Genomic DNA, 57,671 nt, shown 5'->3' on the forward strand with positions numbered 1-57,671 from the left:
GTGATCAACTGGTTGACGCGGTGGTTGTAGCCTGAGCGGCAGATCACCAGCACATCGGCGCTGTCGGCGATGGCCTGCAGCGCATGCAGGTCGGCCTGGAAGAACCAGCTGGCGCTGTGCTCGCCTGCGGGCAGGCTGTTGAGCACCTGGGCCATGTTGTAGGCGCGGTAGCGGAAGGTGCTGTTGTTGGCCTCTTCGTAGTAGTAGGCGGCGCGCTTCTTGCCGCGCGCCAGCGCATGCAGGCGCTGGGCCAGCGGCAGGTTCCAGGGGTCGGCGTAGGGCTGTGCGGCAATGCGGCTGGCGAACATCAGGCCGTTCCCGCGACGCTGTCTATCAGGCCGGCGAACGACTGGTTCCAGTCGCGCTGCAGGCCGCTGGCTTCGAAGTTGGCGCGTCGGCGCGGCGCGTCCAGTGCCAGCGCCACGCCTGCGCGCAGCGCTTCCACCAGGGCTTCGCGCGTCAGATCGGCGCAGATCAGGTTGGGTGAGTAGGCCGACAGGTCCTGCTTGTTGGCGAAGCGGTTGGTCACCGCCACGGCGCCGCTGGCCACCAGGTCCAGCGGTGGGTAGCTGGGGTGCGGGGTGTACATCAGCGTGAACCCCAGGTCGGCCGCGCCCACCAGCGCGGCGTAGTCCGACCAGGCCAGGTTCTCAAAACGCTGTGGCTCGTAGCCGTCGCCCAGCACCATCTCGGGGATGTCCTTGCCGACGAACACGATGTCCCATTGCGCCAGGTCCAGCACGCCTTGGGCCAACGCGTCCTCAATCACTTGGATGCCAAAATAGAACAGGTTGCGCAGGTTGTTGGGCCGGGCGTAGAAGACGAACTTGCGCTTGGCCAGCAGCGCGCGCGCCGCCGGCTTGAACACCTGCGGCGGGAATGAGGGTTCGAACCACTGCGCATGCTGGGCGATGTTGTCAAAGCCTTCGGCGCAGAAGTGGTCGAACAGCAGCCGGGTGTTGATGGCAAAGCGGATGTCGCGGTTGCGCAGCACTTCTTCGCAGCGCAGGCGGTCGTCGCCATAGGGGTAGAACATGCGCTCGTCCTCCTGCAGCAGGTAGAGCAGGCGGCCGGCGGGCACGCCGGGCAGGGTGGCGGCGGTGGTCCACCAGGAGGTGGTGATGAACAACTCGCCGGGCGCGAAATCCAGCTCCTGCTTCAGGTCGTAGCTGGGGATGAAGCGGAACTGCGTTTCGCCCGCCAGCGTCACGCCGTAGACCGAGAAGATGTGCCCCACGTTTTCCGGCTGCGGGCGCTCGGTGCGGGTGACGATGCGCAGGTCGGCGCCCAGCCGGTTGGCCAGGGCGGCTGCCAGCAGCAGCGCGGTGCCGACGCCGCCAAACAGGCTGCCGGCGCCAATGCTGTCGGTGACCAGGTTGACGCGCGGGCGTTCACCCGGCACGGCGGTGCAGGTGCGCAGCGGCGTCAACTGCTCAAAGCGCGCTTGCCGAACATCGGCCGTGGTCTTCTTCACCGGCGGCGCCGGCAGGATGAAGGGCATGGCGGTGCCGGCCTGCTCGGCCTTGCGCGTCAGCGCGTTGTGCACCCGGGCGACAAAGGCGCGGGTGCCAAAGCGGCGCCAGAATGACCATGACTTGACGAACAATTGGACCAACTGAAACTCCGTGATTCTTTCTGTATTGCGCGAGCTAGGGCTTGAGGCGCCGCAACATGCCGCCTAGCCAGCGCACCGGGCGCGTCAGGCGCCAGCTGGTGCTGCTGAGCAGGGCCTGCACATCCAGCCGCTGCTGCGCGATGATGGCGGTCTGGTCGGCGAGGTAGCGCTCCTTGGCGGCCAGCACCTCGTGCAGGCCATTGAGCTGCTGCAATTGGTGAATGTTTTGATGGTGCTGGGCGTGCAGCAGTTGCTGCTGCTCGGCCAGCGTCTGGTTTTGCCGGGCGATGGTGGCGTCCTGGGCGGCGGCATGGGCCTGGCCGCTGGTGATCATGGCGCGGGCTTCACCCAGTTCCTGGATGATCTCGGCGTGCGACCACACGCGGCGCATCAACTCACCGCGCCGCTGCAGTGTCCACTGTGCTTCCCACTTGTCATAGATACGCGCAGCGTTGGCGCCCAGCGGCCCGGCATCGGCATGCACGCCGGAGCTGTCGTGGATGCGGTACACGCCGCTGACGCCCGGCAGGTGCGCGAAGGGGCCCAACTGCGCCAGCTGCAGCCAGAAATCCCAATCCTCATAGTGGTCCAGCGCCTCGTCGAAGCGGCAGCCCTGGGCCAGGGCCTTGGCGCTGAACAGCACGGCGTGTATCGGTGTCAGGTTGCCGGCGCTCTGGCGCACCGCGTCATACGGCATGTCGAACATCTGCCCCAGGGGCCGGCCCTGGGCGTCCACCAGGCTGATGCCGGTGTAGGCGGCCCAGGCGTGCGGTTGCCCGGCCAGCACCTGGGTCAGGCGGGCAATGTGGCCAGGCATCAGCCAGTCGTCATCGTCCAGCAGCAGCAGGTAGTCGCCGCGCGCCTGGCTCAGCCCTTGGTTGGCGGCCTGGCTGCGCGGCAACGCCGAGCCTGTGTTGAGCAGCCGCATGGGAAAGCGGCCACAGCGCGGCGGCAGTGGCTGGTGCTGGCCGGTGACGGCGATCACCAGCACCTCGATGTTCGGATAGGTTTGCAGCGCCACCGAATCCAGTGCCTGGGCCAGCGTGGGGCGGTCCATGCTGCGCACGATGATGGACACCAGCGGCACAGCGCCATCGGACGCGGGCGTGCCGGACTGAACGGCAGCGGCCAGCGCGCCGGCGCCACCGGCCAGCACCTGATCCAGTTCGTCAGGCCGGCCCACCCAATAGGCCTCGGCCGCAGTCACCTCTTGAGGCAGCGTGTAGGTGCGGAAGCGGTTCAGCGCCCGCATCTGCCCTGCATAGTCCTGATGTGCTTGCTGGGACGGGAAGCAGGCCATGGCCGCGTCCTTGGCAGCCGCCAGCGCGCTGATGTCCAGCAGGGTGTTGGGACGCAATGGGTTGCCCACCTCATACAGGGCCAGCCGCACGGCGGGGCCGGCGCGGCGCACAGCTTCCAGGGCCAGCGCATGGGCTTGGCGATGGTCAGGGTGCAACTCCCATGGGGAGGGGGCGTAGACCAGGTCGCTGCCGGTCTGGCCAATTTTGTCGGCCAGCCGTTGCGCCAAGGCTTCGTTGTAGTGCAGGCCACGGTCGGGCAATTGCCAGAATTCCGGTAGTGCACAGGCCAGGGCGCGGGCGGCGGCTTCGGATTCGGCGCGCCGCAGCGCGGCGTCGCCGTGCAAGGCGCCGTCGGTCAGCACCACCACCTGCACCGGCACGCCGTCACGCACATGCGCGGCAATGGCGCCACCGCAGGCAAACACCTCGTCGTCCGGGTGTGGCGCCAGCACCAGCACGGCGCGCGCGTCCAGCCGGGTGACGGCGGTGTAGGGGATGAGTTCGGCTTCCAAGGCTTGTCGTTATTGTTTGGGGGTCAGCCGGCGGCGGACCATGCCCTGGCCCAGTGGCGGCCCCAGTTGCGTGCCGGATTCTCCACCGCATGGTGCAGCAAGGCTGCCGTCAGCAGGGTGAGGATAACGCAAATCAACCCCAAGGCGGGGGCTGGCAGGCCCGGCATCAGGCCGTTGACGACGCCAGGCACGGCGTTGTGGAACAGGTAGATGCCGTAGCTCAGGTTGCCGGCGACCAGCGCCAGCCGGCGCAGGCCGGCGCCGGCTGGCGTCGCCCCACCGGCCAGACCGGCCACCACCAGCGTGTAGGCCAGGGCAAAGAAGAAGCCCACGTTGCCGCGCACCAGGTCGCTGGTGGGGATGGCGTTGCGCCGGTTCAGGTCTTCCAGCAGCAGGGCCAGTGCCAGCCAGCCCAACAGGCCGGCGGCCAGCAGTGCCCAGCGCAGCGCGCTGGACAGATGCTTGCGCGTCACCTGCCAGGCCAGCGCGCCCAGCAGGAATTCCACCAGCACACCGGGCAGGTGGATGCACAGGATGGCCCAGGCATCCACCGGCGCCTTGGGGCTGCTGGGGCTGTTGTAAGCCAACGCCAGGTGCGTGGCCAGCGCCAGCACACCCAGCAGCGGCAAGGCCCGGGGCCAACGCGCCACCAGTGCAGCCAGCAGCGGCAGTGCCAGGTAGAACTCCACCTCGGCCGGCAGGCTCCAGAAGGCCGGGTTGTAGTAGAAGGCGATTTCGGGCGACTGCAGGGTGTGCAGGAACAGCAGATGGGTGGCCAAGTACTCGGTGGGCTGGCCCTGCCACAGGCGCAGGCCGGCATAGGCCAGCAGCGACAACACGTACAGCGGGTAGAGGCGGAACAGGCGGCGCACAAAGAAGGGCCCCGTCTGCAGGGCGCGGCCGAACAGGTAAGGCGCGAACACATAGCCGCTGATGACGAAGAACAGGTCCACGCCGGTGTGCATGAACTCGAACAACCCCAGCTTCAGGCCGAGGAAGGTCTGGTAGTGCACCACCATCACCATGCTGGCGGCGATGCCGCGCAGCAACTCAATGGCCCAGTCGTTGTCGGGGTCGGCGGTGGGCATGCAAGGGGCTGAGGGGTCTTGTTGTGGGTGCGCCGAGGCGGGGTGATTTTACCTTTGACCCATGCAGAGCCATTGGCAGCGCCCACGCTGGGGATTGGGCGACAATGCCAGCCCATCCCCCTGGGCCACCATCAGGCAGTTGTTTTGTCCTTGCGCCGCTTCTTCGACCATCCCCTCGCCGCCCTGGCCTGCATTGGCGTGGCTACGCTGGCCTTGTACGCCGGCAGCCTGCGCCTGTGGTGGTGTTTTGACGACCCGGCCATCCTGCTGCACGCCTGGCGCTACGCGCCGCAAGAGTACTTTCTGGCGCCCAAGGCCTGGCAGGCGCTGATCCCCTACAGCCTGCAGCCCTGGTTGTCGGCCAGCTACGACCTGGACTTGTCGCTGTTCGGCTTCCGGCCGGTGGGTTTCTTCGCCCACCACCTGCTGGCGCTGGCGCTGTGCGCCTGGTGCCTGCAACGCGTGCTGGCGGTCTGGGTCGGGCAGGGCTGGGCGCTGGCCGGTGCGCTGCTGTTTCTGGTGGGTGCGCCGCAAGCGGTGGCGGCCCAGCAACTGATGGTGCGCCACTATGTGGAGGGTTTGCTGTTCTACCTGTTGGCGCTGTGGCTGGTGTTGCGGCGTTTGCAGGGCGGGCACGTGGCCAATGGCTGGGGGGCGGGGTTGGCGTTCGCGCTGGCGGCCAGCGCCAAGGAAATCTTCCTGCCCATGGGCCTGTTGCCCTTTGTGCTGCCGGTGGGCAACTGGCGCCAGCGTCTGCGGACGGCCTGGCCCTGGCTGGTGGTGATGGTGCTGTACGTGCCTTGGCGTTACCACATGCTGGGCGAGCTGGTGGGTGGCTATGTGCCGCAGGGTGGGCTGACGGGCTTGCAGCCGGGCGACGTGCTGGCGGCGTTTGGCCAGGTGCCGGCCATGCTGTGGGCCTGGCCAGTGGTGGGCTTGTGCGGGTTGGCGGCAACAGCGGTGTTGGGTATGGCGCAGGTGCAAGGCCGCTGGCGCGCCACCCTGTTGTGGGCTGTGCCACTGCCTGTGCTGTTGTTGGCGCCCTTGTTGCCGCTGGTTCGTTTCCCCGGCCTGGGGCCGGGCTCCGAGCGCTATTTCATGCTGCCTTGGGCGGTGCTGGCCGGTTTGAGTGCGGTGGCGCTGGGCTTGGCCTGGCGCACCTGGCCCAGGCCGGGCCCGCGCCTGCTGCTGGTGGCTGCATTTGCGGCGCTGTTGCTGCCGGCCTGGCAGGCCGCGCGCCTGGCACAGGTGCCGCTGACGCCCTTGCAGGCGGCACACAAGGCGTTGGGCATGGCGGTGGTGCATGGGCAAGCCCGCGACGTGCTGCTGGGCACGTCAGGGGTGTCCACCTGGTTCCTGCAGGGGTTGCTGGATTTGCGTGCGCTCATGGGCCAGACTGGTGCGCCGCCGCATCTGGCTTCGGACGAGTCGGACCTGGCCGGCCAGGATTTGGCGGGCGCGCGCCTGCTGCGTTACGAACCGCAGGGCGCCGCCATGCGCGACGTGACCGCCCAGCAGTCACAGCAACAGGCTGCCTGGCGCCAGCGCTTGCGCGCCGATGTGCCCTTGAGCGTGCTGGCCGAGTACGACACGCGGCTGAATGCGCTGCGCTGGCAACTGGGCCCCCCGGCGGCAGGTGGCTTTGCTTTCCTGTCCGCCGGCAGCGCCCTGCCATTGCCACCGCAGGGTGCGATACGCCGTGACACGCCACCCACAGGCTGCTTTCGCATACGCCTGGAGACGGCCGATGGCGGCCTGGTGTACTCGCCGTTGCTGCAATGGCCGGCGTCGAGTGCGGGCGGGGGCCTGGTCAAAGTGGCCTGGCAAGGCACAGGCGACGCTTTTACCGGGCCTGCGGCGATTTGCAAATAGGCGTCAGGGCTTCAACGGAGGCTGCGGAGGTGGGCATCAAACACCTGGGCGGCTGAAGACGAAATGCCGCCCCAGCAGGTAGGCCGTCAACGTGTAGGCCGGCACTCCCAGGGCCTGGGCCAGGTAGCTGTTCAGGTGCAGGCCATGCAGCGCCAACAGCACCACCGCCAGGTTGGCGCCATAGGCCACGGCGGTGGCCACCAAAAAGCGCGCCAGCGCCGGCAGCGTGGCGCCGGTGTGCGCAAAGGTCCAGCGCCGGTTCAGCGCAAAGCTCACGGTCAGGCCCACGGCGTAGCCCAGCAGGTTGGCCGCAATGTCGTCCCAGTGCGCCAACCATTTGGCGGCGTAGATCACGGTCAGGCCGGTGAAGGTGTTGAGCACGCCCACCAGCAGGAAGCGGGCGAACTCGCGTGGCTGGCTGGCGCGCTCCAAGGCTTGGTGCGGCTGGCCGGTGCCGGTCATTTGCGGGCCAATGTGAAGTACTGGGCACCCAGCGGCAGCCAGGCCAGCAAGCGCTCCAGTGGCCGCAGCCAACGCAGCGCGTGCGGAAAGAAGATGCGGTAGCGCAACTTGGCGGGTGCTTCAAAGCCGGCCTGGTGCAGGCGTTGTTGCAAGGTGGCGGCGCGCAGCAGGTGCGCGTTTTCGTCAAATGGGCAGTCCCGCACCACCTGACGTGTCATCGGGTTCAGCGGGTTGTGCTCGAACACGTACAGGCTGCCGCCGGGCCGCAGCACGCGACGCAACTCACCCAGCAACGCCACATGCTGGTCCTCGGGGATGTGGTGGAACACGCACATGGCGTAGGCGATGTCGAACTGGCCGTCAGCAAACGGAATGCGCTGGCCGTCAAACGGCACGTAGCTGGCCTGTCCTGGGAAGCGCTGTTGGGCGACGTCCAGGCTGCGCTGCGACACATCCAGGCAGGTCAACTGGGCGCCGGGCAGGTGCTGGTGCACAAACGGCACCGAACTGCCTATGCCGGCGCCGAAATCCAGCACCTGCAAGGTGGCGTTGGCGCCTGCACGGCTTTGTTGCCGCGCGATGTCCTTGATCTTGTACTCGGCGAAGTAGGCGGGCTCCTCGCCTGAGGCGGCCAACCCGGCGGCCAGTTGGGCCTGGTACTCCTGCGCGAACTTGTCAAACTCTGCCGGGTTCATGCAGCCGCCCGTTGACCAGGGTTGGCAGCCGGCTGCCGCGAGCCGCGCTGGTAAGCCATGCGCTCGGCGGCCATCAACTTGGCAATCCCCACGGCCAGGCTGGTGCTGGCCGCGCGCTCGGATGACAGCAGCACCTCCGAGCGGAACTGCACGCGCCGCGGGTACAGGCCAGACAGCCGGCTGACGCTGGTGACCACGCGGGGTGCGCGCCGCGCGATGCGCTTGAACAGCGCGACGATCTCGGCAATGGTGACCGGCCGCTCCGAAGCGATGATCTTCACGTGGGTTTGCGCGGGCTGCTGCCGGGCGAGGTGCAGCGCCGCGACCATGCGCTCGGCTGCGTCATCGGCGCTGATGTAGTCGCGCAGCGTGTCGAAAGGCACGTAAATCTGCACCGGCTGGTTGCGCAGCACGCTGCGCGCGATGTGCGACAGCAGACCGGTGGGCTTGGCAGGGTCGCGGCCTTGGCCATACAGCGTGCTGATGCGCGCCAGCAGCGCCTGTTGGCCCGGGTGCTGTTCATGGAAGCGGCGTACCAGGGCCTCCTGTGCCAGCTTTTCGCGCGCGTAGGCGCTGCCCGGTGCCTCGGCGCTGGCCTCCGTCACCACCCGGTCGCTGCTGCCGGCGTAGATGGCGCCGGCGGAACTGGCCAGCGCGAGCGTACCAGGGGCCTGCATCAGCGTGGCGTCAGCGCCCAGCGCGTCCAGCAGCGCGGCCAGTGCGGCGGTCTCTGGCGCCAGCGCCTCCGCGCTGCTGCCCATGCTGCCCACACCGGCGGCCCAATAGATCGCCCAGCCGGGTGCGCCACCCACGCTGGCGCTGAACTGCCGCACGGCTTCCTGCAGTTGGCTGTGCAATGCGCTGGCGTCCTGCCAAGCCCAGGGCTGTGCGGGCGTGAACAGAGGCATGCCCTGACGTTGCAGCGCGCGGCACAGCGCCGAGCCCAACAGCCCGCCCGCGCCCACCACCCAGGCCACGCTCATGGTCGTGCTGCCGGCCGCGTGGGCTTGGTGGCCACCACGTACAGCGGCTTGCCCATCACGATGCCCATGGTGACGGCCAGGTACTCGGCGATCACCCCCAGCGCGGCCAGGATGCCGCCGGAGAAGAACGTGACCACGATGACCAGCGACGCCCAGCCCTGCACCGGCACCTGCCCGTGCACCTTCTGGTAGACAACCCAGATGGCGACCACCACGGCCAGCAGCATGGCGCCCATGCCCATCAGCGTGATCAGCCGCAGCGGCCGCGTGCCGGTGGTCAGCACCAGGTTCCAGAAGTGGCCGATCAACCGCAGGTAGGAATAGCCCGAAGGCCGGCCTTCGTTGCGCAGCGCCACCGGGCAGTGGCCCACGCGGCCGGCGATCCAGGTCAGCCCCACGTCCAGGTAGACCTTGTTGCCGCAATAGGCCGCCAGCGTGCGCGCGATCTCGCCATCGATCAACCGGAAGCTGTTGAACTGGCCGCTGGCACCCTCACCCAGCAGCCGGCCACTGATGCGCTTGGCGGTGCGGCTCAGTGCGTTGCGCAGCCAGCCGTGTGGTGGTGGGTTGGTGGGCTGGGCATAAACCAGTTGCAGCGCGCCGGCCAACGCGGTGTCCAGCAGGGTGGGGATGTCTGCGGGGTTCTGCTGGCCGTCCTCGTCCAGCGTGGCCACCCAGTCGCCGGTGGCGCTGGCCAGGCCGGCCATGGTGGCGGCATGCTGGCCAAAGTTGCGCGACAGCCAGATGGGCTGCACAAAAGGGTATTGCGCAGCCAGCGCCTGCAGCGTCTGGTCCGAACGGTCAGGCCCGCAGTCGTGCACCAGCAGCACTTCGCTGACGATGAAGGCATGCCCGGCAGGCGTACGTTGCTCGCGGCCCAGTGGCGCAATTTCTGCCAGCAGCCCCGGCAGCGACTTTTCGCCCTGGTAGACCGGGATGACCACCGAGACCTGGATGGTGGAGTTGCTGGCGGGCAGGGGCATGCGGTGTGGGGCTTAAGGGGGCGGCTGGCGTGTGGGAGGGGTGGTCGGCTGCAATTCTATGCCCGCACTGGCGCCCACTGGCGGCAGGCCCAGGGCATCGGCCAGGCGCGTCATCAGCAGTTCCGAGCCGGTTGTGGTCAGGTGGAAGGTGTCCCAGCCCAGCACCTGCTCGGGCGCATCGCCGCTGCGCACCAGGCAGCCGCGCGTGTCGCACATGGCCTGGTAGGACGAGGCGTAGCCGATGTGCAGGCGCGCGGCCAGCGCGGACCAGGCCTGGTCCAGTGCCGGGTTGTCACCCAACAGGCCTTGGCTTTCGTTCAGGTAGGTCGGTAGCGCTTGCTGCGGATGGGCCGTGTAGGCGCGGTAGAGCAAGCGGGGTGGCGCGTCCACCCAATGCGGTGGCGAGCCCACGATGGCGATGTGGCGCACACCGGCCTTGCGCAACAGGGCCACGGTGTTGGCCAGTTCGGGCTCGACCTCCGGGGTCCAGCCCAGGCCGGACAGCAGCACGGTGTCCGCGCCCAGCGTGGCAATGCGCTTGGCGGTGGCGGCATTCACTTCGGCGCACAGTGCGTTGGGCTTGTACCCCACCACCGGCGGGCAGGACGAGGCGGTGAACTGCGCCAGCCGGAACCCGCGCCGGGCCTGCAGCGCCTTCAGCCCGGGGTACAGGTGGGCGCCTGTAGAGTCGCCCCACAGCACCACCAGCGGCTGCGGCTTGCCCGGCAACGGCGGATCGATGCAAGCGTCAGAGAAATGCAGCGCGCGTTGCACGTCCTCGATGCGGTCGATGAAGCACAGGCGCGAGCGGTAGGCCTTGTATTGGTCGTAGCGGTAGTCCACCAGATGGCGCACCGCTTCAGGGTAGCGCTGCGGCACGCCGTCCGCCAGTTGCACGGCGCCACCCACGCCGGCCAGCAGCAGCATCGCGGCCACCAGCCGCCAGGCGGTGGCTTGGCCCCGGCCGCGCTGTTGCGCGCGCCGCACCGGCGTTTCCAGGTAACGGTAGGTCAGCCAGGCCAGCACACAGCAGGCCAGCAGCAACACCACCGTCCAGCTTGCCGTCAGCGCCTGCGGGTACAGCACCCGGGCGAACGCCAGCACCGGCCAGTGCCACAGGTACAAGGGGTAGCTGACCAGGCCGATGGCCACCAGCGGCCGGGCCGACAGCAGCCATTGGTTGATGGGGCCATGCGCGCCAGCGGCGATCAGCAGCGCCGTGCCCACCGTGGGCAACAGGGCGCGCCAGCCGGGGTAAGCTGCACCGGGCGCCAACGCCCAGGCGGCACCTGCGATCATCAGCAGGCCGGCACCGCCCATCACCCAAGGCGCGTGGCGCTGCCATGCCGATGCGTCGCCCGACGCAGGGGCGTCGCGGGCCGGCCACTGTGCCAGCAGGGCACCCAGCATCAGCTCCCACATGCGGGTGTGCAGCAGGTAGAAGCTGGCCTCCGGCTGGCTGGCGGTGCCCAGCACGCTGGCCGCCAGCGTCAGCGCGAACAGCCCCGCGCTGGTCATCAGCAGGCCGCGACCCGGCCCGCGCCACAGCAGCAGCAACAGCGGCCACAGCAGGTAGAACTGCTCTTCTATGCCCAGCGACCACAGGTGCAGCAGCGGCTTGAACTGGGCGGCGGCGTCGAAGTAACCGGCCTCTTGCCACAGCAGGATGTTGGAGACGAAAGCCGCACCGGCATCCACATGCAGCCCCAACTGCCGGAACTCCGGCGGCAGGAAGGCCAGCCAGCCCACGACCAGGCTGGCCGCCAGCACCAGCAGCAGGGCCGGAAAGATGCGGTTGACGCGGCGCTGGTAGAAGGTCCACACGCTGAAGCGCTGCTCCGCCTGGGCGCGCAGCAGGATGCCGGTGATCAGGAAGCCGGAGATGACGAAGAACACGTCCACGCCCACGAACCCGCTCGGTAGCAGCTGGGGAAAGGCGTGGTAGGCCAGCACCGCCAGCACGGCGATGGCACGCAAGCCGTCGATGTCGTCGCGGTGGGCCATCACCACGGCTCAGCGGGTGAACGCCGTCCACGCCAGCGCATGCGGCGCCTGCGGCGAGCGCAGCAGCGCGACATAGGGGCCGGGCTCCAGCAAGTCCCACTCGGCCTGGCTGAACGGCTGGCCGTCCAGGGCGTCGGGGCGGAAGATGGCCGGCATCATCAGTTGTGAGGGGCTGAAGGCGACCACGCCGGCGTTGCCGGTCAGCGCGCTGAACGCCAGCGCATCGGGCACGGTGCCGGGCAGCGTGGTGTACCAGCGTGCCAGGTCGATGGTGCGCGCCAGCGCGTGGACCCGCCGCAGCCGGTCAGACAAGCGGTTGAACAACGGGTACTGCTTGTCAAAATACAGCGCCTGGCTGTCAGCCATCAGGCCGGCCTTGAAGGCCTTGTGGCGGTACTCATGCACGGCATGCGCCGTGGGCAGCACCGCCAGCCGAAAGCCGGCGCGGCGCAGCCGCAGCGACAGGTCGGCATCCTCGAAGAACATGAAGTAACCGGGGTCGAACAGGCCGCCGGCGGCCAGCACCTGGGCGCGCCGCACCAGCAGCACCGAGCCGGCGACAAAGTCGACGTCGAACAAGCGCTGGCCCTGCATCAGCCGCTTCATGCGCCGCAGGTAACGCTGCGCGGCCCAACGGCTGAGCGCGGGCGCCCGGGTGGCCAGCGCCTGCCACAGGCTGGCTGCCGGTGTCTGCGCAAAGGCGCTGGGCAGCAGGAAGCTGCGCGCTTCGTTCCAGTAGATGCAGGGGGACAGCGCCGCCAGGTCGGCCTGCGCGTCCATCTGCGCTGCCATGGCCAGGATGTCGGCCTCGGCGATGCGGGCGTCGGGGTTCAGCAGCAGCAGCTGTGGCGCGCTGGAGCGCGCGAACGCCAGGTTGCAGGCCTGGCCGAAACCCAGGTTGTCGCCTGGCGTCAGCAGTTGCACCCCCGGTTGGCTGGCGCAGGCGCTGCGCAATTGCTCAGCTTCGGCGGCGTAGTCCGCCTCATGGGCACTGTTGTCCACCAGCCAGACCGTGCCGTGCCGCCAGGGTGCCAGGCGTTGCAGGGCCTGCAGCGTGTCGGCGGCGCCCCGGTAGTTGACGATGACGATGTCGATCGCGGCCATGGGCAGTCAGGCTGCGGGTGGTGCGGCGTCTGCCGGCGCCAGCGGCATTTGCGTCAACAGGTCGGCCGCGCACCAGCGCTCGGGGTGGTCCATGATTCTCTGCGACAGAAAGTCATACACCTCGTCCACCGCGCCGTCATCGTTGACCGGCAGGATGCGTGAGAACTCCAGCCGGTATTCACCCGTGCCGGTACGCAGGCAGACAAAGCCGGCTATGTCGCTGTTGTAGCGGCGTGCCATCTTGATGGCGCCGCCGGCCAGCAGGCGCCGGGCGTGCAGGAAGCGCACGTCCATGGTCACGCCGTTGGGCAGCGGGGGCGAGTCCGCCAGCACCAGCAGGATGTCGCCCTGGTCCAGCGCGCGGTAGAAGGGGCGCAGGCCGTTTTCCAGGTGCATCACGGTGCCGCCGTTCAGGTAGGGGGCGATCAGCTGGTATTTGCCGTTGATGTAGTCCTGCGCTGCCTTGTGCACGCGCGGGTCTTCGAACACGGCAGACGACATGCAGTGTATGGGCCGCTGGCTGCCCGCCATGGCCTGGCCCAGAAAGGCCGTGCCCAGGTGGAAGCTGTCGAAGTGCGGAATCAGCAGCAGCAGCCCCTTGCCATTGCCCTGGCGCAATTGGGCCAGCGTGTCGGGCTGCGCCACCGTGCAGTGCATCTCGGCCACGCGGCGCTGGTTGACCAGGTAGGCCTCGAAGTCACAACGGCTTTCGGTCTGGAAGCGCCCGCGCACCCATTGGTCCAGCTGCCCCGGCGTGGCCTGCGGCGCCATCATCTGCAGGGCCAGGCGGCTTTGCCGGGCCACATGCGGATTGCCCAGTGCCATGGAGCGCCAGTCGCGCCGCAGCAGGCTGTTCAGGCGGTCGCGCAGGCCGGCCAGCGCAAAGGCCAGCGGCAGTGGCAGGCGCGCCAGCCAGGGCAGCAGGCGGCGGTGCTCGGGGCCTTGCGCTTTCCACAGCAGCCGCCACCAGCGTGCGCGCCAGCGGTCCGACAAACGCTCAGCCATACACCTGCGCCAGGAAGCGGGCCACGTCGCCGCTGGCACGTATGTCAAAGCATGGCGTGGTCAGTGGCAGTTTGTGTGCCCACTTGCGCTCAAACACCTCGCCGCTGGCGGCAATGCGCGCGCGCGTGGCGGCGGCCACGTGCTGCGGCAGTTGCGCGGTGCCGGACCAGTGCTCGCAGTAGGCATCCACTACCGCACACGCCAGCCCATGGGCCTGGGCCTGCAGCACCAGGTCGGTGGCGTAGAAGTCGAAGCCCAGCGCCGGGTCCAGCGTCAGGCCGCTGTCGGCGCGCACGGCAAACAGCAGCTCGTCCAGGCTGTCGGCGCGGCAGGGCAGGGCAGCGGGCTCGCGCAGCAGCGTGCCGCGGTCCAGCACGTGGCCGGCCCGGCGTGCCTGGTCGGCGTGGCCGCTCAGGCCGTAGACGCCGGCAACGGCGAGCTGGGGAAACAGGGCTTGCGCCTGCTGCAGACTGGCCGCGAAGCTGTGTTCCCAACCCGCCGGCAAGAACACATCCTGGTGCACCCAGACCAGCCAGCTGTCGGCCGGCGCGGCGCTGATGGCGGTGTTGAAGGCGTCGGCGGCCGAGCGGGCGTTGTGCAGCGCCAGCAACGGGTAGCCGCCGGCTTGCAGGCAGGGCGAGGCCAACAGGCGCTGGCGCAGCACCTCGGTGTCGCTGACGCAGGTGACGAAGCTGAGGTTCAGGTGAGGGTCTTGCACGGGCAGTAAGGGCGCCGCCTGGCACGCTGGCGCCGGGCAGTGGGGGGTTCAATGATAGCGAGTGAGCAGAGCCTGGGAGAGCGCGGTCAGCGCGGCCAGTGCGAACACGGCCAACAGCACCAAGTCCACCACCTGACGCCAGCGCGGCAGGTGATCAGATTGGCCGCTGAACGCATAGCCCAGCAACAGCGCCGGCACGATGAAGTAGCGGCCTTGCACGCCCAGCACCAGTTGCGCGGGGTGGGGCGTCCAGGCCAGCAGCAGCGCCAGGAAGATCAGCACGCACGACGCCAGGCCCAGCGCCAGCAACAGGATGCGCAACTCGGCGTCCTGGCGTGAGACCGGCCAGCGCACGGATGCCACCGCACACACCAGCAAGCCCGCGCCCAGCCACGGGTAGGCGGCGCCTGGCAAGGGCGTGTCCAACGCACCCAGGATGCCGATGAAGGAGTTGCGGTAGAACAGCATGGTCGGCGCATCGCTCAGCGTGGCCCACAGCACCTGCAAGAAGGCCAGCGGCTGGGCGGCGTAGTGGCGCAGCAACTGCGGCGCATCCAGGCTGCGCGGCACCAGCACGTCGTTGGCGCCGTGCATGGCGAACAGCGTCCAGGCCAGCGCAGCGATGCCCGCGAAGCCACCCAGGACCAGGTTCAACAGGGAGCGGTGGCGCCAGGCCAGCCACAGCGGGAAAGCCAGCAGCACCACCAGGTGCGTGCGGGTGGTGGCCAGCAGCAGCACGCTGGCCGCCAGTGCCAGCGACAGTCCTTTGCCCGGTGGTGTTTCACGCCGCGCCAGGTGGATGAACAGGCTGATGCCATACACCGCCAGGCTGGAGGTCAGCCCGTCTATGGTGGGCGACAGCAGCTGGAACACCGTCATGGGCAGCAGCAGCACGGCGGTCACCCAGGGGTTGGGCCGCAGCAGGCCAAAGGCCAGCCACAACAGCGCGGTGCAGCACAGCAGCGTCAGCACGCGGGCCAGGCGGTAGCTGTGGTCCACCGTCAGGTCCAGCGTTCGGCCCAGCCACAGCCCCGCGGCCTGCGGCACGTAGACCAGGGGGAAGTAGTAGGTGGTGTTGGGTGCCACGTAGTAGATCGGGGTGCCGCGCCAGCGCAGGGCGGCCAGCTGCGCGCCTTGTTCAGCGGGCAGGGCTTTGAAGGGCTTGCCCGGCCAGGCCCGGTAGGCATCCATGTAGTCCAGCAAGGCCATATCGATGGGGCCGCCGGTGCGACCGCCGTGCTGCAGCATGCGGTCGATGAAGCCGGGCACTTCGGGAATGCCAGGGTAACGCGCTGCCAGCGCGCGTATCTCCGGCGCCGGCTCGGCCAGCTGCCACTGGCCGGTGGAAATCAGGTAGGCGCGGGTGATGTGGGCCGTCTCGTCGGGCGACTGCATGGGCGGAATCAGCCACGCGTACGCCGCGGCCAGCAGGTAGGCCGCGAGCCACAGCAGCGGGTTGCCCCGGCCGGTCGTCGGCGTTTTGGTTGTCGTGCTGCGGATGCGCATGGTTCAGAGAAAGTCGGTGTCGCCACCCATCAGCCACCAGTGCATGGCCGGGAAGTCCGGCGGCGCGATGACCGAGGCCTGGGGGATGCCCAGCCAGGCGGTGATGCTGCTGGTGTCCACGCCGGTGGCTTGCAGGTGCTGCGCCACCAGCGGGCTGGCCCACAGGTGCATACTGCCTGCGCCGGCCTGGGCCGCCTGCCAGCGGCAGGCCTTGGCCGCCAGCGCCAGCTGTTGCGGCGGGCCCACCCAGTCCAGCCATTGCGCCTGGGCGCCTTGCAGGCTGAGCACGGCCACGCCGCCCGCGTGCCACGGCCAGCCCGACTGCAGGGCAAAGAAACGGTAGCGTGGCGCAGCTTGCGCGGGGATCGCAGGCGGCCGCAGCGCATAGCGCCAGCGCAGGTAAGCGGCGTCGCGTTGGCCCAGCGTCAGGTCACGGCTGCCGGCTTGCATGGCGGCCCAGGCGCGGGTGACGGTGTCGTCGAAGCCGTTTTGCGCGGGGTCCAGCTCGCGCCAGCGCCCAGGCCACGTGGTGGGGTGCTGCGGCGCGGTGGCCGGCGTGGTGTGCCAGGTCAGTGCATGGATGGGGCCGCCGTCCCACAGCAGCTTCAGCGTCACCGCCAGGCGCAGGTGGCGTTCGCTGGGAAACCCATAGGCGATCTGGTGCGTCTGCTGTGCGCCCACCTGGCGCTGGTAGAAGGCTTGCGACGCATGGAAGAACGGGCCGCGCCGCGTCAACAGGCCGCGCCACTGTGGTGCCACCATGACGTCGCCTATCTGTATGCCCATCACCGGCTGGCCGGTGCGCCACAGCGTGCGCGGCAGGCCGCCGCAGTGGGCGATCAAGTCGTCGCCATGCCAGACGCCGCAGCCCAGGCCATGGCCCTGGCCGGCGGCCTGGCCGTACTTCCAGGCCGCCCAGGCGGCGTCGGCCTCGGGGCCGAACACCAGCCGGTGCAAGGCTTGCAATGGCTCGCCGTCCTGGGTTGTCAGGTCGCGCAGCGTGAACCGGTGCTCGCCGATCTGCAGCGCTTGTGCCTCTGCCATGCTCACGGCAGCCAGTTGTGCGGCAGGCTGACCAGGCCTTGTTCCAGCCCCTGCTGGCGCACGTTCAGCATCACGCAGCGTTCGACCTGCTCGTAGATGTGCACGCCGTCTTCGCTGAGCAGGAAACAGGTGATGCTGTAGCGCCCCTTGAGCAGCGGGATCCTGGGGAACACCACGGTGGCGCTGCCCTGGCCTTGTGCGTCCATGCGCAGGTGCACGTGGTCGTTCAGCGACGAGGTGCTGGCCACAGTCAGGTTGGCGCTGTCGGAAATGCCCAGCGCCAGGCTGGGTGTGGGCAGCGAGGGGTCCACCGCGAAGTGGATGGTCAGGCTGACATCGCTGCGGTTGGACTCCACCTGCAGCTCGTTGCCCTGCTGCCCATCGGCCTGGGCCAGCACGTGCACGATGCGGCCCGTGCCGGGGGCGGCGCTGACGGCGGCCGGTGCTGGCGTGATATCGGTCTCTACCTCGGCTACTGGCTTGGCGGACGCCGCAACGCTGATGCTGGCGTTCAGGCTGGCGCTGTAGGCGCTGGTGACCTCGGCGGCGCTGCCCAGCAGGCGTAGCCGGCCACCCTCCATCCACAGCGCGCGCGAGCACAGCGCCTCCACCTGGTACATGGAGTGCGAGCAGAACAGGATGGTCTTGCCGGCATCCTTCAGCCGCATGATGCGGTCGAAGGACTTGCGGGCGAAGGCGCCATCGCCCACCGACAGCGCTTCGTCGATGACCAGGATGTCGGGCTCCACGCTGGTGGCCACAGCAAAGGCCAGGCGCATGAACATGCCGCTGGAATAGGTCTTGACCGGCTGGCGCACGAAGTCGCCAATGTCGGCAAAGGCCAGGATGTCGTCCAGCCGCTCATCCACCTGCGCGCGGCTCAGGCCCAGGATGGCGGCGTTCATGTAGATGTTCTCGATGCCGGTGAAGTCCGGGCTGAAGCCGGCCCCCAGCTCCAGCAGCGCCGCCACGCGGCCGCGCACCGCCAGCTCGCCGACGCTGGCCTGCAGGGTGCCGCAGACCATCTGCAACAGTGTGGACTTGCCAGCGCCGTTGCGCCCCACCACGCCCACCACCTCGCCCGGCGCGATGGCGAAGCTGACATCCTGCAGGGCCCAGAATTCGCGGAAATACGGGTGGTCGGCGCGCCAGCGCCCCCACAGCAATTGCTTCAGCCGGTCGGCTGGCCGCTCGTACAACTGGTAGCACTTGCCCAGGCCCAGGGCGTGGATGACGGCCGTGGTTTCAGACGACATCGGCAAACCCGCCGCGTGCGGCTTTGAAGAAGGCGGCGCCCACCCAGGCGATGGCGCAGCTGGCCAGCAGCTGCAGGCTCCAGGCGCCCCAATGGGGCCACAGGCCGTCCAGCAGCACCTGGCGGGTCTGGGTGATGGGCAGTGCCAGCGGGTTGAGCGCCAGCCACGGCTGAACGGCGGCGGGCAAAGCCTCCACCGGGAAGAAGATGGGGCTGAGGAACATCAGCAGGCTGACCAGCAGGCCCAGCACCTGGCCCACGTCCTTGACGTAGGTGCCCACTGCGGCCAGCAGCCAGCCCAGGCCCAGGCACAGCGGCAGCAGCGGCAGCCACACCAGCGGCAAGGCCAGCGCGGTGGCGTGCAGGCCGCCGTCCAGCAGGCCAAACAGCAGCAGCAAGACCAGCGCGATGCCCAGGTTGACGAAGGCGGAGGCGGCGCTGACCCAGGGCAGCACCTCCAGCGGGAACACCACTTTTTTGACCAGGTGCGGCTGGTCCAGCACCAGGCGCGGCGCGCGGTTCACGCATTCGGCGAAGAAGTTGAACACGGCCAGGCCGGCGTACACGCGCAAGGCGAAGCCCAGGTTGCTGTCCGCCCCGACGGACCAGCGCATCTTGAAGATGCTGCGGAACACAAAGGTGTACACGCCCAGCATCAGCAGCGGCGTCAGCACCGCCCACAGGCTGCCCAGCAGCGACTGGCGGTAGCGCGTGTCGAACTCGCGCACGGCAAACTGCCGGATCAGGGCCGCGTGATGCCAGGGAAAAAGGTAAGCGAGCAAGGCGCGCACGGTCTGCACAGGTTGGGGTCAGGCTTTGGGCGGGTCGACCCGGCCTTCGGCGATGTCTTTGAGGTAATCGGGGCGCACCAGCGTCAGCGTGTTGCCCTCGCGCACGAGGATCTTGTTGAGGAACAGAAGGTGGAACGAGCGGGTCACCGTTTCGCGGCTGGCATTGATCATGATGGCGAGCTCCTGGTGCGTGGGCACCTGGTCCACCGCGGGCTCTGCACCGGGGGTCTCGTTTTGTGACAATTGTAGGAGCAGCACACACAGCCGCTGGAACGGGTTGGCCAGGCCCAGCAGCGTGCGCTGGGCGATCACCAAGCGTACCCGGTGCGCCAGCCGGGCCATCACGGCGCGGGCCAGCTCGGGGTTGCCGGAAATCAGCTCACGGGCGGCGTTGGCTTCCAGGAAAGCCACGGTGGATTTGGCTGCCGCCACCACGAACTCGGAAGGGGGCTTGCCGTCCACCACCGAGAGTTCCCCGAAGTAGTCGCCGGGGTCTACGAAATACAAGCCCACGCTGCGCCCATCCACCGTAAAATCAACACCTTGCAGGCGTCCGTCAACCAAAAATCCCAGTTCTTGCGTGGGGTTGTCCTTCGACATCACCATGGCCCGCCGGGCAAACGACTTCAGGGTCATTTGCGCGGAAAGCGGTTCCAACGCTTCCCGCGCCAGCGGGTGTAAAAGCGGGAATTGGGAGAGCAGTTGGAGCGAGACAGGCATTCGCCCCGAGTTTATCGCCCCACCCGGGCGCCAAACTTGTGATTGGCAGCACAGAAATATTGCGCCGGGCATGAGAAACTGCGTCAAATGAGAGAGGTGTCAGCATGAAATCCGTCCGTACCAAAGTGCCCGGAGCGCAGCGACTGTTGTCGCTCGTGGCCATGGGTGCCTGCCTGGTGGCTGGGGCAGGCCTGATGCCGTCCGCCGCTTTCGCGCGCGATGCGTCCGCCATCATCGGCCAGGTGACCATGAGCATTGGCGTGGGCAAGCTGGTGGCGCTGGACGGCTCCAGCACGCCGGTCAAGGACGGCATGCAGGTGCGCGTGGGCGACCGTGTGGAAACCGAGGTCAACGGCAATGTGATGCTGCGTTTTGTCGACGGCCAGCTGGTCACCGTGCGGCCTTTGAGCCGCCTGATGGTTGAGAACTACGAGCAGACCGCCATCAAGTTCCGCCTGGAAGAGGGCGTGGTGCGTTCCGTCACCGGCAAGTGGGGCGAGGCGGCGCGCGATCGCTTTCGCCTGAACACGCCGGTGGCCGCCATTGGCATCAAGGGCACCGATTTCGTCGTCAAGGCGCAGGACGACAAGACCTATGCCACGGTGTTGTCTGGCGCGGTGGTGATGTCGGCGCTGACCGAGGCCTGCCAGGCCAGCCTGGGGGTGTGCCGCACCGGTGACGAAAAGCTGCTGTCGGCCGAGATGAAGGGGCAGATGCTGGAAATCAGCCGTCTGCAGACCAGCCCGCGCCTGGTGCCGGCGGTGGACCTGCTGAGCGCCAACTACCGCCCGGCGGTGGAGGTGGCCATGAAGTCCGAGCGCGGTCTGGCCACGGATGCCGGCCGTGCCGATTTTTCCGCCGACAAGTCGGCGCTGAGCGAGACGCGCGGCGCCACGGTGGCCAGCACCACCACCACGTTGACGCCGACGACACCCCCGGTGATCAAGCCGCCGGAAGTGAACCAGCTGGCATGGGCGCGCACTCCTTTGTCTCCCAATGCACTGGAAGGTGACAATTTCAGCAAGAGTTTTCAGCAGGCTGCGGCCAATGGGCGGCAGATCACCGAGGTGACCGACGGTGCCTACGCGCTGGCCCGCCAACTGCCGGCCGGCCAGACGGGTGCCTTGCAGACCGCTGAAACCTCGGCCAATTTCCGCTTGGCGTCGGGTGTGGCCTCGCTGTACATACCCAACCAGGTCAAGTACGAGGCGGCCAACATCAACAGCGGCACGCTGAATGTGGACTTCGCCAAGTCCAGCTTCAGCACCCAGCTGAACATCAGCAGTGCCTCCCTGGGCACCGATGTGGTGTCGGTAAATGGTGGGGTCAACAGCGCGCAAAGCCTGTTCTCCGGCTCCAGCGGGGTTTATGGCGCCACGGGCTACACCACGCTCACCGGCGCCTTGAGCACCGATGGCAAGGAAGCCGGTTACCTGTTTTCCAAGCAGGTTTCTCAAGGAACCTTGAACGGCTACACGCTCTGGGGTCGTTGATTGACGCCAGCCGGCTTGTTGCAGCGGCTCAAGGGGCAGGGGGTCGCGGGCGCGGGCCTGCTGCTGGCCTTGCTCATCTGGGCCGTCCTGCACTTCAGCCTGGGCGGTGTGCTGAGCCAGCTGGAGGAGCGCGCCGGCGACTTTGCCTGGCGCCTGGGGGCTGAAAAGAAAGACGAACACCGGCTGATCCTGGTCGATATCGACGAGCGCAGCCAGCGCGAAGTCGGCTCCTGGCCCTGGCCGCGCGCCACGCAGGCCCGGCTGATGGACCAGATCGCCGCGGCCGGCGCCAGCCAGCAAATCTACGACGTCCGCTTCGGTGACCCACAGCCGGATGACGCCGCGCTGCTGCGCGCGGTAGACCAGCACCGCCCGGTGCTGGCGCAGATCTTTGCGCTCGAGCAGGGTTCCCAGGCCAAGGACGGCAAGCTGGGCGGCGCCCTGGACTGGAACACCTGCCCGTCGCCGTTTGGCGAGTCCGATGGTTACCTGGGCAGTTTTGCGGCGTTGATGGACACCCAGGGCGGCCGGGTGCCACCCGCTGTGGGCCACATCACGCCGCGCGTGGCGGCCGACGGCTTCGTGCGGCACCAGCCTGTTGTCATCTGCAACCAGAACAAATCCTACCCCGCCTTGGGCCTGACCGCGATGATGCGCGGGGCCAATGAGCGGGCCATCACGCTGGAGCGTGGCACCGGTTGGCTGGACGCCCCCTGGCGGCTGACCGCCCCCTACCTGCCGCCCGGCTACGTGCCGCTGGACAGCAAGGGCGACTTGCGGGTGTCCTGGTTGCTGGACCCGGACAGCTTCATCAGTGTGTCGGCCTCCGACGTGCTGGCTGGCAAAGTGCCGCCGGGCCTGCTGAACAAGGCCTGGGTGTTGGTGGGCAGTTCGGCCTTTGGCCTGAACGACTCCATTTCCACCCCCTACCATGGCGTCGCCTCAGGTTTGCAGGCCCACGCCGAGATCATCACCGCGCTGATGGATGGGCGCACGCCTTACACACCGCAGGGTGCGCCTTATATTCAGCTGGTGGTCACGCTCCTGGGCGCTGCGCTGCTGCTGGTGCTGGCCTGGCCCAGGCCGGTCGGCAGGCGGCATTTCCCGCTCTACCTGCTGCCCATGGCGGCGACGGGCTATGGCCTGCTGCTGTGGCTGGCGCATGCGGCGCTGCTGGTGCGCGGCGCGGTCTGGATCGGCTGGCTGGAGCCGGCGCTGTTCCTGCTGGCGGCGGGCTCGTCCATGGGCGCGCTGGAGCACGCCAGGAGCCGCTGGGACCGCGACCGGCTATACACCCACCTGTCCAGCTATTTGCCGGCACCGGTGGCGGCGGCATTGGCCTTGCAGCCGCCTTCCAGCGCCATCAAGGCGCACACCAAGCAGGTGTCGGTGATGTTTGCCGACATCCGCAATTTCTCCGCCTACTGCGAAGCCCGCCCGCCGGAAGAGGCCGCCGCGGTGCTGCACGCCTTCTTTTCCACCGCCTCCAAGGTGGTGGAGGCCCAGGGCGGGGTCATCGAGGCCTTCCAGGGCGACGCCATCATTGCCGTCTGGAATGGCGAGCCCACGCCCGATGCGCCGCAGTCGGCGGCCAACTACTCGCAGCGCGCCTTGCAGGCCGCCATCAATTTGCAGACCGCCATGGACGGCGTGCTGCCCGATCCGGCGCCAGCCGGGCTGGAACCCTTGTCGTTGGGTATAGGTGTGGAGACCGGCACGGCGATGACCGGCTCCTTTGGTCTGGCCAGCCGCCGCACCCATATGGTGATGGGGCGAACGGTTACCATTGCCAGTCGTCTTGTTGACATGACCGCCGAACTCGCCCATCCCATTCTCGTGGGGGAGGGCCTGGCCGCTCAAGTAGGAGGTGCCGGATTGGAATCCATGGGCACCTTCTTGTTGGATGGCATGAGGGTTCCGCACCATATTTATGCCTACCCCCTTGTCTCCGCGCCACGCATTTACTGACGACGACACTCTCCCTTCCCTGCGCGTTGGCGGCCCGGCCGGGTTTCACAGGCTGGCTTGGCTGGGGGTGCTGCTGGCGGGCAGTCTGGGCGCCGTGCCGGCAATGGCCCAATTGACAGCTGACTCTTCCGCCGGTGCCCAGTCCGCCACGGCCTGTGACGCCTTGCGGGCGGACATCGAAAAGTCCAGCAACCCGTTGGAGCGCCTGCAGGCCGCCTTGTCCACCTGCAGCAAGGATCCAGGCTTGCTGACCGCCCTGGGCGGGCTGCTGAACCAGCAGTTGCGCTATGCGGACGCGCTGGGGTACCTGGAAATGGCGCTGATGCTGGACCCCTCCAGCCTGAACACGCAGCTGAACTACGCCATCGCGCAGGCCGGCAGTGGCGATCTGGCATCGGCCGAGGCCATGCTGGACGCGGTGCTGGCCAGGCCGGGCTTGCCCGTCTCGCTGCGCCAGGCGGTGGCGCGGCAAAAGGCGACGCTGGACACCCGCTACGCGCCGGCTGACTGGCAAAGCCGTCTGACGCTGGGCGTGCGCCTGGGTTTCGACAGTAACCTGCTGGGCTCCCCCAATCTGAGCAGCCTGACACTGACTTCCGGCGGACAGAGCCAGGTGTTCCCGCTGGACGAGAGTTATTTGTCCAAGCCCGGGGGCTATGTGCGTGCGGATGCCCAATTGGACGTGCGCAGGCAGGATGCCGATGGGGTGCGCTGGGACCTGCTGGCCAGCCTGCGCAGCCGCTACAGCCCGGTGAGCGGCGCGGCAGGCTCCACCCAGGTGGATCTGGCCATGGAGCGCAGCCACTACACCCCTATTGCGGACGGCGGCCAGGCCGCTGCCGCGCGCCAGCCGGTCGGCACTCAGGGCGCTTACTGGGGCGTGAATGTGTCCGAGCTCACGGCCCAGGCCGGTACGCGCTACAGCGCGCTGGGCCTGGCTGCCGGCTGGGGGCGCAACTGGGGTGGCGCACTGTTCAATGGCGGTGCCAACGGCAACGGCGGCTCTGCCAACAAGAGCGCCAGTTGCACGGCGCGCGGTGGCCTGGAATTCCAGGACCGTGGCTACCTGAACAACCAACTGTTGTCTGGACGCTACACCGGTTTTGCGGCCACCTGGTCCTGCTCGGAGCCTGGGGGGCTGATCTGGCTGGCTGGTTTGAAGGCCGGTCGCGACATGGCCAAGGACGCCCTGCGGCCGGGCGGTGACCAGACGCAGACCAACCTGCGCCTGGCGGCCTATATGGCCGTGGCGGATGCGCTGCCGCCGTCATCAGCGCTGCCAACCGCGCTGCTGAGGGGCAATGTGTTGGCGGATATCGATTTCGGCTACTTCAAGGATTCCAGATCCTATAGCGATTTAATAGACAGTGGGCGCTTACGTACAACCAATCGCGCAGCCGCCCGCCTGGAATACCAATATCCCGTGACCAAGTCCGCCCAATGGGCTTTTGGGGCGGAATGGGTGTCCCAGCGCAGCAGCCTGGAGTTATTCAGGCAGCAGGGATGGGGCAGCTACGCGGCGCTGCGCGCCGCCTGGTAATTCATCCAGCCCCGGAAATCGCAAAAACGTGTGATCCGCATCACTTGTATGTGGCACCCCCCAAACGTATAGTCGGTGCTAAGTTGGCAAAAGGGGCCTTCTGCAAGGGGTTTGTACCCAGTACAACCTGTGCAATAATCCCCCGGCAAACTTGTAACGGGTGGGCCCGGTTGCTTGCAATCTTGGAAAAGTCTGCAAGCTGTCGGGTACTAATTCATAACTGGTTTCAGTGTTCTCAATTCTTTTTTACAGGAAGTAAAAATGGCAGCTCAAATTTTCGGCAGCGCAGCAACGGTTCTGGATCTGAACATCGCTTTGTTCGGTCTGGTGCCCAGCAATGCGGTTTTCAACAACCAACTGGGTGTCGTCGGCGCCAACAACGCCAACCTGGTGGCTTACGCCAACCAAATCACCAACGCCAACTTCGCTGGCGCAACCAACGCCTCCCTGGCCACCACCGTCCTGACCAACCTGTTGGGCACTGACCCCTCCAACACCGCTGATCTGAACGCCGCTGTGACCGCCCTGCTGGCCGCCAACCCCGCCAACCGTGGCGTGGTGGTGTACCAACTGGCCACGATCCTGAGCCAGAAGGAAGGCGACGTCACCTTCGGTGCAGCCGCTTCCAAGTTCAACACCGCAGTGCTGAACGGCTACAACTATTCCAACGACCCCACCAGCACGGTGTCGTCGCCCGCCAACCCCGTTCCGGTTCCTGTCGTCGGCAAGACCTTCGTGCTGACCGCTTCCGTGGACGCCCCCACCGGCACCTCTGCTGACGACATCTTCGTCGGCACCGAAGCCACCCTGGGCTCCGGCGACACGCTGGCTGGCGGCGGCGGCAGCGACACGCTGAAGTTTGCTTCTTCCGGCGCCGTTGCAGTCAACAAGGCTGGTTTCAGCACCACCGGCATCGCCACCGCCCTGGTGACCTCTGACGCCGTCGGCGGCACGACTTTCGACGTCACCGGCATGGTCGGCACGACCTCCCTGGTCAACGACAACAGCTCCACCGACGTGATCTTCAACGGTGCCGCCAACGTCATGGCCACCAAGCTGCAGAACGTGTCTGGCGGCAACACCCAGTTCATCTACCAGTCGGGCGCCGTTGCAGGCACCAACGACTCGATGAGCATTGCCCTGAGCAACAACAAGACCATCGCTGGCGGCTCCATCGGTACCGTGACGGCCAACGGCATTGAGAACCTGGTTGTCACCACCTCGGGTGGCGCTTCCGTTCTGGCCGAACTGGGTTCTGCTGGTTTCCTGAAGACCATGACCATCAGCGGCGACCAGAACCTGACGCTGGGCGCAGCCAACTTCTTCAACACGGCAGCCGTCAACACGGTTGACGCTTCGAAGCTGACCGGCGCGCTGAACATGAACCTGACCAACGACGGTGCCACCAGCATCTCCGTGGCAGTGACGGGCGGCTCCGGCAACGACCGCGTGAGCTTCACCACCTTCGACAAGGGTGATGCCTTCACCGGCGGCACCGGCACCGACACCATCGCGCTGACCAATGCCGTGGCTACCGGCACCCCCGCCGGCACGCTGTCTGGCGTGGAAACGCTGGAAGACACCACCATTGCCTCCGGCACGGTGAACATGAGCAACTTCGCTGGCGTGACCAACGTGTTCCTGAGCGCTGGCCTGGGCGGCGCCACCACCGTTTCCAATGCCACCACCGGCATCACGGAAACCGTGAACGTGGGCACTCTGGCTGCTCAAGACCTGACCACCACGCTGAAGACCGACGGTACCGCTGACGCCATCACGCTGCAGCTGAACACCATCGGCAAGGCTTCCACGCTGGCCAACGTTGTTGCCACCGGCTTCGAAACCGTGAACCTGAACACCGTGGTTGACTCCTCGTTGAATGGTTCTGGCGCGCTGACGATCGCCAACCTGAGCGACACCACCGCCACCACGCTGAACATCAACAGCGGCGTGGCCCTGACGGTGACGGCTGCTGCCACCGGCGCGCTGACCAAGGTTGACGGCTCCGCTTCCGCTGGCGGCCTGACGCTGAACTCGCTGACCTACTCCACCGCTGGCGCCACCATCATCGGCGGCAAGGGCGCGGACAAGTTCACGCCCGGCAACGGTGCTGACACCATCACGCTGGGCACCGGCGCTGACGTGCTGACCTACACGACCACCACCCAGTCCAACGACAAGATGGACATCGTGACCGACTTCACGTCGGGCAGCGACGTGCTGAACCTGGCTGGCCTGGGTGTCATCGGTTCCACCCAGTACCTGGGCGCGCGCTCCAGCTTCGGCCTGGCACAAGGTGCCTTGACCGCTGGCGGCACCACCAGCGCCGTGCTGGACAGCTCCACCAACATCCTGTGGGTGGACGCTAACGGCGACGGTACGCTGGACAACCGCGACTTCCGCATCCAGTTGAACGGCGTCACCTCGCTGACCGCTGCTGACCTGAACCTGTCGGCCTCTGGCTCCGGCATCACGGTGACCGGCACCAACGCCGCTGTCTCCAAGACGCTGGCCACCAACGCCACCGGTTCCACGACCGACCTGGGCGACACCGTCAGCTCGAAGATCTCGTTCCTGGCCACGGCCACGGTTGACGGCGCCGCTGGCACCGACACCCTGGTGGTGACCGACGCGGGTGCCGTGACGGTGACCGCCAACTTCACCAACTTCGAAGGCGTGACGCTGGCCACGGTGGGTACCACCGCCAACAGCCTGGCTGCCCTGCCTGGTGCCACCTTCAAGACCATCACCGGTAGCGCCAACGCCGACACCATCGCCACCACGGCTGGTTTGGTTGCTGGCTACACGGTGTCCCTGGGCGACGGCGCTGACGTGGTAACTGCAGTGGCTGCCGCCAGTGCGGGTTCCACGATCGACGGTGGCGCTGGTGACGACACGGTGACCTCCACGATCGGTGCTGCTTTCACCACCATGACGCTGACCGGCGGTGCCGGCAACGACACGCTGAACCTGGCTGCTGGTGACGACATCTCTGCCGCCACGGTGTCTGGTTGGGAAACCATCAACCTGGCCGGCGCTGCCACGATGACGCTGGCTCAGTACGCTGCGGCTACCACGGTGGCTGCCACGGCTGTTGCTGCGAACAACCTGACGTTCTCCAACGCCGGCGCGTTCACGACGACCGCCATCGCTGCCAACGTCGGTGTGGAAACCTACACGCTGGCCAACGGCGTCAACACCATCACCACCGGCGGTGCTGCGGACGCAACCCGCACCATCACCGGCAACGCTGGCATTGACACGCTGAACACCACGGTGGCCAACGGCTTCAACACGCTGTTCACGGCTGCTGGCGGTGTCGACGTGCTGAACATCACGGGCGGCCTGACCGCTGCTGTGAGTGTGACCACGGCGGGTGCTGGCGCAGCTGCAATTGGTGTGACCGGTCTGGAAACCCTGACGGTTGCTGGCACCTCGACGGCCAACGCACTGACCCTGGTCAGCGCGACGGCTGGCGACTTCGCCACCATCGACCTGTCTGGCATCACCGGTGGTGGTGTGAGCCTGGTGACCACCGGCCTGACCGCCGCTACCGCCCGTACGCTGACGCTGACGGCTGGCAACGACACCATCACCAACCTGAACAAGGCTGCTGCTGCCATGACGATTGACTTCGGCACGGGCAACGCCACGGTGACGGACCTGGCTGCTTACAGCACGACGGGCGCTCTGACCCTGAAGGCTGGCCCCACGGCCACTGGCACGACCATCATCAACGTCCAAGCCACCACTGCCGACTTTGGTACCAACCAAAACGGCGCTGGTGCCGGCGGCACGATTCTGGACTTCACGAACGATGTGACGGTGCTGCAACTGTCCCGCACCATCGGTTCTGCTGGCCCGAACAGCGCTGGTCAGTTGTTCATTCAGCAAGGCCCGACGGCTGCTGACACGGCAATTTACTTTGACGTGAACGGTGACGGCAACTTCGGCGTCGGCGACATCCAGATCGTGATCATCGGTCAGACTGTTGCCCAGTTCGCCAATGCCTCCATCGCCAACGGCAACGTCGTTCTGTAATAGAACGCTTCAAGACAGGCTGGTTGCATAACCGGCCTGGTCTTGGTTCCCGGATCAGTCCGGGGAGCATTGCTCAAAAAACCCCGCCTCTGCAAAGAGGCGGGGTTTTCTACTTCTGAGCGTGTACATTGGGGGACTCACCCATGGCCCGGGGGCCGGCATGGGGCACAATTTGCGCGTTCAATTCACACAGAGATTCAAGCATGGCAGACTGGACAGACGGCTATGTGGCCGACATCGACTACACCTTTGGGTATTACCACGAGCTCAACCCGCTGCGCATCAAGCTGGCATTCCTGAACGCCGGCCTGGTCTTTCCCGAGGTGGGCACGGCTTGCGAGCTGGGTTTTGGCCAGGGCGTCAGCCTCAATGTGCATGCAGCCGCCAGCATGGTGGAATGGCATGGCACCGACTTCAACCCCTCACAGGCCGCCATTGCCCAGGACATGGCGCAGGCCAGTGGCGCACCGGCGTATGTGCATGACCAGGCCTTTGCGGAGTTTTGCAGCCGCGCCGAGCTGCCGGACTTTGACTTCATCGGCCTGCACGGCATCTGGAGCTGGGTGTCCGATGAGAACCGCGCCATCATCGTGGACTTCATCCGGCGCAAGCTCAAGGTGGGGGGTGTGGTCTATGTCAGCTACAACACGCAGCCCGGCTGGGCCGCCATGGTGCCGATGCGCCATTTGCTGACGCTGCACAGCGAGCTGATGGGCGCCAGCGCGCAGGGCATCGTGCCGCGCATTGACGCGGCGCTGGCGTTTGCCGACCGCCTGATGAAGGCCAACCCGGCGTTCGCCCAGGCCAACCCCATGGTGGCTGCCAAGCTGGAGAAGCTGCGCGGCCAGAACCGCAACTACCTGGCGCACGAGTATTTCAACCGCGATTGGGAGCCCATGCACTTTGCGACCATGTCGCAGTGGCTGACGCCGGCCAAGATCAGCTATGCCTGTTCAGCGCTGTACCAGGACCACGTGGACGCCGTCAACCTGAAGCCGGAGCAACGGGCGATGCTGCAGGAGATTGGCGACAGCACCTTCCGTGAATCGGTGCGCGACTTCATGATGAACCAGCAGTTCCGGCGCGACTACTGGGTGAAAGGGCCGCGCACATTGAGCGCGCTGGAGCAGCGCGAGTTGCTGCGCAGCCAGTTGCTCACGCTGATCCAGCCGCGCAGCGAAGTGGCGAAGAAGGTGGTCACCAACCAGGGCGAGGCCACACTGCAGGACGCCGTGTACGGCCCCATCCTGGACGCACTGGCGCAGCAGCCCATGGTCACACTGGGTCAGGTGGAGGCGACAGTGGCGCGCCAGGGCCTGAGCTTTGCCCAGGTGGTTCAAGCCTTGTTGCTCTTGAGCGGCATGGGGGCGGTGATGGTGGCGCAAGACGCGCAAACCGTGGCCAAAGCCAGCGTCCGCACCCGCAGGTTGAACCAGTATTATTGCAACCAGGCCCGGGGCAGCCAGGACATCAGTTGCCTGGCCAGCCCGGTCACCGGTGGGGCCATCGTCGTCTCGCGTTTTCGCCAGATGTTCCTGTTGGCCATTGAGCAGGGCAAGTCAACGCCGGAAGAATGGGCGCAGTACGCCTGGTCAGTGGCGGCGGCACAGGGCGGCAAGATCACCAAGGACGGTGTGACGCTGGAAACTGACGAGCAAAACCTGGCCGAGATGCTCAGCCGGGCGCGGGAGTTTGCCGCCACCCAGCTGCCATTGCTCAAGACGCTGGGCATCGCCGCCTGAAGCTCAGGGCGTGACGGCCCGCGACAGGTACCGCTGCCACATGCTGCGGTAGGCCGCCTCCACGCTGCGCGCGAAGGCGGCTTCGTCCATCAGGGCGCTGTTGGCCATGCGTGTGCGTAGGTCTGCGCGCAGCGCACCCAACGCGCCCAGGTCGGTGGCGCGCTGCACCGCCAGCGCCACGTACGCGGCCTCGCTGTCGGCCACCCATTGCGGGAGCCCCGCACCCTGCAAGATGGCGTTGCCCAGCCGCCCCACACCGGGCCGGCCGGCCAGCGTGACAAACGGCACCCCCATGTACAGGCTCTCGAACAAGGTGGTGCCGCTGTTGTGCGGGAAACAGTCCAGCGTGATGTCGATGCCGCGCAGCGTGTCCCACGGTGGGCTGTGGTGGTCCACGCTCAGCCGCTGCGCCTCTATGCCGTGCTGCACGAATTGCTGCACCAGCCGCTGCTGCATGGGCACGCTGCGGAAGTCGCCGCTGTCCACCACCAGGCGCGCCTGTGGCAGTTGCCGCAGGATTTCCGACCATGCACGCACTGTCCTGTGGTTGATGCGCAGGGAGCGGCTCAAGGTGCCGAAGGTCACATAGCGGCGCTCCAAAGCCGGCAGCGGGCCAACTTCGCCCATGCCCAGCGCAGGCCGATACACCAAAGCCGGACGGTCCAGACGCCAGGGTGCTTCACTGAACAGTGCCTCGGCCGCGGGTGGCACGGTGTGCTGATCGGTGAGAAAGTGGTCAACGGCGCTCAGCCCGGTGGTGTAGCCGAAACCCAGCCAGGAGAGCGACACCGGGGCGGGTTTGCGGGCAAACACCAGCAAGCGGTTGCCGCGCGTATGGCCGGCCAGATCCACCAGGATATCGATGCCGTCAGCACGGATGCGTTCGGCCAGCGCGTCGTCGCTGACGCCTTTGGTGGGAATCCAGTGGTCCACATAGGTTTTGAAACGGGCCGTGGCAGTGTCTTCACGCGTCAGCTCGGCATAGGCATACACCTCGACCACGCGCTTGTCGTGCCCGGCCAGCAACGGCTCCAGGAAGTACTGGCATGAATGCTGGCGAAAGTCGGGCGACACATAACCGACCTTCAGCCGCCGACCCACCGGGCCCGGATTGCCGTGCGCGCGCCACTTGGCGCGTTGGGGCATGCCAAACTGCGCCTCGAATTGGCGGTAGCTGGCGTAGATCTCGGTGTCACTCTTGTCGGGATGGTAGTTGAGCGTGAACAGCAGGTTGCTGTAGGCATCCGCGTTGTCAGGCTTGGCTTGAACCGCCTTGCGGTAGCTGGCTTCAGCTTCGTCAAGGTGCCCAAGATCACTCAACGTGACGCCCAGGTTGTTGTACGCGCCGGCATATGCCGGATTGATCCGCAGCGCCTGCCCAAAGCAAGCCAGTGCCTCGTCCAGGTGCCCGAGGTCCTTCAGGCTGTTGCCCAGGTTGCAGTAGGCTTCGGCATATTCCGGCCTGAGTTGCAAGGCGCGACGGTAGCAGGCGATGGACTCCTGCAGCAGGCCCAGCCCGTACAGGGTGACACCCAGGTTGCCATGCGCCTCGGGGAGGTCTGGGCTCATGCCCAGTGCCTGTCGGTAGCACAGTTGTGCTTCGTCCAGGCGGCCCAGATCTTTCAGCGCGGTGCCCAGGTTGCAAAGCGCTTGTGGGTACTGCGGTTTGATTTCCAAGGCACGTTGAAAACTGGCGATGGCCTCTGCCAGCTTTTCCAGATGCACCAGCGTGCTGCCAAGGTTGCAAAGCACCTCCGCATTGTTCGGCGCAATCGCGAGCGACTGCCGGTAACTGGACGCGGCCTGTGCAAACTGACCCAACTCGCGCGAGATGTCGGCGTGGTGGTTGTGCACCTCCGCATCTCCGGGCAACAGCCGGGCTGCATGCGCGATGGGCAACAGCGCTTCGGGGCCGCGCCCCAGGCGCCTGAGCACGATGCCAAGCACTTTCCAACCCAGGCCGAACTGTGGGTGGCTGCTTGTCAGCGCCTTTGCGATGGGCTCGGCCTCTTCGAAGCGGCGCTGGTTGTACAACTGCACCAATCTGTCGATGTCGTGCTGGGTGATCGAGGCGGTCATGGCGAGCGTGCGGGCATGTGTGCATCCATGGGGTCGTGCCGCCACATCTGCCGGTAGGCGGCCTCCAGTTTGCGGGTAAAGCCAGCTTCATCCATCACCGGATGGCTCAGCATGCGCGCGCGCAGGCTGGCGCGCGTGGCCGCCAGGCGTGCGACGTCTGCCGCCTGGGCCACCGCGATGGCGACGTATGTTTCTTCCGAGTCGGCAACCCAGTCCTCCAAGCCCATGCTGGTCAGGATGGCGGCGCCCAGGCGGCCCACGCTGGGACGGCCTGCGAGCGTGACGTAGGGCACGCCCATGTAGAGGCTCTCCAGCAAGGTGGTGCCGGAGTTGTGGGGGAAGCAGTCCAGCCCGATGTCGATGCCGCGCAGGGTGTCCCATGGCGGGGTGTGAAAACCAATGGACAAGCGCTCGGGCGCAATGCCGTGGGCAGCGAATTGCGCCGTCAACTGCTGGCACATGGCGGGATCGCGGTAGTTCTTGCTGTCGATGACCAGCCGCGAGCCGGCAACACGGTGCAGGATTTGCGCCCAGGCGCGCACCACCCTGTGGTTGATGCGCATGGCGCGTGTCAGTGTGCCGAAAGTGAGGTATCCGCACTGCAGTGCCGGCAGCGTGTTGACATCACCCATGCCGTCCGCCGGGCGGTAGGTCAGGCTCAGGGGATTCAGGCGCACCGGGGCTTCGGAAAACAAGGTTTCACTGCCCGCGGGTGCGCAGATGGCGTCGGTCAGGATGTAGTCGATGGCCCGCAGCCCGGTGGTGTAGCCATAGCCCAACCATGAGACGGCAATTGGGGCCGGTTTGCGCGCGAACACACCCAGCCGGTTGCCAGCGCTGTGGCCGGCAAGGTCCACCAGGATGTCAATCTGGTCATCCCGTATGCGCTGGGCCAAGGCCTCATCGGTCATGCCGAGGGTGGGCACCCAGTGGTCCGCCAGGCTCTGGTAACGGGTGGTGGCCGCATCGGCGCAGGCGTACTCGGCATAGGCGAAGACCTCCACCTGGGTCTTGTCGTGGTGCTCCAGCACGGGTTGCAGGAACCGGCGCATGGCGTGCTCGCGAAAGTCCGGCGACACATAGCCTATGCGGAGCCGCCGCGTGATGTCGCGTTGGCGTGCGTGCGCTGGCCCGTCAACCGGTTGGGGTTGGCCAAAGGCAAGGTCATATTCCTGGTAGGCGGCAAATACCTGCTCGGCGCTTTTGTCCGGGTGGTAATTCAGCGCGAACAGCATGTTGTCGTAGGCTTGGCGAAAGCCGGGTTGCAGGGCCAGCGCCTGGCGGCTGTGGCGCAGCGCCTCGTCCAACCGCCCCAGGTTGGCCAGCACGCTGGCCAGGTTGCTGCGGGCTTCAACCATCCGCGGCGCGATGTCGAGCGCGCGCTGGAAGCAGTGGCTGGCTTCTTCAAAGCGGTCCATGGCTCTGAGGGTGATGCCCAGGTTGTTGTGCGCCGCGGCCAGATCGGGCTGAAGGGTGATGGCGCGCTGGCAGCAGGCTTGTGCCTCGTCCAACCGGCCCAGGGTTGCCAGCACATGCCCCAGGTTGCTGTGGGCCTGCGCCATGTCCGGCTTGGCGGCCAGCGCCAGCCGGTAGCTGGCTTCGGCCTCGGCCAACTGGCCAGCTTCCTTCAGGGTGACACCCAGGTTGTTGTGGGCTTCGGCGTCGGTGGGTGCCAGCAACACGGCTTGCCGCATGGGCTCCAAGGCATCGGCGGTGCGCCCCATTTGTTTCAGCAATGCGCCCAGCATCTTCCAGCCGAACATGCGGGTGGGAAACCGCTGTGTCATGGCGCGCGCCAACGGCTCGGCCTGCGCAAACTGCCCGGCGTTGTAGAGCGACAGCAGTTGCGCGGTGGCTTGCGGGTCGGGTTGCTCGGCTTCAGCCAATGTGACGCTCCCACATCATCCGGTAGGCGGCTTCCACGCGGCGCACGTGGCTGGTCTCATCCATCAGCGCGCTGCGCTGCATCTGCTGGCGCAGGCCTGCACGCAACGTGCCCAGCGCTGGCAGGTCGGTGGCCAGTGCCACAGCGCGTGCCGCGTAGTCGGCTTCGTTGTCGGCCACCCAATGGGGCTGCCCCAGGCCATGCAATATCGAGCTGCCCAGCCGCCCCACACCGGGACGATCGGCCAGGGTGACGAAGGGCACGCCCATGTACAGGCTTTCGAACAAGGTGGTGCCGCTGTTGTGCGGAAAACAGTCCAGGCCGATGTCCATCTGGCGCAAGACGTCCCAGGCGGGGGTGTGGCCGATCAGCAGGCGCTCGCGCGCAATGCCCAGCTTGACGAACTGCTCAGCCATCTCGTCCTGCCTCTGGCGGGAGCGGAAGTCGCCGCTGTTGATGATCAGCCGGGAGCCTTGCACTTGCTGCAGGATGGCGACCCAAGCGCGCACGGTCTTGTGGTTGATGCGTATGGAGCGGGTCAGCGTGCCAAAGGTCACACAGCCGTTTTCCAGCGCCGGCAGGGGGCCGGCTTCGCCCATGGCGGCGGCTGGCCGGTAGATCAGCGCCGGGCCGTCCAGTCGCCATGGTGTTTCGCTGAACAGCGGCTCGCTGCCGGGCGGTGCAACCTGCGTGTCCGTGAGGAAGTAGTCAATGGCCTTGAGCCCCGTGGTGTAGCCAAAGCCCAGCCAGGAGGCCGCGATGGGTGCGGGCCTGCGCGCGAACACCGGCAGGCGGTTGCCGCGGGTGTGGCCGGCCAGGTCCACCAGGATGTCGATGCCGTCGGCGCGTATGCGCTGCGCCAGCACATCGTTGCTCATGCCCCGGGTGGGTACCCAATGGTCCACATAGCTTTTGTAGCGGGCGGTGGTGGCGTCTTCGACGGCCAGTTCGGCATAGGCAAACACCTCAAAGGCGCGCCTGTCGTGCCCGGCCAGCAAGGGCTCCAGAAAATAGACGCAGGAGTGTTGGCGGAAATCTGGCGACACATAGCCGACCCGAAGGCGTTGACGGGTCTCGCCTTGCGGCGCACCCGCAGCCGGCATGCGTTGGGGCGGGTGCCCAAACCGGCGGTCGTAATCCAGGTAGGCGGCAAACACCTGCTCGGCGCTCTTGTCCGGGTGGTAGTTCAGCACGAACAGCAGGTTGTCATAGGCTTCCGGGTAGTCCGGCTTGATGTCCAGGGCCCTGTGAAAGCAGGCCAGGGCCTCATCAAACTGGCCCAGGTCTTTCAGTGCCGTACCCAGGTTGTTGTGTGCTTCGGCGTATTGCGGCCGCAGTTGCAGCGCCAGTTTGAAACAGGCAATGGCCTCGTCCTGCCGGCCAATGTCGTTGAGCACGATGCCCAGGTTGTTGTGCGATTCGGCATGCTGTGGCCTGAGCTGCAGGGCTTCCTGGTAGCTGGTGATGGCCTCGTCCCTGCGGCCCAGGTCATTGAGCAAGATGCCCAGGTTGTTGTGGGACTCGACCTGGCCTGGCTTGTTGCGCATCGCCAGTTGAAGGCATTCCATCGCTTCGACGGACCGGCCCAGGTCGTGTAGCACGGCACCCAGATTGCTCAAGGCCTCGGCATAGCCGGGTTGGATGCGCAGGGCTTCGCGCAAGGCGGCCTCGGCGTCGTCCGGCCGATTGAGTTCGTGCAGCACGCTGCCCAGGTTGTTGAAAGCTTTCGCGTAACCGGGTTGCAACGCCAGCGCCTGCCGGTAACTGGCCTCGGCCTGCGCCAGCTGCCCCATGGCCTGCTGTGCGTTGCCCAGGTTGTTGTGCGCGGGGGCGTAATTGGGCTTGAGCGCCAGCGCCCGCAGGCAACTGGCCTGCGCCTCTGGCAGGCGCTCCAGATCCCGCAGGATGAAGCCCAGGTTGCTGTGCGCTTCCGCCAGGCCAGGCTGCAGTTTGGTCGCGTGCCGGCAACTGATTTCGGCTTGTGCCCACTGCCCAAGCTCATGCAGGGTCAGGCCGAGGTTGTTGTGCACCACCGCATTGTCCGGGTGCAAGCGCAGGGCGACACGGTAGGCGTCCTGCGCCTCGCTCTGGCGGCCGAGTTCCCTCAGTACGTTGCCCAGGTTGACGTGCACTTCAAAATATTCTGGGGCCAGTTGCAGCGCTTGCCGGTATTGGCTTTCGGCTTCCGGCAGGCGCCCCAGGGCCTTCAAGGTGTTGCCCAGGTTGCCGTGGATCTCGGGGTCACCGGGCGCCAGGGCGACCGCCGCATGGAGCAAATCAAGCGCCTCTTGCGGGCGGCCCAATTGCTTGGCCAGGGCGGCCAGCAATTTCCAGCCCAGCGGGTATTGCGGGAAGTCCCTGACCATGGCTTGGGCCAGGGGCTCGGCTTGCGCGGTGTTGCCAGCCTGAAACAGGGCCAGAAGTGCGTTGGCGCGCTGGTCGTCCGGTGCACCCGCCGGCGTCACGGCACGCAGGCGCGCGGCCAGCTGGCGGATGGTCTCGCTGTCCAGGCCGTATTGAACGCCCTGGCCCATCAGGCGCAACGCTGCTTCAGCCTGCCCCACGTTTGCCAGCGCCTCTGCATAGCTGGCCCAGTATTGCGCCTGCTTGGGGTTGGCCTGCAGCGCGGCTTTCAGGTGCGGCAGGCCGGCCTGCGGCTGCCCTTGGCTGAACTTCAGCACGCCCAGGTTGTGGTGGGCATCGGGATGCCCGGGATGGGCTTGCAGCACCGATTGGTACAGGCGTTCGGCGGCCTCCCATTGCCCGGCCCGGTGATGTGCCATGGCTTGCTCCAGGGTCTGATGGGCGGCGAGGGCGTTGGCAGAGGGGGGTGTGTTCAATGTCACGTGTGAAGCTGGTGCCACATCTGGCGGTATGCATTTTCCACCTGGCGGGCGAAACCGGTCTCGTCCATCAGCGGGCTCGCCTTCAGGGAAGCCCGCAACCCCGATCGTATCTCTGCGAGCGCGTCAGGGGCCATGGCCAGGGTGCTGGCCAGGTGGATGTATTCGTCTTCGGTGCGCGCAATCCATTCAGGCCGCCCCAGGCCTTGCAGGATGGCGCTGCCCAGCAGGCCCACGCTGGCCCGGCCCGCCAGCGTGACAAAAGGCAGGCCCATGTACAGGCCTTCCAGCAGCGTGGTGCCGGAGTTGTGCGGAAAACAGTCCAGGCAGATGTCCACGTCCCGCATCAGGTCCCAAGGCGGGCTGTGGTGCCCGATGGACAGGCGGTCAGCGGCAATGCCGTGGGCCGCGAAGCGCGCCAGCAGTTGCTGTTGCATCTGCGGGCTATGGAAGTCACGGCTGTCTACCACCAGCCTGGCGTTGGCGACGCGTTTCAAGAGCGCCGACCAGACGCGCACCGTGTGGTGGTTGATGCGTATGGCGCGGGTGAAGCTGCCGAAGGTCACGTAGCCCCGTTGCTGGGCTGGAAGCGGGCTCACTGGCCCCATGGCGTCTGTCGGCCGATAAGCCAGCGCCACGCGGCCCAGCCGCCAGGGGGATTCGCTGAACAGCGATTCGCTGCCGCTCGGCGCCATGTGCCAGTCGGTCAGGAAGTGGTCGATGGCGCGCAGGCCGGTGGTGTAGCCGTAGCCCAGCCAGGACACGGAAACCGGTGCCGGCTTGCGTGCAAAGACCGCCAGCCGATTGCCTGCGGTGTGGCCGGCCAGGTCGACCAGGATGTCGATGCCGTCGTCCCGCACCCGCTGCGCCAGGGCCTCATCGGTCATGCCCCAGGTCGTCAACCAGTGCGCGCAATGGCGCTTCAGGCCCTGGGTGACGTCGTCCTCGTGGGCCAGCTCCGAATAGGCAAACACCTCAAAGGCCGCCTGGTCGTGGTTGGCCAGCAAGGGTTCCACGAAATGCCGGCAGGAATGGCGGCGCAGGTCTGGCGACAGGTAGCCCACCCGCAACCGCCGGCTGGGGCTCGCCGGCCTTGCCGCGGCTGGCGCAGTCTGCAGCAAAGGGGCTCCCAGCAGCTGGTCAAACCGCTGGTAGGCGCTGTAGATCTGCGGCGCTGGCATGTCAGGGTGGTAGTTCAGCGCAAACAGCAGGTTGTCATGCGCTTCGCGAAAGCCCGGCTTGAGCTGCAAGGCCTGTTCAAAGTACCGCAAACCTTCCTCAAAGTGGCCCAGGCTGGTCAGCGTCGTGGCCAGGTTGGTGATGGCGCCAAAGTAGTGGCCATCCAGCGCCAGCGCGCGGCGGTAGCAGGCCATGGCGGCTTCCGGCATGCCGAGGTCGTTCAGGACTGCACCCAGCGTGTTGTGCGCCTGCGCATGGTCCGGCGCGATGGCAATCGCCCGTTGCAGGCTGGCTTGCGCCTCGGCCAGCCTGGCCATGTTGCGCAAGGCAACGCCCAGGTGGGTGTGGGCATAGGCGTCTTGCGGGTCGAGGCGGATGGCCTGCGCAAAGGCGGCCTCGGCCTCTGCCAGGCATCCCATGTCGGTGAGCGTCACGCCCAGGTGGCCCCAGGCCTGCGCAAAGCCCGGGTCGAGTTGGGTGGCCTTGAGCAGGATGTCGCGCGCTTCGGCCAGGCGCTGTTGGTCTTTCAGCGTCAGACCCAGGTTGCTCATGGCCTGAACGTGACCGGGGTTCAGGGCCAAGGCGCTGCGGTAGCTTGCTTCGGCGTTGGCCAATTGCCCCCGCTGCCGCCACACGTTGCCGAGGTTGTTGTGGGCCGGGGCGAAATCCGGCTGCAATTGCACGGCCTGCTGATGGCTGGCGATCGCTTCGTCAAGCCGTCCCAGATCCATCAGCACGTTGCCCATGTTGCTGCGGGCCTCGGCGTCTTGCGGGGACAGCGCAACCGCTTTTTGCAGGCAGCCCAGCGCCGCTTGCGCCTGGCCGTCCTGGCGCAAGGCTGCGCCCAGCACCTTCCAGCCCAGGCCGAACCCGGGGTGCTGCTGCGTCATGGCGTGGGCAAGCCGGCCGGCGTCGCCGAAACGCCGTTTGTTGAACAGCGAGACCAGTTCGTGGATCTCTGCGTGCGTGGGTGAATTCAACGGCATGGCCAATTGTCCGCCGCGGGCGGCAGGAAGAAAACCAAATTAAATCAATTGCTTAGGCGCATCCTCGTCGGCACTGTCGGCTTCGGGGCGATCTTTACAATCGCATACAAAAATTCATATAGGACTGCGCTAAAATCCGATCCTATATGAATTTTATCCTGCGTGTCCCTTTGGCTGGCAGCCCAGAGCAAATCGCCCGTTTGCAGAGTTTGCAGGCGGCGTTTGCCGAGGTTTGCAACGCCTTGGCGCCGATTGTGCGGGATACGCGGTGCTGGAACCGGGTGGCCTTGCACCACATGGTCTACAAGCGCCTGCGTGAGCAATTCCCGCACATGGGCTCGCAGATGGTCTGCAATGCCATTTATTCGGTGTCGCGCGCCAGCCGCATGGTCTACCAACTGCCGGGCAGCCCATTCAACGTTGCCAAGCTGGGGGCGCAAACCTTGCCGCTGCTGAAGTTCGGTGACAACTGCCCGGTCTACTTTGACCGCCACACGCTGAGCGTGAAGGGTGGTGAATTGTCCATGTACACGCTGGACGGGCGCATGCGCTTCCAACTGGCTTTGCAGCCGGCTGACGAGGCCAACTTCCACCAGAAAAAGTTGCGTGAGATTGTGCTCTCGCGCAAACCCGACGGCGTGTTCCAACTGGTTTTCGGGTTCGCCCTCGAACCCGCCGATCCCCTGCACCAGCAAGCCACCGAGGCGTCTGAATCGCTGACGTCTTCCACCGGGCCGTCTGAAGCTGACGGCTCCCCATTTCCAGAGTATGTGATGGTTGAGGAAACAAGAACATGAACCCGAGCAAACCGCCTTCGGAACTGCGCCAAGCCATTGAGGCGATGAAGCCCTTCTTCAAGCGGGCCGCCTGGATCAGCATCTTTTCCAGCTTGCTGGTGATGGCCCCATCCGGCTACATGCTGGAGGTGTATGACCGCGTGGTGAACAGCCGCAGCCACATGACGCTGGCGATGTTGACCGTGCTGGTCATCGGCATTTACGTGCTGATGGAGGTGCTGGAGTGGGCGCGCTCCGAGGTCATGCATGAGGCCGCCATGGCTTTTGACAAGCGCATGAACGGGCGGGTGTTCAATGCCATCTTTGAGACTAATCTCAAACGCCTGCCCGGCGGCAGCATCCAGCCCATGGTTGATTTGCGCGTGGTGCGCGAATTCATTCACAGCCCGGTGCTGACGGCACTGATGGAGGCGCCGGTATCCCTGGTGTTCCTGGCGCTGATATTCGCCATCAGCCCCATCCTGGGCTGGTCGGCCGTGGTGGCGGCGATTGTGCAGACCTTTGTCGCCTGGCTGAATGAGCGCGCCACACAACCGCCGCTGGCGGCCGCCAACCGCGGCTCCATGCAGGCCCAGCAGTATGCCGATGGCAGCTTGCGCAATGCCGAGGTGATCGAATCCATGGGCATGTTGCGTGACATCCATCGCCGCTGGATGGTCAGGCAGCGTGCCTTCCTGAATTTCCAGACCATCGCCTCTGAAAAGAGCGCAATTTTCCAGGCTGCTTCGAAGTTTGTGCAGAACGTCACCAGCTCCATGCTGCTGGGTTTGAGCGCCTACCTGCTGTTGAACAATGAGCTCAATGGCGGCGCCGGTTACATGATTGTGGGCTCCATGCTGGGGGGCCGGGTGCTGGCACCGCTGGTGCAAATCGTCACCCAATGGCAGCTGGTGATCAATTTCAGGGAATCCTACATCCGGCTTGAGCACATCCTGGGCGCGGTGCCGGCCAAGGAAGTCGGCATGGCCTTGCCGCAGCCGCGTGGTGTGTTGCAGGTGGAAAACCTGATGGCCGGCGCGCCCGGCAGCACCATCCCCATCCTGCGTGGGGTCGGGTTTGCACTGAACCCAGGTGAGGTGATTGCGGTGGTCGGGCCCTCGGCTTCCGGAAAGTCCACACTGGCGCGGCTGCTGATGGGCCTGTGGCCGGCCGCCGCCGGCAAGGTGCGGCTGGACGGTGCCGATGTGTTCACCTGGAACAAGGACGAACTGGGCCCCTACGTGGGGTACCTGCCGCAGGGTGTCGAACTGTTCGACGGCACCCTGGCCGAGAACATCGCCCGCTTCGGCGTTGTGGACATGGCCAAGGTGGAGGCCGCAGCCACCGCCGTGGGATTGCACGAGTTGATCATGTCGTTGCCGCAAGGGTATGACAGCCAGGTTGGCCGGGACGGCGCCATGCTGTCGGGTGGCCAACGCCAACGCGTGGGCCTGGCGCGCGCCATCTATGGTGAACCGGTTTTCGTGGTGCTGGACGAGCCGAACTCCAGCCTGGACGAGGTGGGTGACGCCGCGCTGGCCAGCGCCATCAACCAGCTGAAGGCCAAGGGCACGGCGTTTGTCGTCATGACGCACCGCGTCAGCCTGCTGGCGGTGGCCGACAAGATGTTGGTGCTGCGGGACGGCCAGGTGCAGGCGATGGGGCCGCGCGACGAGGTGTTGAAGGCCTTGTCCGAGGCCGCGCAGCAAGTCAAGGCGGCGGCGGTGCGTCCGGCCACGGGCCCGGGCGCTGCGGTGGCCAGCCCCGCTGTTTGATCGAATGTGAAGCCAATCGTATGAAAACTCCCAAGTTCTTCCAGCGCAGCGAGCTGACGCAGGTGTTGTGGACCTTCCGCAGCGAGTTCGTGATGGTGGGCCTGTTCAGCCTGCTCTCCAACGTGCTGATGTTGTCGCCCACGCTGTACATGTTGCAGGTCTACGACCGGGTGATGTCCAGCCGCAGCGAGTTGACGCTGCTGGCCATGTCGCTGTTGACGCTGGTGCTGTTCGCCATCATGTCGGTGTGCGACTGGATGCGCTCGCGCCTGCTGGTGCATGCGGGTGTGCGTCTGGACAACCAGCTCAGCACCAAGGTGTTCAATGCCAGTTTCGAGGCCCACCTCAGCCAGACGGGCACCAACCCGCAACGGGCGTTTGGTGACCTGCTGCAGGTGCGCCAGTTCATCACCGGGACCGGCATCTTTGCCTTCTTTGACGCGCCCTGGGCACCCATCTACCTGGGGGTGCTGTTCTTCCTGCACCCTTGGCTGGGTGTGCTGGGCATTGTGTTTGGCCTGATCCAGGTCGCGCTGGCTTTCTTTGGCCAGCGCCGCACGCTGGCGCCTTCCGAGGAGGCCGCCATGGCCCAGGTGGAGGCCAACAGTTTCCTGCAGAGCAAGCTGCGCAATGCGGAATTGCTGGAATCCATGGGGATGATCAACAGCCTGAAGCAGCGCTGGGCGCGCCGGCACCAGGACTACCTGACGCAAAGCACCGTGTCCCAGCACATGACGCACAGGATCAGCGCCATCAGCAAGTTCGTGCGCTATGCGCAGCAGTCCCTGGCCCTGGGTGCCGGTGCCATGCTGGTGATTGACGGGCAGCTGTCCCCGGGCGGCATGATCGCCGCCAACGTGCTGATGACGCGGGCCTTGTCGCCGATAGACATGATCGTGGGGGGATGGCGGCAGATGGCTGGGGCCCGCGAGGCATTCACCCGCCTGGAGGCGTTGCTGATGGGCTATCCGGAGCGCGATGAGGCCTTGCACCGGGTGCCGCCCACGGGCGCGGTGGCCTTGCGCGACGTGGTCGCCACTGCCCCGGGCCGTGCCACCCCTATCCTCAAAGGCATAGGCTTCAGCGTTGCTGCCGGCACCGTGACGGTGGTCCTTGGCCCTTCGGGTTCGGGCAAGTCCACGCTGGCGCGGGTGCTGATGGGCATTTGGCCGGATGTGAATGGCGAAGTGTTGCTGGACCAGATGCCGCTGTCAGGCTGGGACCGGATGGAGTTGGGCCCGCACCTGGGGTACCTGCCGCAGGACGTGGAATTGCTGGACGGCAACATTGCTGAAAACATTGCCCGATTCGGCAAGGTTGATCCTGAGAAGGTGATTGAGGCCGCACGCTGCGCCGGTCTGCACGAAATGATCCTGCGCTTTCCCAAAGGCTACGACACGCCCATTGGCGAGGCCGGCAACCTGTTGTCCGGTGGCCAGCGTCAGCGCATAGGCCTGGCGCGCGCCGTCTACGGCAACCCGGCCTTGATTGTCCTGGACGAGCCCAATGCCAACCTGGATGAGGCGGGTGAGCAGGCGCTGGTCAAGTCGGTGCAGGAATTGAAGCTCAAGGGCAAGACGGTGTTCCTGATTTCGCACCGCCCTGGCGTGATCGCCGTTGCCGACCGTCTGCTGATCCTGCGCGACGGCCAGATCCAGGTCGAGGGGCCGCGTGATGCGGTGATTGCCGCCCTTCAGCCACAACGACCCGCCATGCCGGCGGCAACGCCCCCCGTGCCGGGCGCTGCCCCGCAAATGGCCTGATGTCCCACTTTCTGTCAAATTTCGAAACGAGTCTGTCATGACCAAACTGGATCTAGTCAAAACCTTGCAGGCCAAACTGCCCGTCACCGATGCTTCCGTGGACGAATCGGACTCCACCGCGCTGGAGGCAGCGGCACGTTCAAGCCGTGGCGCGCGCCTGGGCCTGTGGGCACTGGCCCTGGGCCTGGGTGGCTTCCTGTTGTGGGCCGGCTTTGCGCCCTTGGACGAAGGGGTGCCCAGTCCTGGCGTGGTTGCCATCGACACCAAACGCAAGGCGGTGCAGCACCTGACCGGCGGCATTGTCAAGGAAGTGCTGGTCAGGGAAGGGGACCGCGTGAAGGAGGGCCAGGTGCTGGTGAGGCTGGATCCGGCCGTCATCCGCGCCAACTACGAGGCGGAGCGGCAGCGCTACCTGGGCCTGCGTGTGATGGAGAGCCGGCTGCGTGCCGAGCAGGCGGGGCAGAGCAAGGTCACGTTCCACCCGGACGTGGTGGCGGCGGGCAGCGACCCGCAAATTCGCCAGTCCATGATGAACCAGGAGCAGCTGTTCACGGCGCGGCGAGCTGGCTTGAGTGCGGACTTGCAGGGGGTGGAGGAGTCCATTCAAGGTCAGGAGGCATTGATCGTCGCCTACGAGGGCATGCTGATCAACCGTCGCAACCAGCTCAGCTTGCTGACCGAAGAATTGACCAACACGCGGGGGCTGGTCAAGGAAGGCTATGCGCCGCGCAACCGCCAATTGGAATTGGAGCGCATGTCGGCCGAAGCCAACTCCGGCATCATGGAACTGCAGGGCAACACCATCCGCGCCAAGCGCGCCATTGGCGAGTTGCGCCAGCGCATGGTGTCGCGGCAGCAGGAGTACCGCAAGGAAGTCGAGACGCAGTTGAACGACATTTCGCGCGAAGCCACTGGCGAGGAGCAAAAGTTCCGCGCCATCACCGAAGACCTTGGACGCATCGACATCAAGGCGCCGGTGGCCGGGCAGGTGGTGGGGCTGGCGTTCCAGTCCGTCGGTGGTGTGGTGGGGCCAGGCCAGAAGCTGATGGACATTGTGCCTGTGGATGAGGCCTTGCTGGTGGAAGCCCATGTGGCGCCGCACCTGGTGGACAAGATCCACGCGGGCCTGCCGGTGGACGTGCGTTTTTCCTCCTTCGCCAATTCGCCGCAACTGGTGGTGGAAGGCAAGGTGGTGTCGATCTCTGGCGACCAGCTGGCTGAGCAGAATGGCCAGCCTTACTTCCTGGCCCGAGTGGTTGTGACCGCCGAAGGTTACAAGAAACTGGGCAAACGCACCCTGACGCCCGGCATGCCCGTGGAGCTGGTGTTCATCACCGGTGAACGGACCATGTTGACTTACCTGCTGCACCCGCTGACCAAGCGCCTGGCAGCGTCGATGAAAGAGGAGTGAAGCCGTGCTGAATCGTCAACCCCCTCGCAGTGCCCTGGCGCATGCGACGTCATTGAAGCGCCTGGCGCTGGGCTGCGCGCTGGCCTGCGCGGGCCTGTCGGCATCGGCCATGGACCTGCTGCAGGCCTACCAGGCGGCGCAGAAGCAGGACGCCACGATATTGGCGGCGCGTGCGCAAGCCGATGTGGGGCGCGAGCGCCTGCCGCAGGCGCGTTCACAGCTGCTGCCCAACCTGTCCGCCAGTCTCGGGCGCACCAAGAACCGGCTGGAGAGCATCGCCCCCAATTTCCTGGGGCAGGAGAACACCTCGCAGCTGGAATACATCAGCTCCAACCAGACGGTGCAGTTGCGTCAGCCGCTGTACCGGCCTTACAACCTGGCCCAGTTCAGGCAGGCCAAGGAGCAGGTGAAAGACAGCGAAGCGGCGCTGGAGCGCGAGGAACAGAACCTGGCCACCCGGGTGGCCGGCGCTTACTTCGAGGCCTTGCTGACCAAGGAGCAACTGGATCTGGTGCTGGCGCAAAAGGCTTTCTACACCACGCAGGTGGATGCCGCGACCAAGATGTTTGCCGCCGGTTCGGGCATTCGCACCGACATCGACGAGTCGCAGGCTCGCCTGGACTTGTCCATTGCGCAGGAGCTTGAAGCGCGGCAGAACGTGGGCTACACACGGCGCCAACTGCAGGCCATTGTCAACCAGCCGGTGGACGAGCTGGCGCCGGTGGACCCGATCAAGCTGAATCTGGATGTGGCAGCCATGGGCACCGTGGAGAGCTGGACCGACCGTGCCGAGCAGGCCAGTCCCGAGCTGAAGCAATTGCGTGCGCAGTTGGAGGCTTCGCGGCTGGAGGTTGACAAAGCCAAGGCCGGCCACAAACCCACGCTGGATGCCATTGTGCAATGGCAGCGCAGCACCAGTGAGAATACGACCTCGCCGCTGTCCCGCTACACCGACAACTCCATTGGCCTGCAGCTGAATGTTCCGCTGTATGCCGGCGGCTATGTCAACTCTCAGGTGCGCGCCGCAATGGCCGACGTGCGCCGCGCGGAAGAGGCGCTGGATGTGCAGCGGCTGGATCTGGGCGTGCGCGTCAACCGCGAGTACCGCGGCGTGACGGAGAACGCACCCAAGATCAAGGCGTTGGAAGCGGCCGTGCGCTCGGCCGAGCAATTGGTGGTGTCCAGCCGCAAGTCATTCCAGGCCGGTGCGCGCACGCAGCTTGACATCATGAATGCCGAGCAGCAGCGCACCACGGCGCTGCGAGATCTGGCGCAGGCGCGTTACCTCTACCTGGTATCGCGCATACGCCTGATGGCCCTGGTGGGTGCCGCCGACACCCAGGCGGTGGCAGAGGTGAACAGCGCGCTGAAGCACTGACGGTCAGGCCCGCCGCGGCCAGCCACCTTGCCGGTTTGCGCCGCTAGGGTGCGTATTGCAGGCCTGTGCTTGCCAGGCCTACCAGACCCACATGGGCCTGGTTCAGTGGCAGCGCCGCCGTCGTGGCCAGCAGCTGCGCCGGTGTCAGCGCATGGCTGTCCAGCAGGCTGGTGTAGCTGGCCAGGGTGCTGGCGTCGGGCTCTGCGCCGACGATGTTGGTGTACAACAGCTTGACCAGGGCCGCATGGCTGTCGCCGCCCGCCAGATCGCGCGGCACCTGCAGGCTCACCAGGTAATTGGCCGCATCCAGCAGGGAAGGCAGGGCAGCTGCTGCAACGTCTGCAGGCGTGCTGAACCAGGCCAGAAAGGCCCCGACCAGCGCCCCGTTGCTCAGCGCAAAAGGCCCGCCCAGCGCGCCCAGCAGCAGCGCCGTCTCGCCACCGGGCGCGGTCGCCGCCATGTCCATGGCCCACCAGCCGTCGCTGAAGTGCAGCCGCTCGACGCCGCTGAGCAGATCGGTGCCGTCCGTCCCGGTTTGATCGGTCACCGTCAGGCCGGTGGCGCTGGGGCTCAGCGTGTAGTCGCGCCGCCGGCCGTCATACTGCGCCACGTCGATGCCGCTGCCACCGTCCAGCGTGTCATTGCCCTGGTTGCCCAGCAGGGTGTCGCTGCCGCCGTTGCCGCTCAGCAAATTGGCCACGGGGTTGCCGATCAGCGTGTCGTTGGCCGCGCCACCGATGGCGTTTTCTATCGTCACCGTGTAGTAGATGGCCATATCCAGGCCCACCGTGGCCAGTGGCTTGCCGCTGGCGTCATTGAACTGCAACGGGTTGCCCAGGTCGCTCCAGTGGCCCGGGCGCAGGTCGATGGTGGCGCCCTGGGTGGCGCCGTCCCAGGCGATGGTGTCGGTGCCACCGCCATCCCACAGTGTCTGGTAGTAGCTCTGGCCCTGGTGGAAGGTGTAGGTGTCGTCGCCGGCGTGGTAGCTGGTGTTCGCGCCATACAGGTACTGGATGACCGCGATGTCATACAGCATGGGCGTGGTGGGGTTGAAGTTCACGTACGAGCCGCTGTAGCCCGCCAGCGCCGTGTAACTCATCAGCGAGTTGTTGTAGCTGTCCTCGGCGATGGGCAGCACGCCGCCAATGCTGCCGCCAAACGGGTGCGACAGGCCCAGCGCATGCCCCAGTTCGTGCAGGTAGGTGGCATAGCCGTAGTCGCCCGGGTTGTAGCCGTCCCAGTAGGCACCCGGGTTCAACCAGATGTCGCCGCCCTCTGGCACGTTGCTGGGCGAATAGGCATAGGCTTGCGAATTGCGGATGCCGCTGCTGTTGGTGCCGGCAAAGCGGATGTCGCCCACGCTGCTGGCGGTGTCCGCCACCGGGTTGAAGTGCAGGTTGGCCACTGCCGCCCAGGCGGCCATGGTGCTCACGGCCGCCGCCTGTTGCTCCGCCGTCAGCCCGGTCACCTTGGCCAGCGGCTCGCCGTCACCGTAGCCGCTGGCCCAGGTGCTGGCCGCCGTGGGAAAACTGTAGTCCAGTGTGGCCGCCGTGCCCGCCGGCCCGCCCCATTTGGTGCCCTCCAGCAGGGCGTCCAGCTGCGCGTTGCCCGACAGGTCGACCCGCACGGATGCCACGCTGTTGGCGATGGGTGTGCTCATGCGCTGGCCCTGGGGTGGGCGGCGTGTTCGGAACCTGGCATCATGGGGCTGTGGATAAAGGCAGTGGGTCGACGGAATATCATAGAGGCAGGGATGGCGCCGCCGCGCCGCCCGGCATCGATAATCCGCAATCGCGTTGTAACTTTTCCTCTGAGGCGAGGCCAACAGACCTGCCCTGCATAGAACAACAAGCACCCGTCCCCATGTTGGCGTTGACCGTTTTTGCTTTCTGGCTGGCCCTGGCGGCCTGTGTGGTGCTGATGCGCAGCCGCTACACCCAACCGTACCACTACGCCAAGGACAAGCCGCAGCGCTTCCACGCCGGACATGTGTCGCGCCTGGGTGGCGTTGCGGTGGCGCTGGCGCTGGCCCTGGTGTACCTGGTGGCGGCGTACTTTGACGAAGGCCTGTTCAACTGGAACGTGGGTCTGAAACCGCAGCAGGTGGGCATGTTCCTGCTGGTGGCCGCGCCCGCCGTGCTCAGCGGCTTTGCCGAGGACCTGACGCACCGCATGTCGGCCCGCTACCGGTTGCTGATGACGGCCGCCTCTGCGGCCATGGCCTGCTACTTTCTCAACGTGTCGGTGGTGCGCCTGGGCGTGCCCGTTCTGGACGACATGCTCGCCGCCTGGCCCTGGATCTCGGTGGCGCTGGCCTTTGTCGCCATCAGCGGCCTGCCGCACGCCTTCAACATCATCGACGGCTACAACGGCCTGGCCGGCGCCGTGGCCTGTCTGGTGTGCCTGGCGCTGGCCATCGTGGCCTTCCAGGTCGGCGACCGGCAGTTGATGACCATCATGATGTGCCTGTTGGGCGCCACCGCCGGCTTCCTGGTGTGGAACTACCCGCGCGGGCTGATCTTCGTCGGCGACGGTGGCGCCTACCTGTGGGGCATCGTCATCGCCGTTGCCAGCATCACGCTGGTACAGCGGCACGAGCAGGTGTCTCCGTGGTTTCCCATGCTGCTGCTGATCTACCCGGTGTGGGAAACCATCTTTTCCATTTACCGCAAGATGTCGCGCGGCGTCTCGCCCGGCGTGGCGGATGCGTTGCACTTCCACCAGCTGATTTACCGGCGCATCGTGCGCAGCGTGTTCCATGACGACGAGGCGCGCCGCATGCTGATGCGCAACAACCGCACCTCGCCCTACCTGTGGAGCTTCTCGGGGTTGACCGTGGTGCCGGCGCTGCTGCTGTGGCGCAACACCGGCATGCTGATCGTGTTCTGCCTGCTGTTCGTGGCCACCTATGTCGGCGCCTACCTGATGATCGTGCGCTTCAAAGTACCGCGGTGGCTTCGGCGCTAGTCATCCATCTGCGGCACAATGCGCGCAATTGACCCTTCCGTCCCGCTTCTGAACGGCCCCCACCATGACCGACACCCTGAACATTGCGCCGCGCGACAAGGCTGAAATCCTGGCCCAGGCGCTGCCCTACATCCGCAAGTACCACGGCAAGACCATGGTCATCAAGTACGGCGGCAACGCCATGACCGATCCCGCCTTGCAGGCCGATTTCGCCGAGGACGTGGTGCTGCTCAAGCTGGTGGGCATCAACCCGGTGGTGGTGCATGGTGGTGGTCCGCAAATCGAGAACGCGCTGAACCGGCTGGGCATGAAGGGCGAGTTCATCCAGGGCATGCGCGTGACAGATGCGCAGACGATGGAAGTGGTGGAGTGGGTGCTGGGGGGCGAGGTGCAGCAGGACATCGTGGGCCTGATCAACCAGGCCGGCGGCAAGGCGGTCGGCCTGACGGGGCGCGATGGCGGCATGATTCGCGCGCAAAAGCTGCGCATGCCCGACAAGGACGACCCCGCCAAGGAGCATGACGTCGGCCAGGTGGGCGACATCGTGTCCATCGACCCCAGCGTGGTCAAGGCGCTGCAGGACGACGCCTTCATCCCCGTCATCAGCCCGATAGGCTTTGGCGAGCACAACGAGAGCTACAACATCAACGCCGACGTGGTGGCCGGCAAGCTGGCCACCGTGCTGCGTGCCGAAAAGCTGATGCTGCTGACCAACACGCCCGGCGTGCTGGACAAGGCCGGCAAGCTGCTGACCGATCTGACGGCGCGCGAAATCGACGAGATGTTCGCCGACGGCACCATCCACGGCGGCATGCTGCCCAAGATTTCATCGGCGCTGGACGCTGCCAAAAGCGGCGTCAATGCCGTGCACATCATCGATGGCCGGGTGCCGCATGCGATGCTGCTGGAAATCCTGACCGAGCAGGCTTATGGCACCATGATCCGTTCGCATTGATGTGTGCCCCCACGCTCGCCCACTGTGGCAAAGGGATGGGCCGGAAAGTGAGCGTTGGCCCCCGCGAAAACCCTGGGCTGGGGCTGTGAGAGAATCTTTGCACATTCTGGCTTTGCACCATGTCTGACACCGAACTCCCTGCCGGCATATCCGAATCCAGCGACAGCCCCGCCGCCCCGACGCGCAAGCGCCCCAAACCGGGCGAGCGACGGGTGCAGATATTGCAGGCGCTGGCGGCCATGCTGGAGCAGCCGGGGGCGGAGCGCATCACCACCGCCGCGCTGGCCGCGCGGCTGGAAGTGAGCGAGGCGGCGCTGTACCGGCACTTCGCCAGCAAGGCCCAGATGTTCGAAGGTCTGATTGAATTCATCGAACAGACCGTGTTCTCGCTGATCAACCAGATCACCGAGCGCGAGGCCGGCGCTGAGAGCGGCAGCCGCCATGCCGGCAAGATCGTCGCCATGCTGGTGCAGTTTGCCGAGAAGAATCCCGGCATGACCCGTGTGATGGTGGGCGACGCGCTGGTGTTCGAGAACGAGCGCCTGCAGCAGCGCATGAACCAGTTCTTCGACAAGATTGAAGCCACACTGAAGCAGGGCCTGCGCGATGGCGCCGCCGCGCAGGGCAACTCCGCCACCCCCAGCGTGGATGCCCAGGTGCAGGCCTCGGCGCTGACCGCTTTCGTGATGGGCCGGCTGCAGCGCTTTGCCCGCTCAGGCTTCAAGCGGCTGCCGTCCGAGCATCTGGACGCCAGCCTGGCGTTGCTGCTCTGAGCTGGGGTTCTTCCCTTTTTTGATTTCCCTTTGAGGTTTCCGCGCTCCGGGTGCAGGCTTGGGGTCGCCCAGCTGCCTGTGCACGTTGTAATGCCTGTCGCTCGGGTAAACCCTTTCCCCGGTTAGAAATCGCCCTCTAAAACGTTGGGACGCTACACATCGCCCTCAAATTGCTGCAAAATAGTACGATCGTTCGTTTTATTTAGATCAGCATGTCCGTATCGGAATTGACCGCCAAATCCGCGCGCGCCAGCGTGGCCGATGCTTCGCGCTCGGTGCGGGCCTCGCAAAAGGGCCAGCAGACCAAGATGCTGATCGTCGAGGCCGCCATGGGCCTGGCCACCCAGGTCGGTCTGGAAGGCTTGAGCATAGGCGCCGTGGCCGACGCCACGCAGATGAGCAAGTCTGGCGTCTTTGCCCACTTCGGCTCGCGCGAGGAGTTGCAGATCTCTGTTGTGCGCGAGTACTTCAACCGCTTCGAGCAAGAGGTGTTCTACCCGGCGTTGGGCGCGCCGCGCGGCCTGCCGCGGGTACAGGCGTTGTTTGCCAACTGGATGAAGCGCGTGGCGATCGAGATCCAGTCCGGCTGCGTGTTCATCAGCGGCGCGGTGGAGTTCGACGACCGGCCCGGCCCGGTGCGCGACGCGTTGGCATCTTCCGTCAAGACCTGGCTGGCCGCCGTGCACCGTGCGGTGGTCATGTCCAAGGAAGAGGGCCACCTGCGCGCAGACGCCGACGAGAACCAGGTGGCCTTCGAGATCCACGGCCTGATCCTGGCACTGCACTACGAGGCGCGCTTCCTCAAGCGCCCGGGTTCCATTGAGCGCGCCCACACCGGTTTCGACAACATCCTTCAGCGCTATGGCAGCCAGGCTGCCCTGGCGGCCCCCAAGACCCGTGGCACCGGCAAGACGCCGGCGGCCAAGAAATCAACCATCGCCTCTTAACAGATAGACCAGGAGTATTTCCATGCCCACATACACACCGCCCCTGCGCGACATGCAGTTCCTGATGCACGAAGTGTTCAAGGTCAGCGACGAGTACAAGGCCATGCCGCGCCACGCCGAGGTGGACGCCGACACCATCAACGCGGTGCTGGAAGAGGGCGGCAAGTTCGCTGCCGAAGTCACCTTCCCGCTGAACATCAGCGGCGACCAGGAGGGCTGCAAGCTGGACAAGACCACGCACGAGGTCACCACGCCCAAGGGTTTCAAGGAAGCCTACGCCAAGTACGTGGAAGGCGGTTGGCCCGCGCTGTCCTGCGACCCCGAATACGGTGGCCAGGGCCTGCCCATCACCGTCAACCAGTGCTTCTATGAAATGCTGAACAGCGCCAACCAGGCCTGGACCATGTACCCCGGTCTGACGCACGGCGCCTACGAGGCGCTGCACGCCCACGGCACCGACGCACAGAAGAAGACCTACCTGCCCAAGCTGACCAATGGCGAGTGGACCGGCACCATGTGCCTGACCGAGCCGCACTGCGGCACCGATCTGGGCATGCTGCGCACCAAGGCCGAACCGCAGGCCGATGGCACCTACAAGCTGACCGGCAACAAGATCTTCATCAGCGCCGGTGAGCATGACATGGTCAGCAACATCATCCACCTGGTGTTGGCCCGCCTGCCGGACGCGCCGCAAGGCAGCAAGGGCATCAGCCTGTTCGTGGTGCCGAAGTTCAACGTCAACGCCGACGGCACGCTGGGCACGCGCAACGGCATCTACTGCGGCGGCCTGGAGCACAAGATGGGCATCCATGGCAACGCCACCGCGCAGATCGTGCTGGACGGTGCCGTGGGCACGCTGGTGGGCCAGCCCAACAAGGGCCTGGCAGCGATGTTCGTGATGATGAACGCCGCCCGTCTGGGTGTGGGCATGCAGTCGCTGGGCCTGACCGAAGTGGCCTACCAGAACGCGGTGGCCTATGCCAAGGACCGCATCCAGGGCCGCAGCCTGACCGGCCCGAAGAACAAGGACCAGCCGGCCGACAGCATCATGGTGCACCCCGACGTGCGCAAGATGCTGCTGACCGCCCGTGCCTATGCGGAGGGTGGCCGTGCCCTGAGCCTGTACTCCGCGCTGCTGATTGACCGCGAGCTGCACCACCCCGACGAGAAGGTGCGCAAGGACGCCGCTGAAATGGTGGCGCTGCTGACGCCCATCGTCAAAGCCTTCCTGACCGACAACGGCAACATCGCCACCAACGCCTGCATGCAGGTGTTTGGCGGCCATGGCTTCATCTCTGAATGGGGCATGGAGCAGTATGTGCGCGACAACCGCATCAACATGATCTACGAGGGCACCAACACCATCCAGTCGCTGGACCTGCTGGGCCGCAAGGTGCTGGGCAACAACGGCGCCACGCTGAAGAAGTTCGGCAAGCTGATCGCCGCGCTGGTGGAGGAAGAAGGCGTCAACGAGAAGATGGCCGAATTCATCACCCCCATCGCCATCCTGGGCGACCAGATGACCAAGTTCACCACCGAGTTGGGTTTCAAGGCGTTCCAGAATGCCGACGAGGTGGGCGCCGCCGCCGTGGACTACCTGCGCGTGGCCGGCCACATGGTGTTCGGCTACTTCTGGGCCCGCATGGCCCAGGTGGCGCTGCGCGAGATCGCCGCTGGCAACACCGACCCGTTCTACCAGGCCAAGCTGCAGACTGCGCGCTTCTACTTCGCCCGCCTGTTCCCTGAGACCACGATGCTGATGCGCACCGCGCGCGCCGGCGCCAAGGTGCTGATGGACACCGAAGCGGTGTTTGCGTAAGCTGAGCCCGGCCTTTCCGCTGAACCACCTACAACGAGGAGCTGACATGTTGCTGCGTACCGTGATCGCCCTGGCACTGGGTTCCCTGATCTCTGTGTCTGCCTTTGCGCAAATGACGCCGGTAGGCACGTGGCGCACCGTGGACGAGAAGACCGGCGAACCCAAGTCCGAGATTCGCATCACGGAAGCCGGCGGCGTGCTGTCCGGCAAAGTGGAGAAAGTCATGCGCAAGGACGCCAAGCCGGACGAGAAGTGCGACAAGTGCACCGACGACCGCAAGGACAAGCCTATCGTGGGTATGGAGATCATCCGCGGCGCCAAGAAAACCGAAGGCCACGACGTGTGGGAAAGCGGCAAGATCCTGGACCCGGAGAACGGCAAGGAATACACGCTGAAGCTCACCCCTGTCGACGGCGGCAAGAAGCTGGAAGTGCGCGGCTACATTGGCTTCTTCTTCCGCACCCAGACCTGGGTGCGGGCGCAGTAGCCCCCATTTTTTTCACGGCCGTCACATGGCCGAAACACATTCTGAAGTGGCGCCCGGGGCGCCACGCTCACACACCCTTCAGGGTGTTTTTCCAAGGTTGAAACCATGAGTCGTTTCCTCGTCAAAAAAGTTGCGGTGCTGGGCGCCGGTGTGATGGGCGCGCAGATCGCCGCCCACCTGGTCAATGTCAAGGTGCCGGTGGTGCTGTTTGACCTGCCGGCCAAGGAAGGGCCGAAGAACGGCATCGTCACCCGTGCCATCGATGGTCTGAAGAAGCTGAAACCGGCACCGCTGGGCGTGCCCGAAGACGCCGGGTTGATCCAGCAGGCCAACTACGAAGAGCACATGGACTTGCTGAAGGACTGCGACCTGGTGATCGAGGCGATCGCCGAACGCATGGACTGGAAGCTGGACCTGTACAAGAAAATCGCGCCTTTCGTCGCCCCGCACGCCATCCTGGCCTCCAACACCTCGGGTCTGTCCATCACCAAGCTCAGCGAGGCGCTGCCCGAAGAAATCAAGCCGCGCTTTTGCGGTATCCACTTCTTCAACCCGCCGCGCTACATGCTGCTGGTGGAACTGATCAACACGCCCACCACGCAGCCGCAGGTGCTGGACGACCTGGAAACCTTCGTCACCAGCGCTTTGGGCAAGGGCGTGGTGCGCGCCAAGGACTCGCCCAACTTCATCGCCAACCGCGTCGGCATTGCCGGCATGCTGGCGACGATGAAGCAGGTGGACGCCTTCGGCCTGACCTACGACGTGGTGGATGACCTGACCGGCAAGAAGCTGGGCCGCGCCAGCTCGGGCACCTTCCGCACTGCCGACGTGGTGGGGCTGGACACCATGCACCACGTCATCAAGACGCTGCAAGATAACCTGAGCCTGGAGACCGACCCGTTCTACGGCAGTTTCTCCACGCCGCCCGTGCTGGCCAAGCTGCTGGAGATGGGGGCCTTGGGTCAAAAGGCCAAGGGCGGTTTCTTCAAGAAGGTGGGCCGCGACATCCTGCGCTTTGACGCCGCCGCTGGCGACTACGTGCCTTCCGGCCAGAAGGCCGACGAGGTGGTGGGCCGCATGCTGAAAAAACCGGCGGGCGAACGCCTGAAGCTGCTGCGCAACGCCGAGGGCGCCGAGCCGCGCTTCCTTTGGGCGATCCTGCGCGACCAGTTCCACTACGCCGCGGTGCACCTGGCCAGCATCGCCGAGACCGCGCGCGACGTCGATTTCGCCATGCGCTGGGGCTTTGGCCTGAAGCAGGGCCCGTTCGAGCTGTGGCAAGAAGCCGGCTGGCTGCAGGTGGCCAACTGGATCAAGGAAGACATCGAGGCCGGCAAGGCGCTGACCAGCGCGCCGCTGCCCGATTGGGTGTTCAAGGGCCCGGTGGCCGATGCCGGTGGCGTGCACACGCCCGAGGGTTCGTGGAACCCGACGACAGGAAAATTCGTGGCCCAGCACAAGCTGCCGGTGCATGCGCGCCAGCACTTCCCCGAAAGCGTGCTGGGCGCCAACGCGCCCCAGGCCGAAACGGCTGGCACCACACTGCACGAGGACGACGCGATCCGCCTGTGGACGCTGGACGGCGACGTGCTGATCGCCAGCATCAAGACCAAGATGCACGCCATCAGCCCCGACGTGGCCGAGGGCCTGTCCCTGGCCGTGGACATGGCCGAGAAGGACTACCAGGGCCTGGTGATCTGGTCGCCCGACGAGATGTTCTCTGCCGGTGCCGACCTGCAGGCCATGCTGCCCGCTTTCATGATGGCCGGCGTGTCCGCCATCGACGGCGCCGAGGCCGAGTTGCAGAACGTGATGCTGAAGTTGCGCTACGCCACCGTGCCCACCGTATCGGCCGTGCGCGGCCTGGCGCTGGGCGGCGGCTGTGAAATGGCGGTCTATTCAGCCAAGCGCGTGGTCATCATGGAGAGCTATATCGGCCTGGTGGAAGTGGGCGTGGGTCTGGTGCCTGGCGCCGGTGGCCTGGCCTACATCGCGCGCCGCGCGGCCGAGAATGCTGCCACGTCGACCGGCAAGGACATCCTGCCCTTCTTGACGGAAGGCTTCACCGCCGCCGCCATGGCCAAGGTAGGCACCAGCGCCATCGAGTCGCGCAAACTGGGCTACCTGCTGGACAGCGACACCATCGTGCCGCACAAGGACGAGTTGCTGTTCGTCGCCATCACGGAGGCGAAAGCCATGTACGCCGCCGGTTACCGCCCGCCGCACAAGCGCCAGTTCGCCGTGGCCGGCCGCAGCGGCGTGGCCACCATCAAGGGCTCGCTGGTCAACATGCGCGACGGCGGTTTCATCAGCCAGCATGACTTCCACATCGCCAGCCTGATCGCCAATGTGGTCTGCGGCGGCGACGTGGATGCCGGCAGCCTGGTGAGCGAGGAATACCTGATGGCGCTGGAGCGCCAGGCCTTCTGCGCGCTGCTGACGCATCCGAAAACTCAGGAACGCATCATGGGCATGATGTCCACCGGCAAGCCGGTGCGCAACTGATCCCCACCGCCCAGAACAGAATTCAAGGAACACCACCATGTCCACCAAACAAGTTCAGGACGCCTACATCGTCGCCGCCACCCGCACGCCCATAGGCCGTTCGCACCGTGGCTTTTTCCGCAACATGCGACCGGATGACCTGCTGGTGCGCGCACTGAAGGCCGCTCTGGCCCAGGTGCCCACGCTGGACCCGAAGGCCATTGAAGACCTGATCTGCGGCTGCGCCATTCCCGAAGGCCCGCAGGGCCTGAACGTGGCGCGCATAGGCGCCGTGCTGGCAGGCCTGCCCAACAGCGTGGGTGGCGTCACCGTCAACCGCTTTTGCGCCTCGGGCCTGAACGCGGTGCAGATGGCCGCTGACCGCATCCGCGTCGGCGAGGCCGACGTGATGATCGCCGCCGGCACCGAGAGCATGACCATGGTGCCTATGATGGGCAACACGCCGTCGCTGTCGCCGTCCATGTTTGCCAATGACGAGAACATCGGCATCGCGTACGGCATGGGTCTGACGGCCGAGAAGGTGGCCGCACAGTGGAAGGTCAGCCGGGAAGCCCAGGACGAGTTCGCCTACCAGTCACACATGAAGGCGCTGGCGGCCATGAAGGCCGGTGAGTTTGCCGACGAGATGACGCCGATTGAGGTGATCGACCGCGCGCCCGATCTGGCCACCGGCAAGACGGTGGAAACCAAGCGCATCGTCA

Annotated in this window: 41 protein-coding genes (2 of these 41 running past the window's edge); 19 read left to right on the forward strand and 22 right to left on the reverse strand. The window is 66.1% G+C overall.

Annotation, left to right across the window (positions count from 1 at the left end; all coding sequences use genetic code 11):
* The 4 genes in view from AC1DX2_RS14290 to AC1DX2_RS14305 are tightly spaced (at most 34 nt apart) and all read right to left on the reverse strand, a layout consistent with a single transcriptional unit that may run on beyond the window.
* Window positions 1–308, reverse strand: the start of a protein-coding gene (locus tag AC1DX2_RS14290; RefSeq protein WP_477197027.1) for a glycosyltransferase. 859 nt of this gene lie to the left of the window's left edge; the window shows 308 of its 1,167 coding nt (coding positions 1–308); it begins with the start codon at window positions 306–308; its stop codon lies beyond the left edge, outside the window.
* Window positions 308–1,615 (reverse strand): rhamnosyltransferase WsaF family glycosyltransferase, encoded by a 1,308-nt coding sequence (locus AC1DX2_RS14295; protein WP_477197028.1) that lies wholly within the window; start codon window positions 1,613–1,615, stop codon window positions 308–310. Before AC1DX2_RS14295 ends, AC1DX2_RS14290 begins: the two co-directional genes overlap by 1 nt.
* A 34-nt stretch (window positions 1,616–1,649) precedes the next feature.
* Window positions 1,650–3,428 carry a PIG-L family deacetylase gene (locus AC1DX2_RS14300; RefSeq protein WP_477197029.1) on the reverse strand — a complete coding sequence of 593 codons (1,779 nt, stop codon included), beginning with the start codon at window positions 3,426–3,428 and terminating at the stop codon, window positions 1,650–1,652.
* A 23-nt stretch (window positions 3,429–3,451) separates the two neighbouring features.
* Complete coding sequence (locus tag AC1DX2_RS14305) at window positions 3,452–4,516, reverse strand: acyltransferase family protein (RefSeq protein ID WP_477197030.1); 1,065 nt, start codon at window positions 4,514–4,516, stop codon at window positions 3,452–3,454.
* A 144-nt stretch (window positions 4,517–4,660) separates the two neighbouring features.
* Here AC1DX2_RS14305 and AC1DX2_RS14310 point away from each other — a divergent pair, with 144 nt between their 5' ends.
* Window positions 4,661–6,388 carry a hypothetical protein gene (locus AC1DX2_RS14310; RefSeq protein ID WP_477197031.1) on the forward strand — a complete coding sequence of 576 codons (1,728 nt, stop codon included), beginning with the start codon at window positions 4,661–4,663 and terminating at the stop codon, window positions 6,386–6,388.
* 36 nt (window positions 6,389–6,424) lie between these two features.
* On the opposite strand, the gene AC1DX2_RS14315 is transcribed toward AC1DX2_RS14310, so the two are convergent.
* From AC1DX2_RS14315 to AC1DX2_RS14375, 13 genes are read right to left on the reverse strand one after another with little or no spacing between them, the layout of a single operon-like run.
* On the reverse strand, window positions 6,425–6,850 hold the full coding sequence (locus AC1DX2_RS14315) for a GtrA family protein (RefSeq protein ID WP_477197032.1): 426 nt from the start codon (window positions 6,848–6,850) through the stop codon (window positions 6,425–6,427).
* On the reverse strand, window positions 6,847–7,545 hold the full coding sequence (locus AC1DX2_RS14320; RefSeq protein ID WP_477197033.1) for a class I SAM-dependent methyltransferase: 699 nt from the start codon (window positions 7,543–7,545) through the stop codon (window positions 6,847–6,849). The genes AC1DX2_RS14315 and AC1DX2_RS14320 overlap by 4 nt, the downstream gene beginning before the upstream one ends.
* Complete coding sequence (locus AC1DX2_RS14325; protein ID WP_477197034.1) at window positions 7,542–8,528, reverse strand: NAD-dependent epimerase/dehydratase family protein; 987 nt, start codon at window positions 8,526–8,528, stop codon at window positions 7,542–7,544. The genes AC1DX2_RS14320 and AC1DX2_RS14325 overlap by 4 nt, the downstream gene beginning before the upstream one ends.
* Window positions 8,525–9,511 carry a glycosyltransferase gene (locus AC1DX2_RS14330; RefSeq protein WP_477197035.1) on the reverse strand — a complete coding sequence of 329 codons (987 nt, stop codon included), beginning with the start codon at window positions 9,509–9,511 and terminating at the stop codon, window positions 8,525–8,527. The genes AC1DX2_RS14325 and AC1DX2_RS14330 overlap by 4 nt, the downstream gene beginning before the upstream one ends.
* Window positions 9,512–9,523: 12 nt before the next feature.
* Entirely contained in the window at window positions 9,524–11,515 is a 1,992-nt protein-coding gene (locus AC1DX2_RS14335) for an acyltransferase family protein (protein WP_477197036.1), read from the reverse strand.
* A gap of 9 nt (window positions 11,516–11,524) precedes the next feature.
* Window positions 11,525–12,619, reverse strand: coding sequence for a glycosyltransferase (locus AC1DX2_RS14340; protein ID WP_477197037.1), 1,095 nt, complete (start codon window positions 12,617–12,619; stop codon window positions 11,525–11,527).
* Between the two features lie 6 nt (window positions 12,620–12,625).
* Window positions 12,626–13,624, reverse strand: a complete 999-nt coding sequence (locus AC1DX2_RS14345) for an LpxL/LpxP family acyltransferase (protein ID WP_477197038.1) — start codon at window positions 13,622–13,624, stop codon at window positions 12,626–12,628.
* On the reverse strand, window positions 13,617–14,342 hold the full coding sequence (locus tag AC1DX2_RS14350) for a hypothetical protein (RefSeq protein ID WP_477197039.1): 726 nt from the start codon (window positions 14,340–14,342) through the stop codon (window positions 13,617–13,619). The genes AC1DX2_RS14345 and AC1DX2_RS14350 overlap by 8 nt, the downstream gene beginning before the upstream one ends.
* Window positions 14,343–14,390: 48 nt before the next feature.
* The gene (locus tag AC1DX2_RS14355) at window positions 14,391–15,848 is read right to left on the reverse strand and encodes a DUF2142 domain-containing protein (RefSeq protein WP_477197040.1); all 1,458 of its coding nucleotides are present in this window, start codon (window positions 15,846–15,848) and stop codon (window positions 14,391–14,393) included.
* A 3-nt stretch (window positions 15,849–15,851) separates the two neighbouring features.
* Window positions 15,852–16,892, reverse strand: coding sequence for a hypothetical protein (locus tag AC1DX2_RS14360; protein WP_477197041.1), 1,041 nt, complete (start codon window positions 16,890–16,892; stop codon window positions 15,852–15,854).
* Between the two features lie 2 nt (window positions 16,893–16,894).
* Window positions 16,895–18,148 carry an ABC transporter ATP-binding protein gene (locus AC1DX2_RS14365; protein WP_477197042.1) on the reverse strand — a complete coding sequence of 418 codons (1,254 nt, stop codon included), beginning with the start codon at window positions 18,146–18,148 and terminating at the stop codon, window positions 16,895–16,897.
* The gene (locus AC1DX2_RS14370) at window positions 18,138–18,929 is read right to left on the reverse strand and encodes an ABC transporter permease (RefSeq protein ID WP_477197043.1); all 792 of its coding nucleotides are present in this window, start codon (window positions 18,927–18,929) and stop codon (window positions 18,138–18,140) included. Before AC1DX2_RS14370 ends, AC1DX2_RS14365 begins: the two co-directional genes overlap by 11 nt.
* Window positions 18,930–18,956: 27 nt before the next feature.
* Window positions 18,957–19,574 carry a Crp/Fnr family transcriptional regulator gene (locus tag AC1DX2_RS14375; RefSeq protein WP_477197044.1) on the reverse strand — a complete coding sequence of 206 codons (618 nt, stop codon included), beginning with the start codon at window positions 19,572–19,574 and terminating at the stop codon, window positions 18,957–18,959.
* A 188-nt stretch (window positions 19,575–19,762) separates the two neighbouring features.
* On the opposite strand from AC1DX2_RS14375, the gene AC1DX2_RS14380 reads away from it, so the two are divergent.
* The 5 genes from AC1DX2_RS14380 to AC1DX2_RS14400 all read left to right on the forward strand — a co-directional run bounded on the left by AC1DX2_RS14380 (window position 19,763) and on the right by AC1DX2_RS14400 (window position 30,442).
* Window positions 19,763–21,151, forward strand: coding sequence for a FecR family protein (locus AC1DX2_RS14380; protein WP_477197045.1), 1,389 nt, complete (start codon window positions 19,763–19,765; stop codon window positions 21,149–21,151).
* Window positions 21,152–23,119 (forward strand): CHASE2 domain-containing protein, encoded by a 1,968-nt coding sequence (locus AC1DX2_RS14385; RefSeq protein ID WP_477197046.1) that lies wholly within the window; start codon window positions 21,152–21,154, stop codon window positions 23,117–23,119.
* Window positions 23,120–23,231: 112 nt separating this feature from the next.
* Window positions 23,232–24,659 carry a tetratricopeptide repeat protein gene (locus AC1DX2_RS14390; RefSeq protein ID WP_477197047.1) on the forward strand — a complete coding sequence of 476 codons (1,428 nt, stop codon included), beginning with the start codon at window positions 23,232–23,234 and terminating at the stop codon, window positions 24,657–24,659.
* Between the two features lie 261 nt (window positions 24,660–24,920).
* Entirely contained in the window at window positions 24,921–28,700 is a 3,780-nt protein-coding gene (locus tag AC1DX2_RS14395) for a beta strand repeat-containing protein (RefSeq protein WP_477197048.1), read from the forward strand.
* Window positions 28,701–28,903: 203 nt separating this feature from the next.
* Window positions 28,904–30,442, forward strand: a complete 1,539-nt coding sequence (locus tag AC1DX2_RS14400) for a methyltransferase regulatory domain-containing protein (protein ID WP_477197049.1) — start codon at window positions 28,904–28,906, stop codon at window positions 30,440–30,442.
* A 3-nt stretch (window positions 30,443–30,445) separates the two neighbouring features.
* On the opposite strand, the gene AC1DX2_RS14405 is transcribed toward AC1DX2_RS14400, so the two are convergent.
* Genes AC1DX2_RS14405 through AC1DX2_RS14420 form a run of 4 tightly spaced genes read right to left on the reverse strand, consistent with a single transcriptional unit; the run spans window position 30,446 to window position 39,414 of the window.
* Window positions 30,446–32,521, reverse strand: coding sequence for a tetratricopeptide repeat protein (locus AC1DX2_RS14405; protein ID WP_477197050.1), 2,076 nt, complete (start codon window positions 32,519–32,521; stop codon window positions 30,446–30,448).
* Window positions 32,518–34,407 (reverse strand): O-linked N-acetylglucosamine transferase, SPINDLY family protein, encoded by a 1,890-nt coding sequence (locus AC1DX2_RS14410; protein WP_477197051.1) that lies wholly within the window; start codon window positions 34,405–34,407, stop codon window positions 32,518–32,520. Before AC1DX2_RS14410 ends, AC1DX2_RS14405 begins: the two co-directional genes overlap by 4 nt.
* Window positions 34,400–37,189 (reverse strand): tetratricopeptide repeat protein, encoded by a 2,790-nt coding sequence (locus AC1DX2_RS14415; RefSeq protein ID WP_477197052.1) that lies wholly within the window; start codon window positions 37,187–37,189, stop codon window positions 34,400–34,402. Before AC1DX2_RS14415 ends, AC1DX2_RS14410 begins: the two co-directional genes overlap by 8 nt.
* 59 nt (window positions 37,190–37,248) lie before the next feature.
* Window positions 37,249–39,414: an O-linked N-acetylglucosamine transferase, SPINDLY family protein gene (locus AC1DX2_RS14420; protein ID WP_477197053.1), complete on the reverse strand. Its 2,166-nt coding sequence runs from the start codon at window positions 39,412–39,414 to the stop codon at window positions 37,249–37,251.
* Between the two features lie 200 nt (window positions 39,415–39,614).
* Between AC1DX2_RS14420 and AC1DX2_RS14425 the strand changes: the two genes are divergently transcribed.
* The 5 genes from AC1DX2_RS14425 to AC1DX2_RS14445 are packed head-to-tail and all read left to right on the forward strand — an operon-like array spanning window position 39,615 to window position 46,517.
* Entirely contained in the window at window positions 39,615–40,211 is a 597-nt protein-coding gene (locus AC1DX2_RS14425; protein ID WP_477197054.1) for a hypothetical protein, read from the forward strand.
* A complete protein-coding gene (locus tag AC1DX2_RS14430) occupies window positions 40,208–41,965 on the forward strand; it encodes a type I secretion system permease/ATPase (RefSeq protein WP_477197055.1) in 1,758 nt (585 codons plus the stop codon). Before AC1DX2_RS14425 ends, AC1DX2_RS14430 begins: the two co-directional genes overlap by 4 nt.
* Window positions 41,966–41,985: 20 nt before the next feature.
* Window positions 41,986–43,728, forward strand: coding sequence for a type I secretion system permease/ATPase (locus AC1DX2_RS14435; protein ID WP_477197056.1), 1,743 nt, complete (start codon window positions 41,986–41,988; stop codon window positions 43,726–43,728).
* A 37-nt stretch (window positions 43,729–43,765) separates the two neighbouring features.
* On the forward strand, window positions 43,766–45,139 hold the full coding sequence (locus AC1DX2_RS14440) for an HlyD family type I secretion periplasmic adaptor subunit (RefSeq protein WP_477197057.1): 1,374 nt from the start codon (window positions 43,766–43,768) through the stop codon (window positions 45,137–45,139).
* Window positions 45,140–45,143: 4 nt separating this feature from the next.
* Window positions 45,144–46,517 carry a TolC family outer membrane protein gene (locus AC1DX2_RS14445; protein WP_477197058.1) on the forward strand — a complete coding sequence of 458 codons (1,374 nt, stop codon included), beginning with the start codon at window positions 45,144–45,146 and terminating at the stop codon, window positions 46,515–46,517.
* 43 nt (window positions 46,518–46,560) lie between these two features.
* On the opposite strand, the gene AC1DX2_RS14450 is transcribed toward AC1DX2_RS14445, so the two are convergent.
* Window positions 46,561–48,177, reverse strand: a complete 1,617-nt coding sequence (locus AC1DX2_RS14450; protein ID WP_477197059.1) for a M10 family metallopeptidase — start codon at window positions 48,175–48,177, stop codon at window positions 46,561–46,563.
* A gap of 203 nt (window positions 48,178–48,380) precedes the next feature.
* On the opposite strand from AC1DX2_RS14450, the gene AC1DX2_RS14455 reads away from it, so the two are divergent.
* The 8 genes from AC1DX2_RS14455 to AC1DX2_RS14490 form a co-directional block, all read left to right on the forward strand.
* Window positions 48,381–49,484, forward strand: coding sequence for an MraY family glycosyltransferase (locus AC1DX2_RS14455; protein ID WP_477197060.1), 1,104 nt, complete (start codon window positions 48,381–48,383; stop codon window positions 49,482–49,484).
* Between the two features lie 64 nt (window positions 49,485–49,548).
* A complete protein-coding gene (gene argB / locus AC1DX2_RS14460; protein WP_477197061.1) occupies window positions 49,549–50,439 on the forward strand; it encodes an acetylglutamate kinase in 891 nt (296 codons plus the stop codon).
* Window positions 50,440–50,558: 119 nt separating this feature from the next.
* Window positions 50,559–51,212, forward strand: coding sequence for a nucleoid occlusion factor SlmA (slmA, locus tag AC1DX2_RS14465; protein ID WP_477197062.1), 654 nt, complete (start codon window positions 50,559–50,561; stop codon window positions 51,210–51,212).
* Window positions 51,213–51,424: 212 nt separating this feature from the next.
* Window positions 51,425–52,159, forward strand: coding sequence for a TetR/AcrR family transcriptional regulator (locus AC1DX2_RS14470; RefSeq protein ID WP_477197063.1), 735 nt, complete (start codon window positions 51,425–51,427; stop codon window positions 52,157–52,159).
* A gap of 22 nt (window positions 52,160–52,181) precedes the next feature.
* On the forward strand, window positions 52,182–53,978 hold the full coding sequence (locus AC1DX2_RS14475; RefSeq protein WP_477197064.1) for an acyl-CoA dehydrogenase C-terminal domain-containing protein: 1,797 nt from the start codon (window positions 52,182–52,184) through the stop codon (window positions 53,976–53,978).
* 46 nt (window positions 53,979–54,024) lie between these two features.
* Window positions 54,025–54,465 (forward strand): DUF2147 domain-containing protein, encoded by a 441-nt coding sequence (locus tag AC1DX2_RS14480; RefSeq protein ID WP_477197065.1) that lies wholly within the window; start codon window positions 54,025–54,027, stop codon window positions 54,463–54,465.
* A gap of 105 nt (window positions 54,466–54,570) precedes the next feature.
* Window positions 54,571–56,970, forward strand: coding sequence for a 3-hydroxyacyl-CoA dehydrogenase/enoyl-CoA hydratase family protein (locus AC1DX2_RS14485; RefSeq protein WP_477197066.1), 2,400 nt, complete (start codon window positions 54,571–54,573; stop codon window positions 56,968–56,970).
* Window positions 56,971–57,007: 37 nt separating this feature from the next.
* Window positions 57,008–57,671, forward strand: the 5' portion of a protein-coding gene (locus AC1DX2_RS14490) for an acetyl-CoA C-acyltransferase (RefSeq protein WP_477197067.1). The gene runs 539 nt beyond the window's last position; 664 of the gene's 1,203 nt are visible here — the first part of the coding sequence; it begins with the start codon at window positions 57,008–57,010; its stop codon lies beyond the right edge, outside the window.

Source organism: Hylemonella sp. P2_B10 (assembly GCF_056404875.1).

Coding starts and splice junctions, on each gene's coding strand:
- AC1DX2_RS14305 (WP_477197030.1), bottom strand. CDS start 4,516: ATGCCCACCGCCGACCCCGACAACGACTGGGCCATTGAGTTGCTGCGC.
- AC1DX2_RS14315 (WP_477197032.1), bottom strand. CDS start 6,850: ATGACCGGCACCGGCCAGCCGCACCAAGCCTTGGAGCGCGCCAGCCAG.
- AC1DX2_RS14320 (WP_477197033.1), bottom strand. CDS start 7,545: ATGAACCCGGCAGAGTTTGACAAGTTCGCGCAGGAGTACCAGGCCCAA.
- AC1DX2_RS14325 (WP_477197034.1), bottom strand. CDS start 8,528: ATGAGCGTGGCCTGGGTGGTGGGCGCGGGCGGGCTGTTGGGCTCGGCG.
- AC1DX2_RS14330 (WP_477197035.1), bottom strand. CDS start 9,511: ATGCCCCTGCCCGCCAGCAACTCCACCATCCAGGTCTCGGTGGTCATC.
- AC1DX2_RS14335 (WP_477197036.1), bottom strand. CDS start 11,515: ATGGCCCACCGCGACGACATCGACGGCTTGCGTGCCATCGCCGTGCTG.
- AC1DX2_RS14340 (WP_477197037.1), bottom strand. CDS start 12,619: ATGGCCGCGATCGACATCGTCATCGTCAACTACCGGGGCGCCGCCGAC.
- AC1DX2_RS14345 (WP_477197038.1), bottom strand. CDS start 13,624: ATGGCTGAGCGTTTGTCGGACCGCTGGCGCGCACGCTGGTGGCGGCTG.
- AC1DX2_RS14355 (WP_477197040.1), bottom strand. CDS start 15,848: ATGCGCATCCGCAGCACGACAACCAAAACGCCGACGACCGGCCGGGGC.
- AC1DX2_RS14360 (WP_477197041.1), bottom strand. CDS start 16,892: ATGGCAGAGGCACAAGCGCTGCAGATCGGCGAGCACCGGTTCACGCTG.
- AC1DX2_RS14365 (WP_477197042.1), bottom strand. CDS start 18,148: ATGTCGTCTGAAACCACGGCCGTCATCCACGCCCTGGGCCTGGGCAAG.
- AC1DX2_RS14375 (WP_477197044.1), bottom strand. CDS start 19,574: ATGACCCTGAAGTCGTTTGCCCGGCGGGCCATGGTGATGTCGAAGGAC.
- AC1DX2_RS14380 (WP_477197045.1), top strand. CDS start 19,763: ATGAAATCCGTCCGTACCAAAGTGCCCGGAGCGCAGCGACTGTTGTCG.
- AC1DX2_RS14395 (WP_477197048.1), top strand. CDS start 24,921: ATGGCAGCTCAAATTTTCGGCAGCGCAGCAACGGTTCTGGATCTGAAC.
- AC1DX2_RS14400 (WP_477197049.1), top strand. CDS start 28,904: ATGGCAGACTGGACAGACGGCTATGTGGCCGACATCGACTACACCTTT.
- AC1DX2_RS14405 (WP_477197050.1), bottom strand. CDS start 32,521: ATGACCGCCTCGATCACCCAGCACGACATCGACAGATTGGTGCAGTTG.
- AC1DX2_RS14415 (WP_477197052.1), bottom strand. CDS start 37,189: ATGGCACATCACCGGGCCGGGCAATGGGAGGCCGCCGAACGCCTGTAC.
- AC1DX2_RS14420 (WP_477197053.1), bottom strand. CDS start 39,414: ATGCCGTTGAATTCACCCACGCACGCAGAGATCCACGAACTGGTCTCG.
- AC1DX2_RS14430 (WP_477197055.1), top strand. CDS start 40,208: ATGAACCCGAGCAAACCGCCTTCGGAACTGCGCCAAGCCATTGAGGCG.
- AC1DX2_RS14435 (WP_477197056.1), top strand. CDS start 41,986: ATGAAAACTCCCAAGTTCTTCCAGCGCAGCGAGCTGACGCAGGTGTTG.
- AC1DX2_RS14440 (WP_477197057.1), top strand. CDS start 43,766: ATGACCAAACTGGATCTAGTCAAAACCTTGCAGGCCAAACTGCCCGTC.
- AC1DX2_RS14450 (WP_477197059.1), bottom strand. CDS start 48,177: ATGAGCACACCCATCGCCAACAGCGTGGCATCCGTGCGGGTCGACCTG.
- AC1DX2_RS14455 (WP_477197060.1), top strand. CDS start 48,381: ATGTTGGCGTTGACCGTTTTTGCTTTCTGGCTGGCCCTGGCGGCCTGT.
- argB (WP_477197061.1), top strand. CDS start 49,549: ATGACCGACACCCTGAACATTGCGCCGCGCGACAAGGCTGAAATCCTG.
- slmA (WP_477197062.1), top strand. CDS start 50,559: ATGTCTGACACCGAACTCCCTGCCGGCATATCCGAATCCAGCGACAGC.
- AC1DX2_RS14470 (WP_477197063.1), top strand. CDS start 51,425: ATGTCCGTATCGGAATTGACCGCCAAATCCGCGCGCGCCAGCGTGGCC.
- AC1DX2_RS14475 (WP_477197064.1), top strand. CDS start 52,182: ATGCCCACATACACACCGCCCCTGCGCGACATGCAGTTCCTGATGCAC.
- AC1DX2_RS14480 (WP_477197065.1), top strand. CDS start 54,025: ATGTTGCTGCGTACCGTGATCGCCCTGGCACTGGGTTCCCTGATCTCT.
- AC1DX2_RS14485 (WP_477197066.1), top strand. CDS start 54,571: ATGAGTCGTTTCCTCGTCAAAAAAGTTGCGGTGCTGGGCGCCGGTGTG.